Raw genomic sequence first — 54,587 nt, 5'->3', positions numbered from 1 at the left:
CACCAGAGCGCGCAAAGCCCCTATCAGGCCAGCCATGCGATCTTTGTGCGCCAAGGCGTGGCCGAGGCCAAACCCGCCGTGAATGAGGTGCCTTTGGCCATTCAGTCACGGCTTATTTCACTGCGGTTGTTTGACCAGAACCATATGATGGTCAACGCGGATGTGGTGCAGGGCACCGCTCTGGCGCAGGCGCTAATGGCGGCGTTTGCCGATCCTGCTGTCAGCTACGCACATCTGCACTATGCCAAGCCCGGCTGCTATGCCGCGCGGGTTACGCGGGTGGCCTGATATCAACGGCAGGCAACGCTTAGGATGGGATCTTGCCGGATTCGACTGCTGCGGCCAGTTCTTCCATGCTGATCTCACCGTTATGGTTGGTATCGGCCGCGCGGAAGTTTTCATCTGTGATGGTTGGAAAGGCGACTGCAAGCTCGGCCATGGAATAGCCGCCACTGCCGTCACTGTCGACTGCCATGGCCTGCGCCTGTGCTTGCGCGGCCGCCAAGACCAAAAGCGCGGTCAGGCCAAAAATCGAAGTCTTCATGGTTCAATCTCCTAAACCGTTCGGCGAAGGCACAGACCTAAGCCGGTGCCTTGTCAATATTGTGGCGCATGGGAAACCCCGTCAGGCGCAACAGCAACAGCGTATTATTTCTTTTTCACAAATTCCGTCAAGATGACGATCCGCTGACCTTCGACGCGGCCTTCGATATGGGCGGCGTTGTCAGCAACCAGCGAAATACTGCGCACGGCTGTGCCCCGCTTGGCGGTAAAACCGCCACCTTTGACCGGCAGATCCTTGATCAGCACCACAGTATCGCCCGCAGCCAGCACTGCGCCGTTGCTGTCACGGTGTTCAACTGCTGCGGGAGCATCAACCACGGCCTGAACTTCGGGCAGCAGCATCATGGCATCGCGGGCCTCGGTGGCCCATGCCTCATCCAAAGACCGCAGGCGGCGCCAGACGGCATATTGCACAGCCGGTTCTTGTGACCATGCCGCCCCTTCGAGGCAACGCCAGTGGCCCGCGCTATCAGGGCGATCACCGCGACACACAGCACATAGAACGATGGGGCCAAGCGGCGCCACCTCGACCCCGGCCAGCCGTTCATTCGCGCCGCAAAATTCGCACACACCGCCACTGCGGGCCAGAAGATCATCCAAAGTCATTGCACCGGCTCCTATCCGCTTTGGTATGGCATAGGCGGCGGCTGCGGTTTTGGCAATGGCCCCCAGGCCAGGCGGCGTGTGGTGCAAAAAACAGCAAAAAAAATTGAAAAGCCGCATTTTCCCTCTTGCAGAGGCGGCGCGGTGTTTATACATCCTGCTTCACCAAAACGGTGCGGGCGTAGCTCAGGGGTAGAGCATAACCTTGCCAAGGTTAGGGTCGGGCGTTCGAATCGCCTCGCCCGCTCCATTTTGGTAAAATGCGAAAACCGCGATAAAGGCCTCCATTCTTGGGGGCCTTTTCGGTTTTCAGGGCCAATTTGAACGGGCACCAATCGCGGAAAACGCTACCATTCATCTGGCCTTCATCCGGATTTGTGCCGCTGCGAAACCTGCCGCAACGGCGCAAGGCAAGGCCTTACAGCATCCCTGGCACAACCTGATCTGGCGGGCGGTGGCCATCGGCGAAGGTCTTGATATTGATGATGACTTTCTCGCCCATTTCGGCGCGGCCTTCGACGGTGGCCGACCCCATATGCGGCAACAGCACGACATTTGGCAGTTCGCGCAGGCGGGGGTTTACCTCATGCCCATGTTCAAACACGTCAAGGCCGGCACCTGCGATTTCACCTGCGCGCAAGCCTCGTGTCAGGGCGTTTTCATCGATCACCTCGCCGCGAGAGGTGTTCACGATCACCGCAGTGGGTTTAAGCAACTTTAGCCGCCGCGCGTTCATCAGATGAAAGGTCGAAGGCGTGTGCGGGCAGTTGATCGAGATCACATCCATCCGGCTGACCATCTGGTCAAGGCTTTCCCAATAGGTCGCATCAAGCGCCTGTTCGATTTCGGGGCGCAGGCGTTTGCGGTTGTGATAGTGGATCTGCATGCCAAAGGCCGCTGCGCGACGCGCCACCGCCTGACCAATGCGGCCCATGCCCAGAATACCAAGCCGCCGCCCGCCGATGCGCCCGCCAAGATGCGCCATCGGCGACCACCCCTGCCATCGGCCGGCCTGCATTTCGGCAAGCCCTTCGGGGATTTTACGGGTGACGGCAAGGATCAGCGCCAGCGTCATATCAGCAGTATCATCTGTAACCACACCCGGCGTGTTCGACACAAGGATACCGCGCTGGCGGGCGGTGGCCACATCGATATGGTCAATCCCTGCCCCGTAATTGGCGATCAGTTTCAGCTTATCACCTGCTTGGGCCAGCAAGTTCGCATCGATCTGGTCCGTCACACAAGGCACCAGAACATCAGCCCCGCGCATGGCGGCGGCCAGCTCTTCGCGGCTCATGCGGGTATCAGGATCGCGCAGCTGCACATCGAACAGCTCCTTCATGCGCGTTTCAACCGTTTCCGGCAGGCGGCGTGTCACAACAACACTAAGGCGTGGTGCAGGCATGAAAACTCCCCGATTCACTTTCAAATCTTCCTCATTAATGGCAAAGTGACGGTAAGCGGGGCGAGGTACAAGCCCCCGAACGCGATGGATGGGCAACAAAGACGGTTAGTCGCGGCAGAATGCCGTGATCGCAATATGACGGGCGGACAGGTAAATGCAGGTATCGGTGGCAAGAACGGCAGCAATGGCAATGGGGCTGGTTGCTTTAGTGGCAGGGATGGCGGCGGCGCAAGACATGCCCGCCGACGATACGGATGATTTGTCGCGTGGGGCAGTCACCAACCTGCCGCTGCCGCGCTATGTGTCGCTAAAGACCAACGAGGGCAATGCCCGGCGCGGGCCCGGCCTGACGCATCGTATCGATTGGGTGTTCAGCCGGGCGGGTATGCCGCTGCGGGTGACGGCAGAATATGAAAACTGGCGGCGGATCGAGGATGCCGAAGGCGTCGGCGGCTGGGTGCATTATTCCTTGCTATCTGGCACGCGGAGCATTCTGGTCACTGCCGCCATGCTGGATTTACACTCGGTCCCCTTGCCCGATGCCCCCGTGGTGTTGCGCGCCGAGGCGGGCGTGATCGGGCGGGTTTTGGAATGCAAACCCGATTGGTGCCGATTGAACATCAACGGCGAAAAAGGCTGGGCCCCGAAAACCGACTTTTGGGGGGTAGACCCCGAGGAGAGTTTCGAATAATCGCCCCGCTCACCCTTCGGCATTGGCCGGGAAAGGCATAGGATGCCCGCGCAAAACCCAACACGCCTAAACCTGTCGGCGGGCCTCGCATCGGTGCTGGTCGCGGGGCTTTTGGTTGCGCTGAAACTCTGGGCGCTGGGGGAAACCGGTGCGCTGTCCGTGGCGGCGTCATTGGCCGATAGCGCAATGGACCTGATGGTCAGCCTTGGCGCAATGGCCGCCATTTTCTATGCCGCGCGCCCGCCGGATGAAGACCATGTCTTCGGTCATAATTCAGCCGAAGACCTTGCCGCCTTGGGGCAATCGCTGTTCATCCTGATCTCGGCAGGGGTTATCACATGGGCTGCCGTATCGCGCTTGATCACGGCACGGCCCGAACGGCTGATGGCCGAAGGCGTGGGCATTCTGGCAATGGTACTGTCGATTTTGCTGACGCTGGCACTGATCGTCTGGCAAACCCGCGTGGCACGGCTAACCGGCAACAAGGTGGTCAAGGCCGACCGGCTGCATTATCTGGGCGACCTTTTGCCCAACCTCGGCGCGATTGCCTCGCTTTGGGCCTCTAGCCGCTTTGGCTTGATCCAGATTGACAGCATCATGGCGCTGGCCGCCGCAGGGATGCTGGCAATTGGCGCGCTGAAAATCGGCAAAGGCGCGTGGGATGCACTGATGGACCGCGCAGCAGACCCTGCCTTGATCGAAGGCATCGCCACGCTGGCCCGCGAATGGCCAGGGGTCCATGGCTTCCATGACCTGAAAACCCGTATGGCCGGCAGCAAGGTTTTCGTGCATTTGCATATCGAACTGGACGGCGATCTGACGCTGCGCGAGGCGCATGATATCGGCGCGGGCCTGCGCCGCACGATCCTGCTCGCCTATCCACAAACCGATGTGATCATTCACAAAGATGTCGCCAGGCTTTGAAGCATACACAGAAATCCTGCGTGTCTTAACATAGCTTTAACCCGGAGATGCAACACTTCATCAAAGTCCAAAACAACGGGGTTGAAGATGGGGTTCGAAAATTCCGATTTGCTGCTGCATAAACTGACGCGCAAGTTGGGCCTGCCGCTGGATCAATTTATCCGCGATGGCAAACTTCCCGACGATATTGCTGCCAATATGGCCCGAAATTGCGAAAGCTGCGCCGCACCTGCCCGGTGTGAGAGCTTTGTTTCCGAGCAGCCCGAGACAATCGCCGCACCCCCAAGCTTTTGCGTAAATTGCCGCCTTCTGACCTTTCTAGGCAAAACACTCTGCTCTAACAGCTGACCCTTCATTCTCTTTGGTCAAAATATCCCGGGGGCAGAGTTTGGCTTTTGGCCAAACTCGCTTGGGGGCAGCGCCCCCAACGCCCGCAGGGCAATATAAATGGCTTGCGCGCCTGCGCGCTCCGCTGCATTACGCCACCCGCGATGGAACACGGTTTTCAAACCAGCGAAAGGCCAAAACAATAAGCCCCGTGATGACCATATAAACCACTGCCAGCAACAACAATGGCTCATACACGATAAACGTATCCTGCCGCACGCGGCTTGCTACGGCATAGATATCAACAACGGTGATTGTCGCCACCAGCGGCGTGGCCTTTAGCTGCAACACGGTTTCACCGCCCAAGGTCGGTAATGCCCGCTGAATGGCCAGTGGCAGCCAGATCCGGCGCAGGATGGTCAAACGCGGCATACCCATAGCGCGCGCGGCCTCTAGCTGCCCACCGGCCACCCCTTTGAACGCACCGCGCATCACCTCGCCTTCATATCCGGCAAAACTGATGGTCAGCGCGAACACGGCATAGGGCCAGGCTTGGCGCAAATAGGGCCAGAGCTCGGACTGGCGAATGGCAGGGAATTGCGGGAACAGCGATCCAAGCCCATAATACAACAGCCAAAGCTGCAGCAGCAGCGGCGTGCCGCGAATAACCGTACAAAAGACGCGGGCCGGGCCGGCAAGGTACCACGGGCCAGCCGCCTGCGCCAATCCCAGTGGAATCGCCAGCAAAAACCCCAGCACCGAGGTCACAGCCAACAGCCAAAGCGTGCGCCAGATGCCTTCGCCGATCAGCGGCAAATATTTGGGCAACCAGTCCCAGCGCAAAAACAGCACGCACAGCACCACAATCGCCGCCCCGAACATCGCGAGTACGATACGGTGGGTTTGCCAGAACTTGGGCGTATCGCTCTGGCTCATTGCCCTGCCCCGTGGTTGCGCTGGCCACGGCGGGCCCATTTTTCAATCCGGCCAAAAATCACGCCCGACAACAGCGTCACCAGCAAATACAAAATCCCGGCCGCGAGGAAAAACGTCAGAAACGCTTTGGTCGAAGACGCCGCCTGCCGTGTTTGCAAGGTCAGCTCGGCAAAGCCGACGATAGCCAGAAGCGCCGTATCTTTGGTTGCAATCAGCCACAGATTGGCCAATCCCGGAATGGCGTTTGACAGCATCAGGGGCAAAGTGATGCGCCACGCGGTTTTCAAAGGTGGCATACCCATCGCCTTTGCGGCCTCTAGCTGGCCGGCAGGCACGGCCATGATCGCACCGCGGATCACCTCGACCGAATAGGCGCCTTGCACCACCCCGAGAACCGCAATCCCTGCCGCCACACCCGAAACCTGCACCCGCGCATAGCCCATCGCCACCATGCCTTGGTTCACAAGGTCGGTCACCGCGAAATAGAGAATCAGAATCAGCACCAGTTCCGGCACGGCACGGACAACGGTAGTGTAAATCGCCAGCAGATCACGGGTCACCGGCCCGCCGTGCAATTTGCCAAACGCCCCAAAGGTGCCGATCAGCAGCCCAAGCGCATAGGCCCCGAGCGCGATCTGGAGCGAATTTCCCAGACCACGCATCAGGTTCGCACCCCAGCCCGGCGGCTCCCATGCCAGCAGGGCCAGGGTTGGAAACGCATCAAGCAGCGTTTCCATCATGGTTTAACCGCCGTAGATCGACGAAGCGAAATAGGGCGCGGACACTTTTTCATAGGTGCCGTCTGCGACGATCTTTGCGATGGCTGCGTTGAATTTTGCTTTCAAGGCATCATCGCCTTTGCGCAGCCCCACGCCCACACCAAGCCCGAGGATATCTTTGTCATCCGCAACCGCGCCAACGATTTCACAGCAGGCGCCCGCGTCGGTTTTCAAGAACGCATCCAGCGCGATGCTGTCGGCCTGGGTCGCGTCAATGCGGCCGGCCACGAGGTCTTGGTTCGCTTCATCCTGTGTTTGATACAGTTTGATTTCTGCATCCTTGAAATGGGTTTGGGCATAATCCTGATGCACGGTTGAAACCTGAACGCCAAGGATCTTGCCCTTTAGCCCTTCGTCAGTGGGCGCGATGCCCGAGCCTTTGGCCGTCATGACAACGGTTGGCGTGTTGTAGTATTTATCCGAGAAATCAATCGTCTGCATACGGTCAGCCGTGATCGACATCGACGCCATGATTGCATCAATCTGGCCCGAGGTCAGCGACGGGATGATGCCATCCCAAGCGACTGGCGTAATTACGCAGTCCAGCTCGGCGGCCTTGCAAACAGCGCCGATCATATCAACCTCCCAGCCGACCCAGTTACCGGCGGCGTCAGGGGAGGCAAAGGGCGGATAGGGTTCCGACGCAATGCCGACCTTGATGGTTTCGGCCATAGCGGCTGTGCCAAGTGACAGGACGGCAATCGTCGTAAGCATAAGGTTTTTCATATTTTTCATCTCCTTGTTGGTATTTTCTCCGGATTTTATCCGGTATTGTTATGCCGGATGGTTGTTATCCGACGGTTTGTAGAAACTGTTTCAGCCGTTCGGATTGCGGGTTGCCGAACAGGGTTTCGGGTGGGCCCTCCTCTTCAATCACGCCGTTGTGCAGATAGATGACGTGGCTGGCGACTTCGCGTGCGAATTTCATTTCATGCGTCACCAGAATCATCGTGCGCCCTTCGGCAGCCAGATCGCGGATTACGCCCAGCACCTCGCCCACCAGCTCGGGGTCAAGCGCCGAGGTAGGTTCGTCAAACAGCATGGCGCGCGGCTCGATCGCCAGCGCACGGGCGATGGCGGCGCGTTGCTGCTGGCCGCCCGACATGAACGCGGGGTAAACATCGGCCTTTTCCGACAATCCCACACGCGCTAGCAGGGTTTGGGCGCGCGCAATGGCCTGCGCTTTGGGGGTGCCAAGAACGTGGACAGGCACCTCGATAAGGTTTTCCAGCACGGTTTTATGGCTCCACAGGTTGAACTGTTGGAAAACCATGCCAAGGCTTTGGCGTAGATGTTCTATTTGTTTGCGGTTCGCGGGTTGGCCGTCAGGACGCAGCGCCACCTCTTCGCCGCCAATCACGATACGGCCGGAGGTGGGGGTTTCAAGAAAGTTGATACAGCGCAGCATCGTCGATTTGCCAGACCCCGAACCGCCGATGATCGCAACCACATCGCCTTGGCGCGCGGTCAGGTTGACGCCCTTCAGCACCTCAAGATTGCCAAAGGATTTATGCAGCCCCTCAATATGGATTGCCTCGGGGCGGGTATCGGCTTGCGTCTGGTTTGCTTGAGTAATCATCGCGCCATCATCATTTCTTCATTGCAGTAAGACCGCCATCGGGTAATTATGCAAGCGTATAATTATATGCCCTGCCCAGAAAGTAGCCCTGTGACCGGAGATCGCCGCAAATTCAGCCGCCAGAATGAGGACGCGCGCCGCAGCGCCCTGATTGACGCGGCGATAGACCTTGTTGCCGATGGCGGGCCTGCCAAAGCCACGGTACGGGCGATTGCCGAGCAGGCAGGTGTAACGCCGGGGCTGATACGGCACTATTTTTCCACCAAAGAGGCATTGATGCGGGCCGCCTATGCCCAAGTGATGGACGGAATGACCGAAGCCAGCCTTGCGGTGCTGGCCACCGCCCCCGACCGGCCCGAAGCGCGTTTGGCGCTGTTTGTTGCAGCCAGCCTGCGCGCGCCGGTGGTTGACGGCCGCGCGATGGGGTTATGGGCGGGTTTCCTGCACCAGATGCGGCAAGACGAAGAAATGCGGGCGGCGCATGAGGCGGGCTATTTGCACTATCGCGATCTGCTGCAAGGCTTGATTGCCGAATTGCCGCGCGCGGTTGTGGGGGCGCGTTTGCGGGCCGATGCGATTGCCTGCAACGCGGTGATTGACGGGCTATGGCTGGAAGGCTCGGCCCTGCCCCATGCCTTTGCGGTGGGAGAGTTGGAACAGATTGGCCTGCAAGCCGTGGGCGCGATTTTGGGTTTGGATTTGGCGGCACAGATGCCGGAAAAGGATAAGTAATATGCGATATGCAGCAGTGACCGAACGTCTGGCAGGGCTTGGCGGGGCGAAATGGGCGGTGCATGCGCGGGCGCGGGCGCTAAAGGCCGCCGGGCAAGAGGTGATCGAGCTGACCATCGGCGAGCCGGATGTCGCGACCCCGCCCGAACTGATGGCGATTGCCGCGAAATCCATGCTGGCGGGGCGCACCGGCTATTCCAACGGTCAGGGCGAACCCGGGTTGTTGCGGGCCTTGGCGGCGCGCTACACCGCGCGGCGCGGGCGCGAGATTTCGCCCAGTCAGATCATGTGCTTTCCCGGCACGCAGACCACGCTTTACGCGGTATTGATGGGCCTGCTTGGGCCGGGGGATGAGGTGCTGGTTGGCGACCCGATGTACGCGACCTATGAAGGGTTGGTCGCTGCGACGGGCGCGAAAATGGTGCCGGTGCCACTGCTGGCCAATGCGGGTTTTCGCATTCGGGCGGCAGATATTGCTGACCGTATCACCCCCGCCACCCGCGTTATCTTTTTGAATTCGCCGCATAATCCAACGGGGGCTGTGCTGACGCGACAGGACTTTGCCGAAATTGGCGCCTTGGCCCGTGCGCATGACCTGTGGATCCTGTGTGACGAGGTGTATGAGGATTTGGTGTTTGAGGGCGTTACCTTTGCCTCGCCGCTTGATCTGCCCGATCTGGCCGAGCGGGTTATTGTGGCGTCGAGCATTTCCAAAAGCCATGCCGCCCCCGGTTTTCGCTCGGGGTGGTGCGTGGGGCCCGAGGAATTTATCAAACGCCTGCTGCCGCTGTCGGAAACCATGCTGTTTGGCAACCAACCCTTTATCGCGGATATGACGGCGCAGGCGATTGCCGATGGCTCGCCCGTGTCTGCCGGTATGGCGCAGCGCTTTGCCCGCCGTGCGCAGTTGGTGCGCGACCGGTTGGACGGCGTGGCGGGGATGCGGGTGCACTTGCCCGATGCGGGGATGTTTGCGTTGGTCGATGTGGGCGCGGTGGCGGAAGATGGGCAGGCATTCGCCTTGGCGCTGCTGGAAAACGCAGGCGTGGCGGTGATGCCGGGTGCGTCTTTTGGTGTGGCGTTGCGCAGCTGGCTGCGGCTGAGTTTGACCCAGCCCGACGAAGTGATTGAGGAAGCCTGCCGCCGGATTGCGGCATATGCTGCGGAGTACAAGCCATGAAAACAGTTGGACATGCCCTGACCGAAGGGTTGCGTGCGCGGGGTGTCGATGTGGTGTTCGGCATCCCCGGTGTGCATACGATCGAGCTCTATCGCGGGTTGTCGGGGTCTGGCATCCGCCATGTGACGCCGCGCCACGAACAGGGTGCGGGCTTTATGGCCGATGGGTATGCGCGGGTTTCGGGCAAGCCGGGTGTGGCCTTTGTGATTACCGGACCGGGGCTGACCAATGCGCTGACAGCAATGGCGCAGGCCAAGGCCGATTCGGTGCCAATGCTGGTGATTTCGGGGGTGAACCGGCGGGCCAGTTTGGGCCAAGGGCTTGGTTTACTGCATGAATTGCCCGATCAGGCGGGGTTGGTACGCGCGCTTTGCCCCAGTTTTCAGGTGACATCGCCCGACACGTTGGACCGCTGTTTGAACATGGCCTTTGCCGCGATGCTGGGCGGGCGGCCCGGCCCTGTGCATATCGAGGTGCCGACCGATGTGATGGGCATGCACGCAGCAGAGGCGGCCGCGCCGATAGCCGTTCGCATCGCCCCACCCGCGCCAGAGCAGGTGCAGCAAGCGGCAGGCCTGTTGAACCGCGCCAAGCGAGTTGTCATTCTGGCAGGCGGCGGCGCGCGTCATGCGGGGGCTGCGGTGCAGGCGCTGGCCGAGGCGCTGGATGCGCCGGTGGTGCAAACCACGAATGGTCGGGGTGTGATTGCGGGGCCGCTGTCAGTTGCCGCCTCGCCCAGTCTTGAAGCGGTACGGATGCTGATCGCGGGGGCCGATCAGCTGCTGGCGATTGGCACAGAATTGGGGCCAACTGATTATGATATGTATGTGCGCGGCGGCTTGCCAGATATGGAAGGGATGATCCGCATTGATTTGTGCCCGCTGCAACTGGCGCGGCATCCGCTGGCTATCGGCTTGCGGGCCGATGCGGCTGCGGCCTGCGCGGCACTGTCGGCACAAGTGACCGCGCGCAAGTCGGATGGTGCGGCACGGGCGGCAACCGCGATGGCCGCCGCGCGGGCCGAGGTGGCGGATTTGGGTGCCGAGATGCCCAACCAGATTGCCATGCTAGAGGCACTGCGCAATGCCGTGCCGGGTGCGATTGTGGTCGGTGACAGCACGCAACCAGTGTATGCGGGCAACCTGCTTTATAGCCACGACCGCGCGGGTGGCTGGTTTAACGCTGCCACCGGTTTCGGCGCACTCGGCTTTGCCCCCGGTGCGGCCGTAGGGGCAGCGCTGGCCACGGATGCGCGGGTGTTTTGCCTGATCGGCGATGGCGGTTTGCAATTCTCGCCTGCCGAATTGCGGGTCGCGGTGGATGAGGGTTTGGACATCACCTATCTGGTCTGGAACAACGCAGGCTATGGCGAGATTGCAGCCGCCATGCGGGCCGCCAACACCGAGGTGATCGGCTGCACGCCATCGCCTTTGGGGCTTGAGGCCTTTGCTGCGGCCTGTGGAATGGATTACGCCTGCATCAGGCCCGAACCAGAGGCTATGGCTGGGGCCGTCACCGAACCGGGGCCGCGGCTTGTAGAAATTCGTGCCTATTGACCGAAAAACGCCTGCGCAACCCTTTGGTCGCGCAGGCGTTTTGTATCAGGTTTCAACCGTTTCCGGTGCATCCACCGTTTTGGATTTGCCGATTTGCGGCGGCACGGCATTGGCCTGCGGGCGGGCAATCTCTATCCGGCGGGGTTTTAATGCCTCGGGCATTTCGCGCACCAGTTCGATATGCAACATGCCAAGTTCATGCACGGCCCCTGTGACGCGCATGTGATCGGCCAGTGCAAAGCGGCGTTCAAAGGCGCGAGTGGCAATGCCACGGTGCAGGTACTGGCCTGGCTTGGCGTCATCGGTTTTGCGGGCCGCGATGACCAGCGTGGCCTCTTTCACCTCGACCGACAATTCGTCAGGTGAAAAGCCGGCGACAGCAACGGAAATGCGATACGCATTTTCGTCTGTTTTTTCAATGTTATAAGGCGGGTAGCTGGGCTGGGTGACATCTGAGGTCAAGGCCCTATCCATCATATCGGCAATGCGGTCAAAGCCGACCGTGGCGCGATAAAGCGGGGTAAAATCGTAGTTACGCATATCATCCTCCGTAAAGCGATGCGTTAGCGGCCCTCCTTTGCGCTGGACGGGCCGGTTAGGTTTGGCCGGGCCCAAACGAGGCACCCGGTTAACCAAATTTGGGAAGGGACAAAGCCGTTTTCAAGGGCTTTGCATCAAACGGCTGTGCTTCACGGGTTTTGGCGGGGTTTGACAAACCGTGCGCCCGTTGTGCCATTTGCGCCCGTATTCACCCCGATCCGGCGGATTTGTGCGCGCGGTGTATCGCCTTTGGCCAAAATCACACCTTTGCCCGTGCGCAGAGCCGTTTTCAGTTCGGCAACCAGATCGGGCAATTGCATGCCATAGGAAATCGCGCCTTCGGCATCACGGTACCCCGAGGAAATGATCGAGACGATTCTGGCGCGCCCCTGCGACAGATCAAACACCGGCGCCCCCGAAGAGCCGTGATCGACATCGCAATCAAAGGCCAAAAGCACGCCGGAACGGCCTTTGATGCTGCAGGCCCGCTGCCATGACAACGTTTCTGCGCGGTCGCGGGCATAGGACACCACGCTGATTTGGGACTCTGCACCCGGAATGGCCACCGCGAAAGGTGCGGCGCGGCCTGCGGGGATAGGCTCGGCCAGTTCCATCAAGGCGACATCATGCGCGATGCTATCGGTGCTGACATCGCCAAAGGGGATAAATGCGGGATGGGCAACGGTGCGGCGCACTTTGGCCGTGGCGATGGATTTATCATCATGCAAACCCGCGCGGAATTGAATCTGCGAAGGCTCATAAGGTTGTTTGCTGCGGCTGTCATAGAGGCAATGCGCCGCGGTTAGCACAAGGTCGGGGGCGATCAACGTGCCTGTGCAAAAGGCCGAAGCCGCCAGATCAATACGGCCCACGGCCTCCCACCCCAGAACCTGATCTCGGCGGCCCAGCGCCTCTAGCGTGGTTGCAGTCTGGCTTTGGGCGGGTAGGCCCAAACCAAGAGACAGCAAAAGCGCAAGCCGCCCGATCATGGTTTTATGAATTTTGCGGTGCTGCCTGCACCGGCTTCCATTGTGCGCAATGCGGGGTCGGATTTTTGGAACGGGCTGCTTTCGGCCTCAAGCGTCGCCCTGAGGGCCTGCAACGGGCCTTGCAAATTCGTGCCAAGGGCGACTGGCGCACCACCGTAATCGGCCTTGGACGACACGACCGAGACCACCCTTGCCACGCCATTATGGATGGAAAAAATCGGCGCCCCGGACGAGCCGAAGTCAACATTGCACGACAAGACCAAAAGCTGGTCTTCTTGGTTCAGGACATGGCAGACCTCTTGCAGGCTGGGCGCCTCGGACCGGTCTTTGGCATAGGAAACCACGCCGACCTCATCGCCTTTATGCGGTGTCAGGTCAGTATCAAAAGGCGCGATAGAGGCCATGCGAATGGGGTGATCCAGTTCCAGCAACGCCAGATCAAAGGAAACGCGGGTCAGTTTGTTGCCGCCGCCATAGACATATTCGGGATGCGCCACCGCCCGTTTCACGCCGCGATAGGCCGCTGCGCGACCATTGCGCCAGCCGGCCAAGAACTCTATTTCCTGCGGATTGATACGCACACCGGTTTTGGCATCAAACAGGCAATGCGCAGCCGTCAGAACCAGATCAGGGGCAATCAGCGCGCCGGTGCAAAAGCTGCGCTTGCCCATGTTCAGGCGGCCCACGGCATCCCAGCCGCGGCTTTGATCGCCGGTATCAAGCCGACGCAGCGCAGATTCCTGGGCATTCGCCGTGGCTTGCAACGCCAAAACCAGTGTCACGCACAGAGTAGCGCGGGACAGGATACCAAGAAAAGCCATCGAACCTCCCATACCTCAGCCTTGGCGATACCGATGCTTTGCGGCCGTATTAAGGCTTTGGCATGATGCACCGCGTTTGTGCAAAAGGCATCATGCTTTCGTCAATGCTGTCGGCTTTGGGCCACCTGTTGCCCAATCCAGCAATTCCACTGTGTGCACAATAGGGATTTGCGTGCCAGACCCGATTTGCATCATGCAGCCAATATTGCCGGCGGCGATGATATCGGGGGTTTTCGCCTCAAGGGTTTTGACCTTGCGCGCCTTGAGTTGCTGGCTGATTTCAGGCTGCAACAGATTGTAGGTGCCTGCCGAGCCGCAACACAAATGGCTGTCGCTGGGTTCCACCACTGTGAATCCGGCGCGTTTCAGCAGGTCTTTGGGATAGGTCTTGATCTGCTGGCCATGCTGCAAGCTGCAGGCCGCGTGATAGGCGACTTTGATCCCCTTATCCGCGCCTTCCGGCAGGCCGATTTTCACCAGCAATTCGGAAATATCCATCGCCAAGGCCGAAACCACCGCCGCATCATCGGCAAGGGGGTCATTGCGAAACATATGGCCGTAATCCTTGACGGTCGTGCCGCAACCCGAAGTGTTGATGACCACCGCATCAAGGCCGCCCGCACGTTTCTCGGCCATCCAGGCATTGATATTGGCCGCGGCCGACGCATGCGATTGGTCGGCCTTGCCCATGTGATGGGTCAGCGCGCCGCAACAGCCCATCCCCTTGGCAACCACCACTTCGCAGCCAAGACGGCGCAGAATGCGGATCGTCGCGTCATTGATATCGGTGTTCAGCGCCTTTTGCGCGCATCCCGTCATCAGTGCCACACGAAACTTGCGCGGGCCTTGCGGGGCAAAGCTTTGCGGATCGTCGTTGCGGCTGACGGGCGGGATGGTTTTCGGGGCCATTTCCAACATCGCCCGCAGCCGCGCATCAGGCATCAAAAACGCCAAAGGCCGCCCAAGCTTTGCCCCCAGCAGGGCGAGCCGAAACCGCGTTGGGTGCGGGATAATCTGCGCAAGCGTCCAACGCAGCAAGCGGTCCATCAACGGGCGCTTGTAGGTTTTCTCGATATATTCGCGTGCGGTATCAACCAGATGCATGTAATGCACGCCGCTAGGGCAAGTGGTCATGCAGGCAAGGCAGGACAAGCAGCGGTCAATATGCTTGACCGTTTTGGCATCGGCAGGCCGCCCCTTTTCCAGCATATCCTTGATCAGGTAAATCCGGCCGCGCGGGCTATCCAACTCATCTCCCAACACCTGATAGGTTGGGCAAGTTGCTGTGCAAAACCCGCAGTGGACGCAGGTGCGCAATATCTCATTGGCGCGTTTGGTTGCGGGGTCTTTCAGCTGTTCGGGGGTGAATGTAGTTTGCATCTTAGGCTCCGAGGCTGAACATGATGGCGGCAAGGGCAGCTAAAGGCAAAGCCCCCAGCAAAGCGATATAATGGGCGGCAGCAAGGCGCGGCCCGGCCAGCCAGCGCAGCGCCTGGGCAAGTGCCGCAAGCCCGACCCCGCCAAGCGCCAGTATCCGTAAATTGCCCAAACCGGGCGCAGCAACAAATGCCGCCGCAATCATCGCCCCTGCGACGACCAAACCCAACAGGGCGGGTTTGCCTTTGGGCAAAACGGCGAGTGACGGGTAGATCACCAATGGCAGGCCAAGAACTAACAAACTGGTCATGGCCTATCCCATCAAACTGCGGTTCAAAGTACCCTTCGGGTCAAACTTGGCCCGCAAGCCTGCAGTCAGCGCCGCAATCGCCGGCGCTTCGGGCTGAAAGGCCGGAACCTGCGCGAAACCGGCCTCGGCCCGTATCAAGCTGGCATGCCCACCCAGCGGTGCAATCACCCCGCGCACATCTACCGGCTCTTCTACCCGCGCCCAGATCAGGCCGCCGCCCCAGTCACACAGGGTTTGCGCCCCTGCCAAACCCGCCAGAACCTGCACCATATCCGACGGTTTAACCGAAATCCGCCACACCTGCCCCGGCTTGCCTGCAAAGGCCTGCACATCACGAATTTCCAGCCATAGCGCGGCACTCGTCGCGGCGTCCACCGCCTGCCAGCCTGCGCCCAGCAATTTGGCCAAAGCCGCAGTCCGATACGCCACCGACCCCGCCATCCCTTCTATCCGCAAACGAACCTGGCCCCCTAGATAGGCTGCTCCCGTCACCTCAAAAGGCGAGCCAAGCGCTTGTGACATCGCCTGCACCGCCGCAGCAGGGTCCAACGCATCACGGATCAGGGTCGCCTCGACCTCGGGTCTCGGCAGCACTTTAAAGGCCACCTCGCTTAATACGCCCAAACAGCCGTGGCTGCCCGCTATCAACTTAACCAGATCATAGCCGGTGACGTTCTTCATCACCCGCCCGCCGTTCTTGATCACTGTTCCGACCCCGTCGACAAACCGCACCCCGATCAAGCTGTCCCGGCACGCCCCTGCCTGAATACGCCGCGGCCCCGAGGCATTCGCTGCCACAACCCCACCAATGGTCGACACGCCCTCGCGCTGCAACAACCCGCGCAAATCCGGCACCTCAAACGGCAGGCGCTGCCCGCCTCGCGCCAGCTCTGCCTCTACCTGCGCCAGCGGTGTGCCTGCCGCCGCAACAATCGTCAGCGCCCCCGGCTCATAAAGCGAAATTCCAGACAACCCTGACGTCTCCAACACCTCGCCCACAGGTGCAGGGCCGATCGACCGCGTGCCGCCCCCCACAACCCGCAACGGCCCCGCCGCATCTCGGATCGCCTCGGCCAGTTCCAACTCATTGGCAGGTCTCATTCCGCTGCCCTTTCTTTTCGGCAAAAATATCCTCGGGGGCGCGGGGTGGTTCGCCATTGGTTCAAGAACCACCCGGCGCGGGGGGCAGACAGCCCCCCAGCTCTTGGTTTGGGCCAAAGGGGGAACCCCCGGCAGTCACACGGCACGGCGGCTGGCGGTAATATCCAACGGAAATACCTTGGCAGGGTTCAGCAACCACTTGGGGTCAAACACATCTTTCACCCAAAGCTGCGCTTCCATATCCGCAGGCGCAAATTGCACTTTCATCAAGTCACGCTTTTCAATGCCCACGCCATGCTCGCCGGTCAGGCAGCCCCCAACCTCGACACATAGTTTCAACACATCGGCGCCAAAGGCCTCGCACAGCTCCAAATCGCCTGGCTTATTGGCATCAAACAAAATCAGAGGGTGCATATTGCCATCGCCCGCGTGGAACACATTGGCCACATCCAACCCGTATTCCTTGCTCATCTCGCCAATCCGGCGCAGCACGAAAGGCAGGCTTGAAACCGGAATAGTGCCGTCCAAACACATGTAATCATTGATACTTCCCATCGCCCCAAAGGCCGATTTTCGCCCCAGCCAAATGCGCTTGGCCTGGTCTTCATCTGCGGCCTCACGCAGCTCAATAGGGTTGTGACGCTTGGCAATCTCGATAATCAGTGCCAGTTGCTCGTCAATCTCGGGCTTAGAGCCCTCGACCTCAACAATCAGCAAGGCTTCACACTTAGGATAGCCAGCTTTGGCAAAGGCTTCGGTTGCCTCGATGCAGGGACGGTCCATGAATTCGATCGCCACAGGCAGAATGCCCGCTTTGATAATGTCCGACACGCATTCACCTGCAACTTCGTTGCTGTCAAAGCCCATCAACACAGGCCGCGCGCCTTCGGGTTTCGGCAAAATGCGTAAAACCGCCTCGGTCACGACCCCAAGCTGCCCTTCGGAGCCGCAAATTACGCCCAACAGATCAAGGCCAGCTGCATCCAGATGCGCGCCACCGATTTCCAGCACGGTGCCGTCCATCTGCACCAACGTCACGCCCAACAGGTTATTCGTCGTCACCCCATATTTCAAACAATGCGCCCCGCCCGAGTTCATGGCGATATTGCCCGCAATGGCGCAGGCAAGTTGGCTGGAAGGATCGGGCGCGTAAAAGAACCCGTCACTTTCCACAGCGCCCGTCACGCTCAGGTTCGTACGCCCCGATTGCACGCGGATAAAACGGTTCGGGTAATCGGTTTCAAGCACATCATGCATCCGCGCCACACCAAGGATCACGCAATCCCCCGTGGGCAAGGCGCCACCGGCAAGCGATGTCCCTGCCCCACGTGGCACCACAGGCACGCCCATCTGGTGACAAATGCGCAGCACATCCGATACCTCGGCGGTGGTTCGCGGCAGCACTGCGACAAGGGGCGGGCAGCGATAGGCGGTCAATGCGTCGCATTCATAGGCGCGAACTTCGGCCTCATCAAAGATCACGGCGTCATCGGGCAAAACCTCTTGCAGCGCCGCTATGATAGCCGGTTTGCGCGCAACAATTGCCGCGTCAATCTTTGGCATTTCCATAGGCTAGCCCCCTCTACCCCAAGCAACTGGTAAGTTTATATAACCAATACGGCCATCAATCAAGTATTCCTTTGCCGCGCCGAATGAATGGCTTTCGCGGCCCCGCCGTTTCAGGGTATGGCCTAGCGACACGGTTTAGCAACAGGCAGGCACACCCCTATGACAATGCCCCAAATGCTCTCGGCCTTTACCCCTTGGGATTTGGCGGCTGTTGCGCTTTTATTGATGGCGGCGGTTCTGATTGATTGGATTGTCGAACATCCACCTGCCAAGCGCCCCTCGGTCACGGTGCTGATGATGCAATACCGGCGCGACTGGATGGCGCAGTTTGTCACCCGTCAGCCCCGCATTTTTGATGCAACAGTGGTCGATAGCCTGCGCCAAGGCACCGCGTTTTTCGCCTCGGCCTGCATGATTACGTTGGGCGGCGGCATTGCGGTCATCGGCAATCGCGAGCGGCTGGATATGTTGGCGGCTGATCTGACATTGGATGCCCAAGGTGTGGTGCTGGAAATAAAGGTTGGGCTTGTACTGCTGTTTGTCGCTGATGCCTTGCTGAAATTCATCTGGGCGCACCGGTTGTTTGGGTACTGCACGATCATGATGGCGGCTGTTCCAAATGAACCCGAACATGCCGATGCCTATACCCGCGCCGCCGACGCTGCCGAGATCAACATCACAGCCGCGCGCAGCTTTAACAAAGGTCTGCGGTCGATCTATTTCGCTTTGGGGGCGCTCGGCTGGTTGTTGGGTCCGTGGGGGTTGTTTGCCACGGTTATGATAACAATCTCGGTTCTGCTGCGGCGCGAATTTTTCAGCGCCTCGCGGGCGGTCATCCTGCATCGCACGCATCCGTGATTTCCTTGGATCGGCTGGCTGTGGCACGGTTAGGGTATGAAATATCTTTTGCCTTTGCTGGCCCTAATGGTCGGCCCTGCCCTAGCCGAGCCGCCAGCCATTGTCTCTGCGATTGCCACAGCTACGGGCGATACGTGGCGGTTTGATGTAGCCTTGCGCCACCCCGACACAGGGTGGGACCATTACGCCGATGCGTGGGAGGTGCTGTCGCCCAATGGCGAGCGCCTTGGCCTGCGTGTTTTGGCCCATCCGCATGAGAATGAGCAACCATTCACAAGGTCGCTTGCGGGGGTCGCAGTGCCACAAGGTACGGACTATGTGATGATCCGCGCGCGCTGTCTGGTTGATGGCTGGGCCGACACTTTGGTGCAGGTACACCTGACCGAATAAGCACTGCCAATTCAATCGTCGCTTGAAATCAACCCTTTTGGCTAGCGCGCCCTTTGCGCCCTTCGACCAACCATGCAGACATTGCAAGCCCTGCGGCCAGCAGCAACCAGACCCACGCAGGCAGCAAGGCCGCGACGCGGATATCTTGCGTCAAATAGGCCCCGCGCGGGGTGATGCCGATCCAGCCTCGGCCGGCTGCGACGCGCCCTTCATCCACCGTGCGAATATCGGGTGTGCCTTGCCGCAGCAACAAGATGCCGCCGCGCGTGGGTGTTACGACGGGTTCCAACTTGTCACCGCTGGCGATGGTTTCCTCAAACTCCTTTGGCGCCGAGGGGCCAAGCGCCATGACGGTGGAAAGCGTGCCTTGGGTCATTTTATACAGCCCTATTTCCGGCGCATCCCAACTGGCGGAATAACGGCCCGGCGCAATTTCGGGCAGCATCAGCTCGGTTTTTGTGCCATCGGGCGCGGTAATCGTCACTGGCCCTGGCGCGTCACCGATTGTACGGCGCGTCAGGGTCAGCCTTTGACCGACGGCCGAGGCAACCAGCGCCTCTTCCTCAAGATCGGGCTCTTTCATCATCCAATGTGCAAGGCGACGCAGCAGTTCCAACTGCGGCCCGCCGCCCTCATAGCCCCTGCCCCATAGCCACATCTGGTCAGAGCCCAACACCGCAATCCGCCCTTGGTCAACACGGTCCAGCACCAGCAAGGGCTGGCCGTCGATGCCAGACATCACCGCCTGCCCCGATTTTTGCACCAATCCGATTTGGCGGAACCAGCGGCCCCAGCCCCCCTGCGGCGCCAGTTTTTCCAACCCTTCGGTCACGGGATGGCGCTTGCCCAGGTCCGTCAAACCCGGGCGAAAGCCTTGCTCATAGACGCGGCTGGTGGCATCGACAGGCATGATTTCGCCAAGGGGCGACCGCCAGAGGCTGTCGGCCGAGCCAAATTCGGGGCCTGCGGCAACCAGAACCGTACCGCCGCGTTTAACGTAATCACGCACATTTTGCAGATATGACGTAGGCAGAATGCCCCGCAGGCGGTAGCGATCAAAGATAATCAGGTCAAATTCGTCAATCTTTTCAACGAATAATTCGCGGGTTGGAAAGGCGATCAACGACAGCTCGCTTACCGGAATGCCGTCTTGCTTTTCCGGCGGGCGCAGAATGGTGAAGTGCACAAGATCAACCGACGGGTCCGATTTCAGCAGGTTGCGCCAGACGCGTTCGCCCGCGTGTGGTTCGCCCGAAACAAGCAGAACGCGCAACCGGTCCCGCACGCCGTTGATCTGCACAACGGCAGCATTGTTGCGGTCGGTCAGCTCGCCTTCGGTCACAGCTACCTGGAATTGCAGCACATTCATGCCGCCGTGCGGCAAGGTGACGGGCAGTTCCAGATCTTCGCCCACCGGCACGCGGTAAGATTGCGGGTCGCCCCCGTCAATCGCGATGGAAATCATGGCCGACCCTGCGACATCTGCGGGCACTGCGCCTTGGTCATCAATGCGCAGGGTCAGCGTGACAGATTCGCCCAAAATGGCAAAAGCAGGAGCGTTTTTGATAATCAGGCGGCGGTCCCAATCGCGTGCCTCGCCTGTCAGCAAGACATGCAAAGGCGCGGGCATATTCGGGGCCACAGGCATATCATGCGCCTGCCCATCGGTAATCAATATGGCGCCAGCGACACGTGCCCGCGGCTCTTCGGCCAGTGCCTCGGAAAGCGCGGTCATCAACTGGGTACCGGCATCGCCATCGCCGTCACCCACCCGCACTACGCGCAATTCGGTATTGGGCAAGCTGGCGATTTCGGCCTGCACGCGGGCCAATGCCGCCTCTGATTGGGCGGAACGGTTGCCAATGCGCTGACTTGCGCTGTCATCCACCACCGCAATCACAATATCCGAAAGCGGTTCACGGTCTTCGCGCTGGACCGAAGGGTTGGCGATAGCGGCGAGCAAGGCCAGCGCCCCCAAGCCACGCAATGCCCAGCCCGAAAGGCCGCGCCACAGGCCAAAGCCCACAATCAGCAAAGCCGCCAGTGCCAGCGCATACAGCGCCAGCATCGGGATCAGCGGATCAAGGATCAGGGTTCCCGTCATTGCCCCAACCTTTCCAACAACGCAGGCACATGGACCTGATCGGATTTATAATTGCCGGTCAACACATGCATGATCAGGTTGATGCCGAAACGGGTGGCAATCTCGCGCTGACGCTCACCTGTATATCCGCGCCCGATGGGGAACATCGCCGAGCCATTCTCATTCAACGCCCAAGCGGCCGCCCAATCATTCGCGCCAATTACCACAGGCGTCACACCATCATTCAGGTTGCGAAACGGCATCCCTTCGGCTTGTTCAGCATCGGGGGGGGCCGCCTCGACCCATAATTCGCGGCGGGTATAGCGACCGGGAAAATCCTGCAACAGGTAAAAGCTGCGGGTCAGCACATGGTCTTCGGGCAAGATTTCCAGCGGTGGAATATCAAGCGGCGCGGCCAGCAATTGCAGCTTGCGCGCTTGCGGGGTTTGGCCCGCGCCTGCGATGTCGCCATCGCGTGTGTCAAACAAGATCATCCCGCCTGTGCGCAGATAGCGGTTCAGTTTACTATAGGCCGCGGCCGAAGGACTGGGTTGATCCATCGTGATGGGCCAATACAGGAACGGGAAAAACAGCAGCTCATCAGTTTCGAGGTTTACCGCCAGCGGCAGATCCGGCTCTACCGTTGTGCGCTCATACAAACGCTGGCCAAGACCGCGCAGACCGGCCTCGGACACGCGATCAACCTTGGCGTCGCCCGTTACGACATAGCCCAAACGCACGGCTGTCGTTGCCTCGATTGCACGCGCATCTTGGTCTTGGGCGCGCAGCACATCAGGCGACAGCAGCGCAAGACCCAGCAGCAAAACAGCCGTATTGCGCAAGCCCCCGATCAACCGCCCCGACAGCGCCAGGGCTGCCAGAACATCTAGCAAAAGCAGTGACAGGGCGATTGCCAGTGCAGCGCCTTTCAAGGCCTGTTCCGCTTGCACCTCTAACCCTTCGCGCGCGACCGAGGCAGGCCAAACCGGCGCGGCCAAAGTGGTATCGGGCGCAATGACATTCAGCGCGATCCGGCGGTCATCGCCTGCGTAAAGCCCCGGCGGCAGTTTGGCCGAGGGACCGCTGGCCAAAGCCGCAGCAAGGGCCGTGCCGTCAACGCCCGCAACCTCGCCCGCGCTGCCCATGGTACCAAAGGCATTCAGCGCCACTTGTGGCACCCAGATCTGGCCTTCCAGATCGGCGGCATCGGGGCTGGCGGGGCGGGTCGATACCGCCAACCTTTCCAGCATTTGGACGAAAAGCCCCGACAGCGGCAGGGTCGACCATTCTGCGTTGGCGGTGACGTGGAACAGCACAACCTGTCCCTGCCCCACCGCCTTGCGAGTGACCAAAGGCGTGCCATCAGCCAGCGCCGCAATCGTGCGGCTGGCAAGATCGGGGTCGGGTTGCGCCAAAACTTGGGCCGTTACGGTCACGTCATCCGCAATCGGCAAGCCGTAGAACGGCGAGCCCTCGGCAAAGGGTGCCAGCGCTTTGGGTTCACCCCAGCTCATCGCGCCGCCGACATTGCGGCCGCCCATGCGCAGGCGCACAGGCATCAGCGCATCCTCGGTATCGCGGCTGACCTCGGACGCGGCAAGACGGGGACCGGCAAAGCGCAAAAGCAACCCGCCTTTGTCCAGCCAATCCAGAATTGCGTCATTTTCATCGGGCGACAGCGTGGCGACATCGGCCAGCACAATCACATCCGGATTGGCTAGTACCACATCTGCCAAACTGCCATCAATCAATTCTGCAACAGGTTCCAGCGCTTGGCGCAGGTAATGGGTGGGGGCCAAAAGCTGCAGCCCTTCGGCACCGCGACTGCCGGAAATAAGCGCCACTTTGCGGCGTTTCAGGCTGTCGTCTGTCAACGTCACCGCACCGGCCGAGCGGATGCCAGCAATTTCAAACCGGTTGATGCGGTTGCGCAACTCGGGCGGCAGGGAAAGGGCCGTTTCGGCAGTCGCCACATTTGCCGCAAAAGTCATTGGCACGCGGGCCAGTTCGCGTTCAATTCCCGCAGGGTCAAGACCACGGGCCGAGATTTCGATTTCGGCCTGATCCGTCGCAGGCAGACGGGTGGCCGAAAGCTTGATTGCGCCATCGGCAAACTGCGCGGGGCGCAGGGCGATCACGGGGCGCGGGCTTTCGAACACTGTAACCGCGCCGCGCGATTGCAGGGCCGTAAGCAAGGACGCCCGATCCGGATGGTCTACACCATCCGACAGCCAAAAGCTGGAAAAATTGCCCGCAGGCAAGTTGCCCGACCAGCCCTTGAAGTCGGGGTTCCACGGTTTCGGCGCCAGCCCTGCCATCAGCGGCGCTATGGCATTGGCGGCCTGAAAAACGCTTTCCGACGGTGCATCGGTAAGCCGGATAAGCGCCACGGGGCGGCCCGCACGGCCGGCCGCATTTATCATGTCCGTCGCACGATCCACACGCCGCGCCCAATCGCGCGCATCGGCCCAAGAGCCATCGATCAGTACCAAAAGCGGCTCGGTTTCGGCCTGATCGCGTTGCACGGGGTTCAGTACCGGACCCGCAAAACCGATGATTGCCGCAGCAAGGGCTGCCATGCGCAGCAACAGCAGCCACCACGGTGTTTTATCAGCCTCGGCCTCTGCATCCTTTAGCCCCAAAAGCAGCGCCACACCGGGAAAGCGGCGGCGGATTGGTGCAGGCGGCACCGCGCGCAGCAACAGCCACAGCACCGGCAAAGCGACCAGCCCCAGTAGCAACAGCGGCGCTGTAAACCCTATGGGCCCAAGCATAAACATCAGCGCCCCCGTTCCATCGCCGCGAACAACCACAAAAGCGCCGATTGCGCAGATTGGCCGGTATGGTGGCATAGGTAGTGCCAGCCCGAGGCGCGGGCAAGGGTTTCCAGCCGTGCTTTACGTTCGGCAAGCCGGTCGAGGTAACGCGTGCGCAAATCGCCCGCGCGCAAGGTTTCATGGCGCAAACTGCCGCCCATGGATTCGAATATCGTGCGGCCATCAAAAGGAAATTCTTCCTCGGCCGGATCAAGGATTTGCACCAAAGCGCCCTGAACGCCACGATCTGACGCCAAGCCCAGTGCGGTTTCAACCTGCTCTGGGTCGCCCAGAAAATCCGAAAAGAAAACGGCGCGGCTGTGGCTGGTCAGGTTGCCCACGTTGGGGGTGCCATAATCAGGGCTGTCGGTTGTGGCCGCCATGCCTTGCAGCAAATGCAACAGTTGCGCACGCCCCGCGCGCGGGCGCGCGGCATCGCCTGTCAGGCCCACACGCTCGCCCCCGCGCAGCAGCAAAACCGACAGCGCAAGCGCCAAAAGCTGGGCACGGTCGGCCTTGGTTGCGCGGGCGCTATCACCGGAAAACTGCAAGGACCGCGCCTGATCGACCCAAATCGACACAGTTTGTGCCGCCTGCCATTCACGTTCGCGCACGAAATGCTGGTCAGACCGCGCCGACCTGCGCCAATCGATCTGTGCCGCGCTATCGCCCGCATGGGCAGGGCGGTATTGCCAGAACTCGTCGCCCATGCCCGCACGGCGGCGGCCGTGATCGCCCAAGATCACCGTCGCAGCCAGATGCTCGGCCTGTGCCAAAAGCGCGGGCAGCGACGCGCCCAGACTTTCCGCACGCGACTGCAGGTCTATTGGCGCGGTTTGTGTCACGCTGCAGCCTCTAGCCCCAAACTGCGGCTGACGGTGGCGTCGATCAAGCCGGCGAGGCTTTCCCCCCGTGCGCGGGCGGCAAAGGACAGCGCCATACGGTGGATCAGAACAGGACGCGCCAGCGAGGCGACATCGGCCACCGAGGGCGCAAGCCGCCCGTCCAGCAAGGCCTGCGCGCGCACGGTCAGCATCAAGGCCTGTGCCGCACGCGGCCCCGGCCCCCACGAAAGTTGACCGCGCAGAGCCGCGCCTTCGGGTTCGTCGGGCCTGCAAGCGCGGACCAGATCAAGGATAGCTTCAACCACCTGCTCGCCCACCGGCATCCGGCGCAGCACCGATTGCGCGGCAAGCAGTTCGCCGGCGGTAAAGACGCCATGCACCTGCGCCTCTTCGGCACCTGTCGTGGCCAGCAAAATGTCACGCTCGGTCGCGCGGTCGGGGTAATGTACATCGACCTGCACAAGAAACCGGTCAAGCTGTGCCTCGGGCAGCGGATAGGTGCCCTCTTGCTCGATCGGGTTTTGGGTGGCGAGAACATGGAACGGGGCGCCAAGCGGGCGGTGCTTGCCTGCAATCGTGATCTCGCGTTCCTGCATTGCCTGCAACAGGGCCGATTGGGTACGCGGGCTGGCGCGGTTGATTTCATCCGCCATCAGAAGCTGGCAGAAAATCGGGCCTTCGATAAAGCGGAAGGCGCGGGTGCTGTCGCCGCTGTCCAGCACCTCGGACCCCAGAATATCGGCGGGCATCAGATCGGGGGTGAACTGGATGCGGTTGCCGTGTAACCCCATCACGGTGGACAAAGTGTCAATAAGCCGGGTTTTGCCAAGGCCGGGCAGGCCCACAAGCAGCGCGTGACCACCGCAGAGCAGTGACGCCAGCACGAGGTCAACCACCTTATCCTGACCGATGAACCGCTTGTTGATCGAGGCCTTGGCCGATTTCAGCTTTTCACCAAGCGCTTCGATTTCGGTGACCAAATGGGCGGCATCTGTTGTGTTGGGCATGACATTCCTCGGGCACAGGTTATATTAGGTCTATTAGAACGATTTATACCGCCGGGCACAAATGGCAAAAGCGGCGAAAGGACAATTGATTGTGAAGCCAACAGCAGAAGGTGTGATGAAGGCGGCGCAGGCTGCGGGCAAAGGCGCGGGACCGGCGCCTGTGCATCTGTGGAACCCGCCGTTTTGCGGGGATCTGGATATGCGGATCGCGCGGGATGGGACATGGTTTTACCTTGGCACGCCGATTGGGCGCCCTGCGCTGGTAAAGCTGTTTTCGAATATTCTAAAGCTGGAGGATGGCAAGTACTTCCTTGTCACCCCCGTTGAAAAAGTTGGAATCACCGTTGATGACGCGCCTTTTGTGGCCGTGGATTTTACTGCACAAGGTTCGGACGAAACCCAGGTTTTGACATTCGAAACCCAGGTCGGAGACAAAGTTGCAGCGGGACCGGATCACCCCATTCGCGTCGCATATGATGACGAAAGCGGCGAACCCTCGCCCTATGTCATGGTGCGTGCCGGGCTGGAGGCCTTGATCGACCGCAAATCGTTTTACCGTTTGGTGGAATTAGGTGTGCATCATCGGCAGGGCAACGATGCCTGGTTCGGACTATGGTCAAATGGGCAGTTTTTTCCTGTAATTCCAACTTCCGAGATGTTGTGACCGCTGCGGGGGGCCTTCTGCCCCCCCTGGCCTGACGGCCATTCCCCCCCAAGATATTTTTGGATAGATGATGCCTTGGGTCGTCGTGGCAAACGCATCGCTTTGCGGCAGGTTGATAAATTGGCAGCGACCCTTGCGGCACCCACCGGGATCGCTATCATAGCAGACGAAAGCTTTTTCGTAGAGAGATCAAAGTATGACCGCACCCGCCCCTGAAACCCGAGTCGTTTCGCAATGGAAAATCGCTTGTGACGGGGACGGACCGGCGTTGGGCCACCCGCGCGTTTGGCTGACAATTCCGCATGACTCCGGCTTTGTCGAATGTGGCTATTGCGACCGGCGTTATATTCACGAAAGCAAGGCCGACACAGTAAAGTGACATATGCGCCCGAGCCAAGCCCGGGCGAGTATGTGAGTTGTGAAGCCACGCTAGTGTTGGGCCATCCTTGTTGCAGGGATTGGCCATAGAGTCTCTACGGCTTGTGCGGGGGGCTAGTGCACCCCGCCGCGGCCGAACCTGATCGTTTCGGCAAACCTTTGGCCTGTTTGCCAGCAGGAATTAAGGATTGGCTTTTATTTGCATCAATGAACAGTCTCTTTGCGCTACATCTGCGCAGGCGGTGTGCAGGCAGGATGGTATTTTGACACCTGATCAACGCCTGCAATCCGGACCTGTGCATTCCACAGGTAGACCCCCGCGCCCGTCCATGCGATGTAAGAACAAACGCGCGGGGAGACTTGAACATGAGCGAGACATTCGGCAAAGGCCACCATCTGCATCTGATCGACGGGTCGGCCTATATCTTTCGCGCCTATCACGCGCTGCCGCCCCTGACGCGCAAATCCGACGGCTTGCCGGTGGGCGCGGTGGCGGGGTTTTGCAACATTCTGTTTCGCTACCTTAACGACAATAAAAACGGCGATGCGCCAACGCATGTGGCTGTTATCTTTGACCATTCGTCAAAGACCTTTCGCAATGACATCTACCCCGAATACAAAGCCAACCGTCCCGAACTGCCCGAAGACCTGCGCCCGCAATTCCCGCTGACGCGCGATGCCACCCGCGCCTTTAACATCGCCTGCATTGAAACCGAAGGCTATGAGGCCGATGACATCATCGCCACCCTGTCGTGCAAGGCGCGCGATGCAGGGGGGGATGTGACGATCATTTCATCCGACAAGGATTTGATGCAGTTGGTTGGCAATGGCGTCAATATGCTGGACCCGATGAAAAACAAACTGATCGGCCCGGATGAGGTGTTTGAGAAATTCGGCGTTGCCCCAAACCGCGTGGTCGACGTGCAATCGCTGGCGGGTGACGCGGTTGACAACGTGCCGGGTGCGCCGGGTATAGGCATCAAAACCGCCGCTTTGCTTATTCAGGAATATGGCGACCTTGAAACCTTGCTGGACCGCGCGGGTGAAATCAAGCAACCCAAGCGCCGCGAAACCCTGCAAAACAACGCAGATCAAATCCGCATTTCCAAACGACTCGTGCAACTAGATTGCGACACCCCGCTGGATTTCACGCTGGAAAGCCTTGAGGTGCGCGAGCCACAAGCCGATGATTTGCTTGGGTTCCTGAACCAGATGGAGTTTCGCACCCTAACCAAACGCGTGGCTAACAGCCTGAAAGTGGCACCCCCTGCGGCCCCCGCAGCGGCTGAGACGACCGGGGCAGCTGGGGCCGAAGACGCGCCCGCCCTGCCCTTTGATCACGCCAAATATGAAAACGTCCGTGATGAGGCCGCACTTCAGGTCTGGCTCGACCGCATCTATGCGCGCGGCTATGTCGCTGTGGATACCGAAACCACCAGCCTTGATGAGATGCGCGCCGAGCTGGTTGGCATCTCGCTCTGCGTCGAGGCAGGGCAAGCCTGCTATATCCCGCTGGGTCATAAGCAAGGCGGCGGCGATCTTTTCGGCTCGTCAGACTTGACCGATGGCCAATTGCCACTGGCCACTGCGCTGGAAATGCTGCGGCCGATGCTGCAAGATGCCAGCATCCTTAAAATCGGTCAGAATATGAAATATGACGCGAAAATCTTTGCGCGTCAGGGTATTGCTGTGGCCCCGATGGATGACACGATGCTGATGTCTTCGGCGTTAAATGCGGGCCTGCACAACCACGGCATGGATACGCTTGCCGATACCTATCTGGGCCACACGCCGATCCCGATCAAATCGCTGCTTGGCACGGGCAAATCGCAAATCACCTTTGATCTGGTTCCTGTGGATGAGGCCGTGAAATACGCGGCCGAAGATGCCGATATCACCCTGCGCCTTTGGCAATTGTTCAAACCGAAACTGCATAGCAAGCAAGTCACCACCGTTTATGAAACGCTAGAACGCCCTTTGGTGCCGGTTCTGGCGCAAATGGAGATGGCAGGCGTGCAGGTTGACCGCGATACCCTGTCGCGCATGTCGAACGCTTTTGCGCAGAAAATGGCGGCGTTGGAGGACGAGATTCAAACCATGGCGGGCCGCCCCTTCAACGTAGGGTCGCCCAAACAATTGGGTGAGATCTTGTTTGACGAACTTGCCTTGCCCGGCGGCAGTAAAGGCAAAACAGGTGCCTATGCGACCGGTGCGGATATCCTCGAAGACTTGGCGACCGAGCATAAACTGCCCGGCCTCGTGCTGGATTGGCGGCAATTGGCCAAGCTGAAATCAACCTACACGGATGCGCTGCAAACCCATATCAACCCCGAAACAGGCCGCGTTCACACGTCCTACTCGCTGGTTGGCGCGGTCACGGGGCGGCTGTCTTCGACCGATCCGAACCTGCAAAACATACCCGTGCGAACGGATGAGGGCCGCCGCATCCGCGAGGCCTTTGTCGCCCCCAAGGACCGCGTTATCGTCAGCCTCGACTACAGCCAGATCGAACTGCGCATCCTGGCCCATGTCGCCGATATTCCTGCGCTGAAACAAGCGTTTAAAGATGGCATCGACATTCACGCCATGACGGCGTCCGAGATGTTCAACGTGCCACTTGAGGGCATGGACCCGATGATCCGCCGCCAAGCCAAAGCGATCAACTTCGGCGTCATTTACGGCATTTCGGGCTTTGGCCTTGCGCGCAACCTGCGCATCCCCCGTGCCGAGGCACAGGGCTTTATCGACCGTTATTTTGAGCGTTTCCCCGGCATCCGTGAATACATGGATGCAACCGTACAATTCGCCAAGGATAACGGCTATGTCCAAACCCTGTTTGGCCGCCGCATCCACACACCCGAAATCAACGCAAAAGGCCCCGCCGCAGGTTTTGCCAAACGCGCCGCCATCAACGCCCCGATACAAGGCACCGCCGCCGATATCATCCGCCGCGCCATGATCCGCATGCCAAACGCTATCCGCGACATTGATGCCAAAATGCTGCTGCAAGTGCATGACGAACTGCTGTTCGAGGTGGCCCATGACGCCGTAGACCCGCTGATCAAGGCGGCCCGCGACATCATGGAAGGTGCAGCCGCCCCCGCAGTCCATCTCTCGGTGCCAATCACCGTTGATGCGGGCAAAGGCGCCAATTGGGCCGAGGCGCATTAACCGCTCGCCCCATCATCTATCCCAAAATATCCCCGTGCGGCGCACGCCCGCGCGGCGAGCGCATTGCAAATCAGCGGCGCGTCAGCGCCTCAATTTAACAACTGCCTTTCAGGCCTTGGAAACCATCACACCCATCGGGCGCCCGCCCAAGATATGCATGTGGTAGTGCGGCACCTCTTGCAATCCATGCGCCCCCGCATTCGCTATTGCTCGAAAGCCCGCACCGGCATCCAGTGATACCCCCATTTGCTGGCAAACCTTAGCCGCCGCGCGGTGAAAATCCACCAACTCGGCCTCGGATGCCTCACCCGCGAAATGGTCAAAGCTGACATAAGCGCCTTTGGGAATCACCAAGACATGCACTGGCGCCGCAGGGTTGATATCATGAAAGGCCAGTGTGTGTTCGGTTTCCAGTACCGTTTTATTCGGAATCTCACCGCGCAGGATACGGGCAAAAATATTGGTATCGTCGTAGGTATAGGCCATGTTTCAATCCACAAACAGATGGTTGGTTTCCGCGATCTCTCGCGCTTTTTCAATATTGATATCAAGAAACGCCGCCAAAGCCACGGCGTTTTCGGCAGGTGCCGCCGCTTCGCGCAATCGCAACAAGCCGCTGAAATCGGCATCCCGGATCATATCGCTTTCAAACTTTACGTCATAGCGAATGGTCGGCAACAACCGGTCAAGCACCTCTTGCGGGGTTTGATCACCGGCAAGCCCCACGCGGCGCGCATGGCCAATCAAAAACGCATCGCTGAACGCGCATTCCACCTCTAGCAAGCGAACCGTCGATTTATCTGAGACAAAATCGCGCATCAGGTCAACATTGGCAGGGTCGATACAGACGATCAACATATCGGTTTGCCAATAGTCAAACAACATCCGCACCAATGCCCGCCGATGCCGTGTACGCTTTTCCAAAGTGGATTGAATGCCGCCCAGATCTGGCAACGGAGTCGAGGCCTCGTTGAACACATAATCCACGGCCGCAATTCCGGTAACGGCCCTGATGCGTTCAACCAGCCGCTTGGCAACATGCCACTTCTTGCAAACCACCAACAACAGCGTACGCTCGCGGCCAAGGCTGCTTTCTGTTTCCCAAAACCGTGGCGCAAAACGGCGACCGATCCGGCCGCGGCCCGTCAAGAATTGAAACAGGCTGCGGCCTTCGTTGGAAATCGGAAAATCCACCCCGCTTTCGGCATAGAGCCGCCCCAAACGCTCTTTCAAGCTGGTCGCATCGACCGAGATCTTGCGGGCAAAGAGATAATCCTGACTAAGCAGCAGATCATAGTGATCGTTGTAAAAGGTAACCGGCATGCCATAATCGGTGAACATCAAAAACGTCAGCGACCGCGTGCGAATTTCATGTTCCGGCACCAAATGGCGGACCAAGGTTTGAAAAAACGTCTCATCCGGAATCCAGGTCGTTCTGAAAAACCGGATCACATCGCGGCGTCTGTCACAAAATTCCAGCAATGCCTCAATCGTGCGGCGCCGCAGGCACCACCACTGGCTGCCAATTTGCACCTGCAAATCTGCAGGCACTTTGCGGGCCAGCCCAAGCCGCTTTTGCAGCCGCATCGAGGCATAGAACGCCGCCTTTTGTTCGCGCTCATTAAACCAGTGTCGATAGATCAGGCGCTCTTCCGTGATCCCTGTCTTGATCCAACCGGATTTGAAAAAGTCAAAGCTTTCAATGTAATCCACATCTTCTTTGTCCAGCAGGTCATGGGCATATTCGGCGGTTTTGATCGGCATGCAGTCACCCGACAGCATGTAAAAATGCGTGGCGCGAGGAAAGGCTGTTACTGCCGCGCGCACCGCAAGCAGCGTGGCGGCAACAAGGCTCCACGCGCCCCAACCACATTTCAGCCGTTTGCGCGCAAATGTAATCGACGGGTTCGACGCCAATGCGTCGCGAATAGCGTCAAAATCCTGCGGTCGTGCCCGCGCATCAAAGTGGATTGAAACATAATCCCCGCCAGACGTCAGCCGCTCGGCCTGCGCGATAACACCCTTAGGGTCTTTATGAGACAGAAGAATATAGGCGATTTTTGCCATTACAGAAACTCTGAACCCTCATCTTGCCCCATTGTTTCCCTAAATACCTTTATCAGCCATTGAAATGACAGAGTTTCTTTGCTTTTTTGCAATCAAATCTCCCCAATCACCGGATAATCTGTGTGCAGGGCTATGGAGGCAGAGGTTTATGGGTTTTCCGGGTACATGGATGACAGAAAGCGAAAGCGTCATCTATCGTGTTGTTCCGAAATGTGCGTGTTCGACCATCGGTCAAATTATGTATTATTCCGACCATGGACAGTTTTTTGATGGCGACATTCACGACTCCTCCAATGGCCTGCATAAATGGGCGCAAGACTACAGTCAGGCACCTATCGAACGCAGTGTAAAGGCGGGGAAAACCTATGCCTTTACCTGCGTTCGAAACCCCTACACGCGCATTTTGTCGTCGTTTTTTGATAAGATCTGCGGCATCCAACGCAATGGCAAACGCTATCGTGGCAACCTTGTTCCATTGTTGGTCCAGAAATACGGCACCAAAGTTGGCGGTGATGATGGCAAGCAGGAATTTGACCAGATCAAAAGCTTTCGCCGCTTTCTTTTGTTCACCCGTGATACCATCCGCTGGCGCAAACCGATGGAACCCGACATCCATTGGTCGGCTATGTCTGGCCATGTCTCAACATTCATTGCCAATGGCGGCCGCTACAACAAGATTTTCTTTACTGAAAAATTCAATGACGGCATGGATGACGTTCTAAGCCACATCGACACGCCGCATAAAGTAGACCTGAAAGCGATTCCGAAGTTCAACGAAAGCGAAGGCCACGGCCCCAAACGCGCCCACCCTGTTGAGGCCTATTTCGATGATTTGTCGATGCATCTGGTCTGGGAAATCTACAAACGCGATTTCCAGCTGTTCAAATATGATTTCGACAATCCCGCCAATAAAATGCCGATTGCCGAAATTGATTTGGATGAGGTCCACGCAAAGCTGGGCGACTAGAGGTTCACGCCGCCCGGGCCCCATTGAGTGCCCGAGCATCACCCGGCCCTTGGTCGCGTCTATCAGGGCGCGCAGAGCCCCAAAGTGCGCGGACTGACCAGCCACGTACAGTCGGCTGGGCCATAAGTGCCTGGCTGATGCCAATAGCCATCGTCTGCCAGTACATTTTCAAAGGCAAACCCGCCGAAGATGCCAAAACCTGACACAGGCAGCGCCAAAAACCGTCACCGGCCTTCATCTTGGTCCAAATACCTAAATCCCTGCCCCAAAAAGCAACGGCTGCCCTATCCGCAATCCGCGATAGCAGCGCCAGGCCGATGGCTCCAAAGGGGCCTGAGGTCTGGCGCCCCGCCCTCAGATCACGTCATGCTGGGCAAACAGTTCCAACAAGTCAGCCTCGGGCCGCGCGCCGATATGGCTGATCACTTCAGAGGCCGCAATGTTGCCCATCCGTGCGGCAGTCTCATAGCTGTGCCCATTGGTAATCGCCCACAAGAATGCCCCCGCAAACAGATCCCCTGCCCCGGTTGCATCAACAATCTTGGTGGGCACCGCAGGCACGTGCCAGTGCTGCCCGTCTGCCAGCACATGCGCGCCATTCGCGCCATCCGTGCAGGCGACAATCGCTACATCCTTCGCCGCCGCTTGCAGCGCCGCGTCATAGTCATCTGTCTGATACATCGACAAAATTTCGGCGCGGTTGGCGAACAGCAGGTCCACATCCTCGACAATCATCTTGCGAAACGCATCGCGGTGGCGGTCAATGCAGAACGCATCCGACAAAGTAATGGAAACCTGCCCACCCGCGCCTTTGCAGGCCTCAATCGCGTCGGCAAAGGCTTGGTGGCTTTCCGGCCCGTCAAAGCGATACCCTTCCAGATAAATCCACTCGGCATTCGCCATCTGATCGGCATCAATATCGGCGGGGGTCAAGAACTCGGACCAGCCCAGGTAGGTGTTCATCGACCGCTCACCATCCGGCGTTACAAGCACAATGCAGCGTCCGGTTTCATGGCCACCATCCTTCGGCGCCATCTTGGTCTCATACACCGCGCCTTGCGCGCGCATATCATGGGCAAAGATCGCGCCCAACTGGTCATCTTTTACCTTGCCAACATAGGCCGTACGCCCGCCCAAATGCGCGATGCCTGCAATCGTATTGGCGGCCGACCCGCCCGAGATTTCCTTGGCCGGGCCGATACAGCCATAAAGCTCGACCGCGCGGCTCATATCGATCAGCTGCATGATGCCCTTGCCGATGCCGTTCGCATGCAGGAATGCGTCATCGGCATGGGCCAGCACATCCACCATCGCGTTGCCGATACCGACCACCTGAAACTTTTTCATATCGTTTTATCCTCATAGGGGCAGAGATCGCGGATCGGGCAGATCCCGCATTTGGGTTTGCGCGCAACACAGATATAGCGGCCATGCAAGATAAGCCAGTGGTGCGCATGGTGTTGAAATTCCGCGGGAACGTTATCTTCAATCGCGCGCTCTACGGCGTCGACATCTCGGCCGGCGCAAATGCCCGTGCGGTTGCCGATACGGAAAATATGGGTGTCAACGGCCTGCGCGGGCATGTGAAACCACATGTTCAGCACCACATTCGCCGTTTTGCGCCCCACGCCGGGCAAGGACTGCAGCGCGGCACGGCTTGATGGCACCTCGCCGCCGTAATCCGCCACCAAAATCTCGGCCATTTTCATCACATTCTTGGCCTTGGTGTTAAACAGCCCGATGGTCTTGATTGCCTCGGTCAGGCCCGCAAGCCCCAGATCAACCATCTTTTGCGGTGTATCCACTTGGGCAAACAGTGGCCGCGTGGCCTTGTTCACGCCCGCATCGGTTGCTTGCGCCGACAGCGCCACCGCCACCAACAAAGTATAGGCATTGGTGTGGAACAACTCACCTTTCGGTTCCGGCTCTATCGCCTGAAACCGGGTGAAAATCGCGTGCATCTGGTGATAGTCTAGCTGCTTTACCATTTCCAACCCTATGCCCAAATTGCGCTGTGTCTGCAAGGCTGGCCGGTAAATTTGCGCAGGAAACGGGTCGCGCCTGCCCCGCCACAACGCTAATCTGGGCAAAAGGGAGGCACCGATGCCAAACGATCTAAGTGACAGCTATCATTTCCACGTCATGCGCCGCGCGATTGATGCAATCGACGCACAGGATCAGCCCATGTCACTGGACCAACTTGCCGACACGATGGGAATGAGCCCCGCCCATTTTCAGCGATTGTTTTCGCAATGGGTCGGCGTATCGCCCAAACGCTATCAACAATACCTGACGCTCGATCATGCCCGCCGCTTGCTGGCCGACCGCTTTACCGTGTTGGAAACCAGCCTTGCCACCAATCTGTCGGGCACAGGCCGGTTGCATGATCTGTTCTTGCGGTGGGAGGCGATGAGCCCCGGTGACTACGCGATGGGCGGCGCGGGCCTGACCATCCGCTGGGGCTGGTTTGAAAGCCCGTTTGGCCCTGCCCTTGTGATGGGCACCGAGAAAGGCATTTGCGGGATCGGCTTTTTGTCAGAAACCACCGAGGCCGCAGCCATGCAAGACCTTACCTCGCGCTGGCCCAAGGCCCGGTTTGTCGCAGACGCCGAAATGCTGCGCCCTTGGGTAAAAACGGCCTTTGGTGCCGCTAAAACCAATGACAAAGCGCCGGTTTACATGATCGGCGCGCCGTTCCAGATAAAGGTTTGGGAGGCCCTGATGCGCATCCCCTCGGGGCATGTCACCACCTATTCCGAGATTGCCGCCGCCATTGGCCACCCCCGCGCGGTGCGGGCTGTGGGCACCGCCGTAGGGCGTAACCCCGTTAGCTGGCTGATCCCTTGCCACCGTGCCTTGCGCAAATCCGGCGCCTTGGGCGGCTATCACTGGGGATTGCCCGTCAAACGGGCGCTTTTGGCGTGGGAAGGCGCGCGGGCCGATCACGAAACACCGCTTGCCACAGGGTGATTGGCCAATTTCCGCCTAAGCCTTGGCTAGAAATGGTGCAGCCAATCGATTTCGAGTGTATGAAGAGTGGCTCCCCCTTTAGGGGCCAATGACATGAGGCTTTGAGATGATTTTGAAAACACCGATTGCCCTGCTGACGCTGGGCGCAATTACACTGGCAGGCTGCGTCCCGACCACCGAAGACAACCGTCGGCAAAACACGGGCGCCGTGACTGGCGCATTGCTGGGCGGCGCACTTGGCGCAACCTCGAAAGGCGACGACAAGCTGCTGAAAACCGTGGTTGGCGCCGGTATCGGTGCTGCGATCGGTGGCGCTATCGGTTCCAGCCTTGACGCACAAGCCGCCGAACTGCGCAATTCCATTGGCGACAACCGCGTGTCTATCACCAACACAGGTTCCGAACTGATCGTGAACCTGCCGCAAGACATCCTGTTCGCCACCGACAGCGCAACCCTGCGTGGTGATCTGACCCAGGATTTGCAGGCCGTTGCCCGCAGCCTGTTGAACTATCCTAACACCACTGTTCAGGTTGTAGGTCATACCGACAATACCGGCTCGGCCGCCTATAACCAGAACCTGTCGCAGCGCCGTGCGCAATCTGTCGCCTCGGTTCTGCAAGCCAATGGTGTTCCCGGGGGCCGCATTATTGCCATCGGCCGTGGTGAGGACCAGCCGATTGCGTCGAACCTGTCTGAGGCAGGCCGCGCGCAAAACCGCCGGGTCGAGATTGTTATCCGCCCGAACTGATTCTTTGAAAAACGCCAAAAAAGGGCGGGGATTTCCCCGCCCTTTTTTTTCATACCGCCACGCGCCAGCATTTAATCATTGAGACTTGCCCGCTCCGGTCATAGAATTTGACCAATACCGCAGCGGAGACTCTGATGCCCTTTGAACCCGTCCAAGCCGAGAAACTGTCTGCTGCCGTCATCCGGCAAGTCGAGCAGTTGATATTGCGCGGCATTTTGCGCGCCGGCGACCGGCTGCCCTCGGAACGCGAGCTCTCGGAACGCATGGGGGTCTCGCGGCCCAGCCTGCGCGATGCAATTGCCGAATTACAGACGCGCGGATTGCTCGACAGCCGTCCCGGCTCGGGTATCTTTGTTGCCGAGGTTCTTGGCTCGGCCTTCTCACCCGCATTGATCAACCTGTTTTCACAACACGAAGAATCTGTGTTCGACTACCTTGCCTTTCGTCGCGATATGGAAGGGCTGGCCGCCGAACGCGCAGCCAAGCTTGGCTCGGACACTGATCTGAAAGTAATCGACGCGATCTTTGCCAAAATGGAACTGGCGCATGGCAAACGCGCCTCCTCGGATGAGGCGGAACTCGACGCCGCCTTTCACATGGCGATTATCGAGGCGAGCCATAACGTCATCATGCTGCATATGATGCGGTCGATGTATGATCTGTTGAAACAGGGCGTATTTTACAATCGGCAGGTCATGTTTCGAAACAAGACCACCCGCTCAGTTCTTTTGGAACAACATCGCGCCATCAATAAAGGGTTGCAGGCCCGCGACCCTGTTGCCGCGCGATTGGCCGTAAATGCCCATCTTGATTTCGTCGAAGAGGCCCTGAGCGACCAGCTAAAGGCCGACAAAAACGAGGCGATTGCCCGCCAACGGTTTGAGCATGAGCTGTCGCGCTAGGTATTTCACCAAACCACCGCTAGATAACAAAAAACCCGGCACTATGGCCGGGTTTTTCAATTTGATTTTGCGACACGCGCTCAGTGCATCTTTGCGCCAACTTGCGTGATCGCCGCATCGATAGAGGCCGAAGCGGATTCTGCAGTTGCTTGCTTGGCAAGTACCTCACCAGCCGCCGCAACCGCGATTGCCACAGCTTGCTCACGCACAGCCCGCACTGCACCGGCTTCAGCCGAGGCGATACGGTCTTCGGCGGCAGCCACGCGACGTGCGATAGAATTGGCCAGATCAACTTTGGCCTGTGCAGCCGCAGCAGTCGCCTCTTCCTTAGCCGAAGCGACAATACGATCTGCCTGCTCCTGCACTTCTTTCTTTTTGCGCTCATAGCTGGCCAAAACGGCCTTGGCTTCTTCACGCAAAGCACGTGCTTCATCAAGATCGGCTTTGATCTGCTCGGCGCGCTTGTCCAGCATTCCGGTCAACTTGCCCGGCACGCCAAATTTCAGCAACACGCCAATGAACAGAATGAACGATACCGTCACAACAAAGTTGGTATTGCCAAGCGAGAAGAACGGGCCAGAGGCTGCCATCGCAGGGCTTGCAGCAACGCTTGCCAAAAGGATCAGCTTTTTCATGGCGTTATCCTTTCAGACGGGCGGAAACCGCCGCGGTGATCGAGCGTGCATCGGCTTTGCCACCCAAAGCTGCGATCAGCTCTTTGGCGGTGTCCTTTGCCACTTCTGTCACGCTTTCCAGCGCGCCAGCCCGAATTTCAGCAATCCGCTGTTCGGAAACCGCTGCTTTTGCATCAATATCAGCATCAGCCTTGGCAGTTGCCTTGGCAAGATCGGCCTCAATTTCAGCACGGGCAGCAGCCACGATTTTGCCAGCTTCGACACGCGCCGTTGCCAGCGCTTCGTTGTATGCGGCTTCAGCTTCGGTCGCCTTTTGCTTCAGCTCTTCGGCAGCGGCCAGATCATTGGTGATCGTGCCACGGCGTTCAGCCAAAACAGCGCTGATACGGGGCAAAGCGACCCGAGTCAGAATAAAGTAAATCGCGACCAGCGTGACCAAAAGCCAGAAAATCTGGTTCGGCCAGGTCGAAAAATCTAGCTGCGGCATTCCTACGGCGTGGCCAGCGTCGGCGGCTCCGTGGGTTGCTGCGGCAGCGTCATGCGCTTCAGTCGCCATGTCGTTTCTCCAGCATCTTAAAGACTTGGCCGGACAGGCATCATGCCCCCCCGGCCGAAAGCTCAGAAAATCTGGATCAGACCGCGAACATCAGCAGCAGAGCGATCAGGAACGAGAAGATGCCCAATGCTTCGGCGAACGCGATGCCGACGAACAGGTTTGCCATCTGGCCTGGTGCTGCCGAAGGGTTACGCAGAGCGCCCGACAGGAAGTTGCCTGCAATGATGCCCACGCCGACGCCAGCGCCGCCCAGACCCATCGTTGCCAGACCGGCGCCGATGAATTTACCCATTTGTGCGAATTGTTCTGCTGCTGCGAGATCCATGTGATACTCCTTAGGATTTTGTAAGATAGGTGAAAGAGAAAGACCTTAGTGATGCGCGCCGCCAACAGCGTCCCGCAAATACACACAAGTCAGGATGGTAAAGACATAGGCTTGAACCACTGCAACCAGCATTTCGAGCCCGTAGAGCGCTGTAACCGCACCGATAACAACCGGAGACGCAACAACCAGCGTTGCAAAGCCTGCGATCACTTTGATCACGGCGTGGCCCGCCATCAGGTTACCCGCCAAACGAATGGAGTGGGAAACCGGGCGAACGAAGTAAGAGATAATCTCGATCAGGGCCAGGATCGGACGAATGGCCAATGGCGCCGAGGTAACCCAGAACATGCCCAGAAAGCCGATGCCATTCTTGACAAAACCAAGGATGGTTACGCCAAGGAATACCATCAATGCCAGCACAACGGTCACAGCAACATGGCTGGTCGTGGTGAACGACATTGGCAGCAGGCCAAGCAGGTTCGAAAACAGGATGAACAGGAACAGGGTCATCACGTAGGGAAAGTATTTTACCCCTTCGTGACCGGTGACTTCTTCAACCATGTTATGGATGAAACCGTAAAGCAATTCCGCGACCGATTGGCTGCGCGACGGTACAATCGCGCGGCGGCGGGTGCCCAGCATCAACAAGGCCGCGATCACCAGAACAGCGATTGCCATCCACATCGTTACGTTGGTCACGGTGTACCAAGCGATATGGTCGCCGCCAAACAGCGGCTTTACGACAAACTGATCCATCGGGTGGATAGCGAACCCAGTGCTTGCTTCTTCAGACATCGTTGCCCTCGTCCTTATCAGGGGACACGCCCCCGTTTAATTTGTCATGCTCTACCGACATGGATTGCGCCGTTCTTAACATCGTCCGCACACCTGCCGCAAAGCCGAGCAGCGCAAAGATCACCAGGAAGAGTGGCTGCGTGCCGAACACAGTGTCCAACCCGAACCCGATCGACAGCCCCAGCAACATGCCGGTCACCAGCTCGATCACCATCCTCCAAGCCATCTCGCCCTGCGAGAATGCCTTGCCGTTCTCGGTCTTTGCCTTCGCCGGCTTGCCCTTTACCTTCGCAATTCGGGCCTCAAGGGCCTTTAGACGCGCGGTATCGGGTTCTTCCGTCATCACAAAGATGCCCCTCAAACAGTTGCGCCTTAACTACGCAGCAGAGGCCCCCGAGTCAAGTAACCACATGGACTTGTAATACACTGATAAATATATGAAAAATATTTAACACGTCGAATTCGGCCCCTTATTTGCTGTGCGCCTCACAAATCCGTGTGTCATAGCTTATTCAACCATCTGGTTGACGATTGCACAGCCCCATTGCACAAAACAACTATGACACATCCGCTTGATACCACTTTCGCTGCCCTTGCCGATCCGACGCGCCGCATGATCCTGTCAATGCTGCTTGAAGATGACATGGCTGTCACGGATGTCGCGGCGCCCTTTAGCACCTCGCTAGCAGCAATTTCGAAGCACCTTCAAGTGCTGGCCGATGCGGGCCTGATAAGTCAGGAAAAACGCGGTCGGGTTAAGTGGTGCAAGCTGGAACCCGATGCGCTGCGCGCGGCCTCGGTCTGGATGCAAGGGTTTGGCCAGTTCGAACCTGTCGATCTGGATGCGTTCGAGCGGTTCTTGGCGTCAGATCTCGCAAATGATCTGGATGACACGGACGTCCCCGCATAGCCCCCCACTGCCTGATCTGTTTTTCATTAAAACCTGGGCTTTGCACCCGTTAGCACCCCGTTTTTGCCATTATTGCGCCCCATTGTCGCGCAACCCTGAGGGGCAAGCTACGCAAAGGACCCTCTGCCATGACAACCGCCCGCAGCCTGATTGCCAACAGGCGCCGCCGCGCAGCCCAAACGGGCGATTGCTTTATCAAGCGAATTCTTCGGTTGGACCGCAATCGCGGCACACAACTGCCGAACCTGTTCCTGTTTAAAAAGCGATCGTCACGCCAGGCAGCTTAAGCTCGGCCATCAGGTCGCGCAGTTCCTGGCGGGCGGCAAGGTTGGACATGTTAAGCTGGTCAACGCCCGTATCCTTTAAATCCAGCAAGGTCAGCCCGCGCGGGAACAATTCACGAAAGATAACCCGTTCCGAGAAACCGGGTGCCACACGAAACCCGATCCGGCGCGACAAATCCTCAAGTGCGGCGCCGACCTTTTTCTTGTTGTGCATCTGCTGCGCGCCCAAACGGTTGCGGACAACCAGCCAATCGATCGGCTTTAGTCCCGCCTGCGCCCGCAACTGCCGCGCCTGCCAAACCATTTCCGAATAGATCGACGGGCCCGTCACCTTGCCGGTTTCGGCATCCACGCGCGCCAGCAAATCGAAATCGATGAAGCTGTCGTTCAGCGGTGTAATCAGCGTATCTGCCAGACTATGGGCAACCTGGCTTAGGCGCGTATGCGATCCGGGGCAGTCGATGATGATAAAATCCGACACCGACTCAAGCGCTGTTACCGCCGCCGACAAACGCGCATCATAGGGGTTTTCGCCCTCGGCAAGCGTTTCAGGCGCGATTTCTGGCAAGGTGCGATAGTCGGGCGTGGGCAGATCAAGTCCCGCGCGTTCCAGATAGGCCAAGCGATTCTCGACATAGCGACCAAAGCTGCGCTGCCGCAAATCGAGGTCCAGCGCACCGACGCGGTGCCCCATACGTACCAAAGCCGTGGCCACATGCATGGATGTCGTCGATTTACCCGACCCACCCTTTTCATTCCCGACAACGATGATATGCGCCATTATTAACCTGCCTTGCCTTAGGGGCGAATTGCCCTCTCTAATGACAATATGACGGACAAAGGGAAAGCCCCTTTTGGCGATTCCCCGCCCTTTCAGGCAAACTGCGGTGCCAACTGTTGCCCAAACTGCGCCACCGAACCCGCTGCGCCCCTGGCACCCTGCATCATAGCGCGCGCAGCACCTGCCCAAGCGTAGAAAACGAAAAACGCCGCCCCAAGGGACGGCGCTTTCCATAACATTGCTGCGGGTATCAGAAGCCCAAGCCAGCGTATTTGTTTTTGAACTTGGTCACGCGGCCACCGGTATCCATCAGGCGCGAGTTGCCGCCGGTCCAGGCCGGGTGTGCCAGTGGGTCGATATCCAGCGCCATTTGGTCGCCTTCTTTGCCCCAAGTGGTGCGCACTTGAAATACCGAACCGTCCGTCATTTTGACGTCGATCATGTGGTAGTCGGGGTGGATTCCATCTCTCATCGGTCCGCTCCTTATGCCTTAGGCGCTTTGTAATTGGTGTCTTCCACGATACGGGCAGACTTACCGCGACGGTCGCGCAGATAGTACAGCTTGGCGCGACGAACGCGGCCACGACGCACAACCTCGATGCTGTCGATGTTGGTGGAATAGAGCGGGAACACACGTTCTACGCCTTCACCGAAGGAAATTTTCCGAACGGTGAACGAGGCTGCCAAAGTGGCGCCGCCACGGCGAGAGATGCAAACGCCCTCATAATTCTGAACGCGCGAACGCGTGCCTTCGGTTACTTTGTAACCGACTTTGATCGTGTCGCCGGCTTTGAAGTCCGGGATGGTCTTGCCGAGGGCGGCGATCTGTTCCGCCTCGAGCTGTGCGATCAGGTTCATACCTGGTCCTTTCAGTTGCTCACGGTTTTCCCGCGAAGATGATGCTGCCCTATTGCTCTTGGTCTTCAACCGGGTCCCTACCATGCGATGCACAGTAAGCCCGCCAGAGATCAGGCCTGCGTTCTTTGGTCAGCCTTTCGGCCATTGCCTGCCGCCAGTCGGCGATGTTCCCGTGATGACCGGATTGAAGCACTTCCGGTATCTCAAGCCCGTTCCAAACGGCAGGTTTCGTAAACTGCGGAAACTCCAACAGCCCATCCGAAAAGCTCTCCTCTTCGGTGGACGTTTGATTCCCAAGTACGCGCGGTATAAGCCGCACTGTCGCATCAAGCAAGGCCGTTGCAGCTATCTCGCCGCCTGTCAGGACAAAATCGCCCAAAGAGACCTCTTCGACACCGTAATGATGTAGCACGCGCTCATCCACACCTTCAAACCGACCGCAGAGCATGGTGATCCCCTGCCCCGCCGCGAATCGCCGCGCCATCGCTTGGTCAAAGGGTTTGCCACGGGGGCTAAGGTATACCACCGGCCACTCGGCACGGCCGGGCGTGCCCGCGGCCGCCTCATCCAGTGCCGCCCCAACCACATCGGCGCGCAAAACCATGCCCGCACCACCGCCCGCAGGCGTGTCATCGACATTCTTATGTTTGCCGATACCAAAGCCGCGCAGATCAATCGTTTCCAGCGCCCACAAACCCAGATCCAGCGCCTTGCCCGTCAACGACAGGCCCAGAACACCCGGAAAGGCATCGGGAAACAGCGTGATAACTTTGGCCCGCCACGCGCCGGCGATGCGTACATCGGCCATAAGGTCACGCGGTTTCCGGCTGGCCTGCACCGAAATGCGGCCATGCGATCTTTGCTTTGCGGGGGGCGTGTCATCTTGTGTCATAAGTGGTCCTTAGCCCGCCTGTTCAGCCACGGAAAGGGGGCATTTCGCAACATGGGCTTACTTAGGCACTCCGGCCTGATGCGTCTAATCCAGCCCCTCGGGCAGATCGATCACAACCCGCCGCGCCGCCAGATCAACGGTTGGCACCGTAGCCATGGTAAAAGGCAGCAGCATCGAAGGCTTGCCACCGCCACCAATTTCCAGCACATCGCCTGCACCATGGTTGTGCACCGCTGTCACAGTGCCCAGCAAAGCACCGCCAGTATCGCGCGCCTCCAACCCGATCAGATCGGCATGGTAAAACTCATCATCCGGCAGGGCCGGCAGCTTATCGCGCGACACGAACAGGCTGGTTCCGCGCAAGGCATCCGCCTCTTCCTTGGTTGCCACACCGGTCAGCCGCGCGCCCAGACCACCGGCGACAGGCCGCGTCAATGTCACATTGAAACTGCGGCTGCCATCCTCGGTAAACAAAGGCCCATATTCAGCCAGCGCCGTCGGTTCGGCGCAAAAGCTTTTCAGCCGCACCTCACCGCGCACCCCGAAAGAGCCGGTAATCGCGCCAACACAAATCTGGTTGTTGGGGTCAGGTTTGGCCATTAGCGGCGCTCCACAAACAAAGCAGGGCTGCGTTTTTCCCAGCCTGCGGTTTCCAATTCAGGGGTTTTTGTCTCGATCTCGGGCCAACCAACACAAAGATAACCAATCAGCCGCCAACTGTCAGGCACGTCCAAATCCCGCGCCAGTTTCACGGGATCAATGATCGATACCCAGCCAATCCCCAACCCTTCGGCGCGTGCGGCAAGCCAGAACAAAGTGATTGCCCCGACCACAGAATAGGCGCGCGTTTCCGGCATCGATTGCGCACCCAGACCAGCGCCTTTGGCTGTGCCATCATCACTGAACACCGCCAATTGCACCGGTGCCTCGCGCATACCAGACAGTTTTAGCCCCGCGTAAATCTTGGCCTTTTCACTGCCGTATCCTGCCAAAGCCTCGGCATTCTCGGCCTCGAAATTCGCCAAAGCCGCAGCACGGGCTGCATCACTTTCCACCGCAATCACGCGCCACGGCTCGGATAACCCGACCGAAGGCGCCAGCGAGAACGCAGAAAGGCAGCGGTCCAAGACCGCTGCCTCTACCGGATCGGCGCGAAAGCGGCGCACATCGCGCCGCCAGCGCATCAAATCGCGTAACTCGGCCTGAAAGGCCTTGTCATACTGGCCTTTCACGGGCCGGGCCGATTATTCAGCGTCAGCTTCTGCCGGAGCAGCCGAACGCGCAGCTTTTTTCGCTGTCAATTCAGCCATACGCTTGCCGGGAACAGCCGCTTTCGGGTTGTTGCGAACTTTCTTTTCACGCACGCCGGCAGCTTCCAAGAAACGTGCAACACGATCGGTAGGCTGTGCGCCTTGGCTCAACCAGTACTGAACGCGCTCCATGTCCATTTTCACGCGGTCTTCGGAATCTTTGGCCAGCAGTGGGTTATAAGTGCCCAGCTTTTCCAGGAAGCGGCCGTCGCGTGGCATACGGCTGTCAGTTGCAACGATCGAATAGTGAGGGCGCTTTTTAGAACCACCACGGGCAAGACGGATTTTCATCGACATAGTATAGTCTCCTTAGGTTTGGTGTAGGGTGTGCTTCAGCGCACCGTTATTTGGTTATTTCTGTAGTATCTCGTGATGCCTGATCACTTCGGATATGATGAAGGTCAGGAATTTCTTGGCAAATTCGGGGTCAAGGTCGGCTTCTTTCGACAACCATTCCAACCGCTCGATCTGGCGCGCCTCGCGGCTTGGGTCAGAGGCAGGCAAATCATGCGAAGCCTTCAACTTGCCCACGGCTTGGGTCTGCTTGAACCGCTCGGCCAAAGTATAAACCAGAATTGCGTCCAGACGGTCAATGCTGTCACGGTGCGCTTTCAGCAGCTTGGCTGCGCGGTCTGCATCTGTGCTTGCTTCGGGGTTCATCGTCATTTCTTCTTCATCATGCCAGACAGGCCCGGTGGCAGGCTCATGCCGCCGCCCATGCCCGGAAATCCGCCACGGCCCATGCCAAGCCCTTGCTTCATTCCGCGCGCGGCTTCTTCCATCTGTTCGGGCGTCATCTGCGACGGGTCAGGCATGCCTTTGCCCCCCATCATCTGCTTGATGGCCGCTTTCATACCGCCACCTTTGCCCATTTTCTTCATCATATCAGCCATTTGCTTGTGCTGCTTCAGCAAACGGTTCAATTCTTGAACCTCAAGCCCCGCGCCTGCCGCGATCCGCTTTTTGCGGCTGGCGGCCAACAGATCAGGGTTGGCACGTTCGCGCTTGGTCATCGAGTTGATCAGCGCGATCTGGCGCTTCAGCATGGTATCATCGAAACCCGCCGCCTCGGCCTGCTTCGCCATTTTGCCCATGCCCGGCATCATGCCCATAAGGCCCTGCATGCCGCCCATTTTCATCATCTGCTCAAGCTGGCTTTTCAGGTCGTTCATGTTGAACAGACCCTTGGCAAAACGCTTGGCCATGCGCTCGGCAGCTTCGGCCTCAAACGTCTCTTGCGCCTTTTCAACCAGCGCAACAATGTCGCCCATGCCCAAGATACGGCCAGCAACGCGCTCGGCCTCAAAGGTTTCCAGCGCGTCCATCTTTTCGCCAAGACCGACAAAGCGGATAGGCTTGCCCGTTACCGCCCGCATCGACAGCGCCGCACCGCCACGACCATCGCCATCCATCCGCGTCAGAACAACGCCTGAAATGCCAACCTTGCCGTCGAACTCGGTCGCGACATTCACGGCGTCCTGACCAGTCAGACCGTCAACCACCAACAGCGTTTCACGCGGCTGGGCAATATCGCGTACCGCTTGGATTTCATCCATCAACACTTGGTCAATGTGCAAACGGCCTGCGGTATCAAGGAACACCACGTCATAGCCGCCCATCGAGGCCTGAACCTTGGCGCGCTTGGCAATCTGCACTGCAGACTCGCCTTTCACAATCGGCAGGCTGTCCACGCCGATCTGGCTGCCCAAAATCGCCAACTGCTCCATCGCCGCAGGGCGGTTTGTATCAAGCGAGGCGAGCAGCACCCGCTTTCCCATCCGCTCTTTCAGCCGTTTGGCCAATTTCGCAGTGGTAGTCGTTTTACCCGAGCCTTGCAGACCGACCATCAGGATCGTCGCAGGCGGGTTGTCAATTTTCAGCGCGTCAGGTTCGCCGTCACCTGCCAGAACCTTGATCAGCTCGTCATGAACGATTTTCACGACTTGCTGGCCCGGTGTTACCGACTTGGTGACATGCTGACCGGCCGCCTTGGCCGCGACCTTTTTCACAAAGTCACGCGCCACCGGCAGCGAGACGTCAGCCTCGAGCAGGGCCACACGCACTTCGCGCAGCGCGGTTTCAACATCGGCCTCGGTCAGCGCGCCTTGCTTGGTCAGCCGATCAAAGACACCGCCTAGGCGTTCTGATAGATTCTCGAACATGGGCTGCCTCCTTGGGCTGTTGCAAAAGACCGATATAGGAACCGGCGACGAAAAACCAATGCAAGGCGGCACCTGTGGGCGCAACGCGCTGACAGATGGCGATCCCGGCAAAAGCCATGGGACCGGAAGCAACACACTTCCGGGGAATTACGGGGCTGATAGGCCCATGCGATCGTAGAGTCAAGCCGCACAGCCCGGGTTTACCGGCCTGTGCGGCGCAAAAATGCATGATTAGCGGCTTTAAGCAAGGCCTCCGATGCAATAGGCTACAGATCAACGCGCAACGCAAAGGCCGTCAGATGGACAACTGGGACGAAATCAGAACAGCGTTTCATGTGGCACGTTTGGGCACCGTTTCCAGTGCAGCCGAGGTGCTGGGCGTCCACCATGCCACCGTGATCCGCCATATCGACAGCTTGGAAAAGCGCCTTGGCGAAAAGCTGTTCCAACGCCACGCCCGCGGCTATACCGCCACCGAAGCGGGCCGCGATCTGCTGGCCGTGGCCCAAATGGCCGAAGACCAGTTTATCCAACTGTCGAACCGCATCAAAGACCACGGCCAAACTGTCACCGGCGAGCTTATCATCACCTCTGTCGCCGATATCAGCCACCATCTGGCAAAAGTCCTTGCGCAGTTCCAGCAGGCCCATCCAAACATCACCCTACGCTTTCTGACGGGCCAAAGGCTGTTCCGGCTCGACTATGGCGAGGCCCATGTCGCCATCCGTGCGGGCTCTGCCCCGTCCGAGCCGGACTATGTCGTGCAACCCTTTATGTCGCTAAATCACGCGCTCTATGCCGCCCCCAGCTATGCCGAGGAACATGGTCTGCCCAAAGTCGATGCTGATCTGGCCCGGCACCAATTCGTCGTCAATGACAATATAGAAAGCCGTGCACCGTTTTCGCTTTGGCTGCGCGATCTGGTCCCGGTTGAAGCAATGCGCTTTCGCGCGGCCGAACCTGCGCCGATTTATGATGCGATCTGCGCAGGGGCCGGCCTTGGCTTTATGTCACGTGTGGCCGCACAGCAATTCCCCGATCTGATCGAGGTTTTGCCACCCCGTCCCGAATGGTCGGTCAATCTGTGGCTGGTCACCCATGTCGATCTGCATCGCACGCTAAAAGTGCAGCGTTTTCTGACCCACATCAAGAAAGCCGCCGCCGAATGCCAAGGCCTTTAGCCGCGCCGCGCCAAGCCTCATTACATGGTCATCTGGCAATGCTGGCCTTCTCGGCTTTGGTCGCAGGTTCGTTTTCGCTGGGCGCGATGGCCGCCCCTTATGTCGACCCCGCTGCCCTGACAACATTGCGCTTTGTCATCGCCTCGGTCATCGTTGGCACGGCAGCACTTACCACCAACGGTTTTAGCCGCTGCGCTTTTGCGGCCCCGTGGCGCTATCTGATCTTGGGCGGATTGCTGGCAATCTATTTTGTGCTGATGTTCGAAGGGCTGAAAACGGCAGCCCCTGTCTCTACCGCCGCCGTCTTTACCCTGACACCCTTGCTGGCCGCCGGATTTGGCTGGATATTGTTGCGACAGCGCACTACGCCGCGCATGGCACTCGCTTTGACTATAGGAGCCGCCGGGGCCGCTTGGGTCATTTTTCGTGCCGATTGGCAAGCGCTTATGGGTTTTCACATCGGCGGTGGCGAGATGATTTATTTCTGGGGCTGCGTCTGCCACGCCGTCTATGCCCCCATGGTCCGCAAATTGAACCGGGGCGAATCCGCCGTCGTTTTCAGTTTTGGTACCATGGTCGCTGGCACTCTGGTTCTGGCACTCTGGGCGTGGCCCGCCCTGTGCGCCACCAACTGGGCCGCGATGCCACCTATCGTCTGGATAACGCTGGCCTATGTCTCGGTTGCGGCCAGTGCCGCAACTTTCGTCTTGTTGCAATACGCGTCTTTGCGCCTACCCTCGGCCAAAGTCATGGCCTATACCTACCTTACACCGTCTTGGGTCATTTTATGGGAAATCGCCTTGGGGCGGGGCGTACCACCAGTGGGCGTGTTGGCGGGTATAGCCATGACCATCCTCGCGCTGTATTTGCTGCTAGAAGAGTAAACTAGCGCTGTTGCCCCTGCCGCATTCGTTTCTCCAACCTTCGCAGCGCCAATGACAGGCCGATCGTCATGGTCAGGTAAACCAGTGCCACCACGTTATATGTCTCAAAATACCGGAAGTTGCCCGCTGCCGTAACTTTGCCCAACTGCGTAATATCGGTAACGCCCAACACCGACACCAGCGAGCTGTCTTTCACCATTGCAACAAAATCATTGCCAAGTGGCGGCAAAATCACCCTGAAACCTTGGGGGAAAACAACGAGGCGAAAGGTGTGCCAGCGTGACAGGCCCAGCGCCTCGGCAGCCTCGATCTGCCCCCGATCGACCGAGGCAAGCCCCGCCCTAAACACCTCGGCCAAAAAGGCCGAATAGGCGATGGTCAAAGCAATCACCGCCCGCCAAAGCAAAGAAAAGTCGCGGTTGCGCGCAGGCTCGGCGCCCAGAAACCCCGTTAGCCAGTTCCACAAATCCACCAAAGCCGGTGCCAGCACAAAGGCGACATAAAGCAACAGCACGATGATCGGCACACCGCGCACCACCTCAATGTAAAACCGCGTGACTTGCCGGATGATGATAAACCGCGACCCGGCAGCAACCGCCAGCAGCAGGCCCAACCCCGCCGCCATACCAAAGGCCACAACTGTTACCATCACCGTCGTCCAGATCCCTTTGGACAGCGTTGTCAGCACCTGGGCATAAAGATCGTCGGACAAGACATGCCAAAACAAGTAGCTGCCAATCCCGATCAGGATCAGCAGCCAATAAGGAAAATCCGGCCTATCTTGTACGGGGCGCATCAGCCGCCAAAGCTGTAGTCAACAAACCACCGCTTATTCAGCGCATCCATCGTGCCATCGGCCTGCATATCGGCAATCGCCGCATTGATCGGCGCCACCAAATCCGAGCCTTTGGGGAAGATAAAGCCGAAATCCTCGGCCCCCAATTTGTCGCCAACGATTTTCAGCTTGCCTTCGGATGCAGCAACATAGCCCGCACCACCCGTGCTATCTGTCAACGCCAGATCAACATCTCCGTTGCGCAAGGCCTGCACACCTGCGCCAAAGGTTTCAAACATCTTGATGCGCGGGTTGGCCTCATTGCCATCCAATACCTCATAGACGCCAACATAAAACGGCGTTGTTCCGGGCTGGGCGGCCATCAACAGATCAGGATTGGCGGCAAAAGATTTGGCGTCATCAAAGCGCGTTTCATCGCCGCGCACCAGCATCACCATTTCCGACCGCATATAAGCATCCGAAAAATCAACTTTTTCTTTCCGGTCATCGCGAATCGTGATGCCTGTCATGCCCATGTCGAACTGGCCTTCCGACACCGCCGGAATCATCGCATCCCAGGAAATATTCTCATAGGCCACATTCAGGTTCAGCCGCTTGGCGATTTCGGCCACCGCGTCATATTCCCAACCCATCGCAACGCCATCCTTGGTGAATTGCAACGGCGGATAGGCATTCTCGGTGACAATGGTAATTTCTTTGCCGCCCAGATCCGGCAAATCAGCCGCAAAGACTGGTCCAGACAAAAGGGCTGCAAGGCCAAGCGCTAGGTGTAGTTTCATGGGTCAGGCTCCCGTAAGAATAATTTGGCGCAAGGTTAGCCACCAAATCGGGAATGTCCAGCCACCGCCGCCATCGCCGCTAAAGTAAAAGCTGCGCCAAAATCATCAAAGCACCCGATGCGGCCCAACTTCCCGCATCGATAGAGCGACTGACCGCACCCAGTTTCTTAAAGGCATTGTTCGAATACGCCATAATTACAAAGGCCAATATCCCCAAGACCAATGGCCCCAACTGCCCCCGCGCCATCATGACGCCAACAAAAGTTGCGTAAAGCAACAATCCAACAACCAAAGAGCCAAACGCCGCCCCCATCGGGTCGCCCTGCTGGTGGGTAACCTTGGCCGAAGCGCTCCATGCCGGGTAAAACCCTTTGGGTGAATACCAAAACCAGCCAAAGGCAAAGGATGCAAGCGCCCCCAAGCCAACCGCCAACCAATTCACGCCGTCAAAAAGTTGCATGACTGCCCTCCCCTTGTTCAGCAGCAGTATACACCTGAATCTGAAAGAAATCCGCACTGAATATGCGGCCGTTTCTGACAGCGTTCCTTTCAATCCATGCGCAGACATCAAGAGACCCGGTGCGTCAGGTATTGCTGTTACCACAAACCAAGCGCTCTAGGGCTTTGCCCCACAGGCCGCACAGCCTGCCCGCGATTTGGTCGCAATCACCCGCGCCTCGCTGTAAAGCCCGTCATAGATCATCAATCGGCCACGCAATCCCTGACCCGCATGGGTCAGATATTTCACCGCCTCCATCGCCATCATTGTGCCAATCACCCCCGGCAAAGGTGCTGCCACCCCCGCCTCGGCACAGGTCGGCACCATTCCATCCGCCGGCCTGTTTGGAAAAACGCACTCAAAGCACGGGCCACCGCGCGCAGGGTCATAAAGGCTAATCTGGCCTTCCCATTGCGTGATCGCCGCCGCAATCAGCGGCTTGCCCGCCGCCACACATAGGCGGTTTATCAAGTAGCGCGTGTCGAAATTATCGGTCCCGTCCAGAATCAGATCATAATCGGCAATCACTTCTGCGCTTGCTGCATCCAAGCGCCGCGCATAAGGCCGCAGGTCCACAAACGGGTTCAATGCCTGCATGGCAATCACAGCCGATTGCACCTTTGGCAGACCGATCCGATCATCGGTGTGGATCACTTGCCGCTGCAGGTTCGAGTTTTCGACTACATCCGCATCGATCACCCCGATCCGCCCCACCCCCGACGCCGCCAAATACAACAGCGCAGGGCTGCCCAAACCGCCAGCCCCCACCACCAAAACACCGGCATCCTTTAGCCGCCGCTGCCCCGCCCCGCCAATCTCGCGCAGCATGATATGGCGGGCATAGCGTTCCAGCTCGGCAGGTCGAAACGCCTTTGGATCGTCGGCAACCGGCTTATGCGCCGCCCCCTTGCGTCGCAATGCGCGCAACCCAAGCCAGTACCCGAACACAACCACGGCAACGGCCCCTAACATCAGCCAAGCACTTAGACTGCCGCCCAAAATGGCCGCTGCCCGATTGGGCTGCGGCAACAGCGGCGACTGCACCGCCACCAAAAGCCCCCACCAAAGCACGGCCAATCCAACCGCCAACCGTCGAGGTAAAAACCGGTACCCCAAGACCAGAACACCAAATCCCAAAACCCCGATCATACCAATATCCCAATCTTTAGCTTCCGGTAGAGCCGAACCCGCCAGCCCCCCGCGCAGTTTGAAGGCTGAACTCTTCGACAACCTCAAACTCTGGCCGGACAATCGGAACGAAAACCAACTGCGCAATACGCTCGCCCGCGGTTATCTCAATCGGCAAACTGTCAATGGGGCTGCGATTCCAAACGCTTATCAATATCTCGCCCGCATAATCCGAGTCGATCAGCCCGACCGTATTCCCAAGCACGAGCCCCTTCTTATGCCCCAACCCCGATCGCGGCAAAACAAGACCCGCCACCGACGCATCCCCAAAAGAAATTGCGATACCGGATTTAATAAGAACTGCAGGGCGCTGTGCCTCAATGCGAATAACACCATCAACACAGGCAAAAAGGTCAATCGCAGCTGCGCCTTCGGTTTGGAAACTTGGCAACCCCCACTCAAATACCCGCGCGTCCAGAACCTTGATCTGCATATTCGACCTCCAACAGCTGCCGCATCTTCATAGGGGCCTATAGGGCAGGTTTCAATCAACCGGAAACCTATGAACGCGCCCCCAACGGCAATCCCATCGCCGGGCCCAACTTTCTGCGCCCTATCATCTATCTCTAAATATCCCCGCCGGAGGCCGCATTTTTGCAAAAAATGCGTCAAGATCCAAGCGACTGCGCTATCCGCGCGGCCAAGCGTTGCGCCACCTCTGCCTTGCCCATCCGGGGCCAGCTCTCGGGCCCTTTGTCCGATATCACCGTCACCGCATTCTCGGCCCCCCCCATGATGCCCGTCGCTGGCGACACATCATTGGCCACGATCCAATCACAGCCCTTGCGCAACCGCTTGGCTGTGGCATGGGCAATTACATCATCGGTTTCAGCGGCAAATCCTACCACCAGCCCCGGACGGCCTGCTGCCATTTTTGACACACGCGCCAAAATATCCGGGTTCTCGGCAAATTCCAGCTCGGGCGCTTTGCCCGAACCGTCTTTTTTCATCTTTTGCCCTGCCGCATTGGCCACCCGCCAATCAGCCACCGCCGCTGCAAAAACCGCCGCATCGGCTGGCAAGGCCGCCTCAACGGCTGCCAGCATTTGCGCTGCCGTTTCAACCCGTTGCACATCAACTCCCTCGGGCGCAGGCACCACGGCAGGGCCGGTCACAAATGTCACCCGCGCCCCCAGATCGCGCAGCGCCGCCGCAATTGCCGTGCCTTGCGCCCCCGAGGACCGGTTGGCGATATAGCGTACCGGATCAATCGGTTCATGCGTCGGCCCCGAGGTCACCAGAACATGTTTGCCCACCAATGGCCCTTCGGCAAATTGGCCCTCGATCGCGGCTACAATTTCCATCGGTTCGGCCATCCGGCCCGGCCCGAATTCTCCGCAGGCCATGTCACCCTCATTCGGGCCGACAAAGCCGATACCATCGCCGCGCAGCAAGGCCATATTGCGTTGGGTCGCGGCATGCTGCCACATCCGCACATTCATCGCCGGCGCAACCAGTACCGGCGTGTCGGTCGCCAAAAGCAAGGTCGATGCCAAATCATCCGCCCGCCCCTGCGCCATTTTCGCCATCAAATCCGCAGTCGCCGGCGCCACGACGATCAAATCGGCCGAGCGCGACAATTGAATGTGCCCCATCTCGGCCTCATCCGTCAGGTCGAACAGGTCGCGGTAAAGTTTTGAACCTGCCAGCGCCGAAACGGATAAAGGGGTCACGAACTGTTCGCCTGCCCGCGTCAACACAGGCGTGACATGCGCCCCACGCTCTCGCAAGCGCCGGATTAGATCGAGCGATTTGAATGCTGCAATCCCGCCACCGATCACCAATAATATGCGCTTGCCTGCCAACATGAATGTTCCATCCGCTCTTGGGTTCGCTGCACCCTAACGCCATTTTTGGCTGCTGTGAACGGGGTTTGACATGTTCAAATCAAGCACCCTGCCGC

At 58.8% G+C, this 54,587-nt stretch carries 61 protein-coding genes and 1 tRNA gene (1 of these 62 cut by a window edge); 20 read left to right on the top strand and 42 right to left on the bottom strand.

What is annotated here, in order from left to right; all coding sequences use genetic code 11:
• Nucleotides 1–288: the 3' portion of a DUF1203 domain-containing protein gene (locus tag AKU79_RS18725; protein WP_050525100.1), read on the top strand. It extends 183 nt beyond the left edge of the window; 288 of the gene's 471 nt are visible here — the last part of the coding sequence; its start codon lies off the left edge, out of view; its stop codon occupies nt 286–288.
• Nucleotides 289–307: 19 nt separating this feature from the next.
• Here AKU79_RS18725 and AKU79_RS18720 read toward each other — a convergent pair whose 3' ends face one another.
• Both AKU79_RS18720 and AKU79_RS18715 read right to left on the bottom strand, forming a co-directional pair.
• Nucleotides 308–544, bottom strand: coding sequence for an EF-hand domain-containing protein (locus tag AKU79_RS18720; RefSeq protein WP_050525099.1), 237 nt, complete (start codon nt 542–544; stop codon nt 308–310).
• 104 nt (nt 545–648) lie between these two features.
• A complete protein-coding gene (locus AKU79_RS18715; RefSeq protein ID WP_050525127.1) occupies nt 649–1,170 on the bottom strand; it encodes a PhnA domain-containing protein in 522 nt (173 codons plus the stop codon).
• Between the two features lie 172 nt (nt 1,171–1,342).
• Between AKU79_RS18715 and AKU79_RS18710 the strand changes: the two genes are divergently transcribed.
• Nucleotides 1,343–1,417 (top strand) — tRNA-Gly (locus tag AKU79_RS18710).
• A 168-nt stretch (nt 1,418–1,585) separates the two neighbouring features.
• Here the strand turns inward: AKU79_RS18710 and AKU79_RS18705 are convergent.
• Nucleotides 1,586–2,572: a 2-hydroxyacid dehydrogenase gene (locus AKU79_RS18705; protein ID WP_050525098.1), complete on the bottom strand. Its 987-nt coding sequence runs from the start codon at nt 2,570–2,572 to the stop codon at nt 1,586–1,588.
• A 154-nt stretch (nt 2,573–2,726) separates the two neighbouring features.
• Between AKU79_RS18705 and AKU79_RS18700 the strand changes: the two genes are divergently transcribed.
• The 3 genes from AKU79_RS18700 to AKU79_RS18690 all read left to right on the top strand — a co-directional run bounded on the left by AKU79_RS18700 (nt 2,727) and on the right by AKU79_RS18690 (nt 4,535).
• Entirely contained in the window at nt 2,727–3,263 is a 537-nt protein-coding gene (locus AKU79_RS18700) for an SH3 domain-containing protein (protein ID WP_050525097.1), read from the top strand.
• A 42-nt stretch (nt 3,264–3,305) separates the two neighbouring features.
• Entirely contained in the window at nt 3,306–4,187 is an 882-nt protein-coding gene (locus tag AKU79_RS18695; RefSeq protein WP_050525096.1) for a cation diffusion facilitator family transporter, read from the top strand.
• Nucleotides 4,188–4,274: 87 nt separating this feature from the next.
• The gene (locus AKU79_RS18690; RefSeq protein WP_050525095.1) at nt 4,275–4,535 is read left to right on the top strand and encodes a DUF6455 family protein; all 261 of its coding nucleotides are present in this window, start codon (nt 4,275–4,277) and stop codon (nt 4,533–4,535) included.
• Between the two features lie 129 nt (nt 4,536–4,664).
• Here AKU79_RS18690 and AKU79_RS18685 read toward each other — a convergent pair whose 3' ends face one another.
• From AKU79_RS18685 to AKU79_RS18670, 4 genes are all read right to left on the bottom strand, one after another.
• Nucleotides 4,665–5,450, bottom strand: a complete 786-nt coding sequence (locus AKU79_RS18685; RefSeq protein WP_050525094.1) for an ABC transporter permease — start codon at nt 5,448–5,450, stop codon at nt 4,665–4,667.
• The gene (locus tag AKU79_RS18680; protein ID WP_050525126.1) at nt 5,447–6,187 is read right to left on the bottom strand and encodes an ABC transporter permease; all 741 of its coding nucleotides are present in this window, start codon (nt 6,185–6,187) and stop codon (nt 5,447–5,449) included. The genes AKU79_RS18685 and AKU79_RS18680 overlap by 4 nt, the downstream gene beginning before the upstream one ends.
• Before the next feature lie 6 nt (nt 6,188–6,193).
• Nucleotides 6,194–6,955 carry a transporter substrate-binding domain-containing protein gene (locus AKU79_RS18675; protein ID WP_050525125.1) on the bottom strand — a complete coding sequence of 254 codons (762 nt, stop codon included), beginning with the start codon at nt 6,953–6,955 and terminating at the stop codon, nt 6,194–6,196.
• Between the two features lie 64 nt (nt 6,956–7,019).
• The gene (locus AKU79_RS18670) at nt 7,020–7,808 is read right to left on the bottom strand and encodes an ABC transporter ATP-binding protein (protein ID WP_050525093.1); all 789 of its coding nucleotides are present in this window, start codon (nt 7,806–7,808) and stop codon (nt 7,020–7,022) included.
• Between the two features lie 90 nt (nt 7,809–7,898).
• Between AKU79_RS18670 and AKU79_RS18665 the strand changes: the two genes are divergently transcribed.
• From AKU79_RS18665 to AKU79_RS18655, 3 genes are read left to right on the top strand one after another with little or no spacing between them, the layout of a single operon-like run.
• Nucleotides 7,899–8,540, top strand: a complete 642-nt coding sequence (locus AKU79_RS18665; protein WP_082224129.1) for a TetR/AcrR family transcriptional regulator — start codon at nt 7,899–7,901, stop codon at nt 8,538–8,540.
• A 1-nt stretch (nt 8,541) separates the two neighbouring features.
• Nucleotides 8,542–9,720 (top strand): pyridoxal phosphate-dependent aminotransferase, encoded by a 1,179-nt coding sequence (locus tag AKU79_RS18660; RefSeq protein ID WP_050525091.1) that lies wholly within the window; start codon nt 8,542–8,544, stop codon nt 9,718–9,720.
• Nucleotides 9,717–11,276 (top strand): 5-guanidino-2-oxopentanoate decarboxylase, encoded by a 1,560-nt coding sequence (locus tag AKU79_RS18655; protein WP_050525090.1) that lies wholly within the window; start codon nt 9,717–9,719, stop codon nt 11,274–11,276. The genes AKU79_RS18660 and AKU79_RS18655 overlap by 4 nt, the downstream gene beginning before the upstream one ends.
• 45 nt (nt 11,277–11,321) lie before the next feature.
• Here AKU79_RS18655 and AKU79_RS18650 read toward each other — a convergent pair whose 3' ends face one another.
• From AKU79_RS18650 to AKU79_RS18620, 7 genes are all read right to left on the bottom strand, one after another.
• A complete protein-coding gene (locus AKU79_RS18650; RefSeq protein WP_050525124.1) occupies nt 11,322–11,816 on the bottom strand; it encodes an Hsp20 family protein in 495 nt (164 codons plus the stop codon).
• A 149-nt stretch (nt 11,817–11,965) separates the two neighbouring features.
• Entirely contained in the window at nt 11,966–12,805 is an 840-nt protein-coding gene (locus AKU79_RS18645; protein WP_050525089.1) for a trypsin-like serine peptidase, read from the bottom strand.
• Nucleotides 12,802–13,626 (bottom strand): trypsin-like serine peptidase, encoded by an 825-nt coding sequence (locus tag AKU79_RS18640; protein ID WP_050525123.1) that lies wholly within the window; start codon nt 13,624–13,626, stop codon nt 12,802–12,804. The genes AKU79_RS18645 and AKU79_RS18640 overlap by 4 nt, the downstream gene beginning before the upstream one ends.
• Before the next feature lie 90 nt (nt 13,627–13,716).
• Nucleotides 13,717–15,006 (bottom strand): glycolate oxidase subunit GlcF, encoded by a 1,290-nt coding sequence (gene glcF, locus AKU79_RS18635; protein ID WP_050525088.1) that lies wholly within the window; start codon nt 15,004–15,006, stop codon nt 13,717–13,719.
• 1 nt (nt 15,007) lies between these two features.
• Nucleotides 15,008–15,313, bottom strand: a complete 306-nt coding sequence (locus tag AKU79_RS18630; protein WP_050525087.1) for a hypothetical protein — start codon at nt 15,311–15,313, stop codon at nt 15,008–15,010.
• 3 nt (nt 15,314–15,316) lie between these two features.
• On the bottom strand, nt 15,317–16,414 hold the full coding sequence (locus AKU79_RS18625; RefSeq protein ID WP_050525086.1) for an FAD-binding protein: 1,098 nt from the start codon (nt 16,412–16,414) through the stop codon (nt 15,317–15,319).
• 135 nt (nt 16,415–16,549) lie between these two features.
• Nucleotides 16,550–17,983 (bottom strand): FAD-linked oxidase C-terminal domain-containing protein, encoded by a 1,434-nt coding sequence (locus tag AKU79_RS18620; protein ID WP_050525085.1) that lies wholly within the window; start codon nt 17,981–17,983, stop codon nt 16,550–16,552.
• Nucleotides 17,984–18,142: 159 nt separating this feature from the next.
• Between AKU79_RS18620 and AKU79_RS18615 the strand changes: the two genes are divergently transcribed.
• A complete protein-coding gene (locus tag AKU79_RS18615) occupies nt 18,143–18,841 on the top strand; it encodes a DUF599 domain-containing protein (protein WP_050525084.1) in 699 nt (232 codons plus the stop codon).
• 36 nt (nt 18,842–18,877) lie between these two features.
• The gene (locus tag AKU79_RS18610; RefSeq protein WP_050525083.1) at nt 18,878–19,231 is read left to right on the top strand and encodes a hypothetical protein; all 354 of its coding nucleotides are present in this window, start codon (nt 18,878–18,880) and stop codon (nt 19,229–19,231) included.
• A 28-nt stretch (nt 19,232–19,259) separates the two neighbouring features.
• On the opposite strand, the gene AKU79_RS18605 is transcribed toward AKU79_RS18610, so the two are convergent.
• From AKU79_RS18605 to AKU79_RS18590, 4 genes are read right to left on the bottom strand one after another with little or no spacing between them, the layout of a single operon-like run.
• Nucleotides 19,260–21,335 carry a hypothetical protein gene (locus AKU79_RS18605; protein WP_050525082.1) on the bottom strand — a complete coding sequence of 692 codons (2,076 nt, stop codon included), beginning with the start codon at nt 21,333–21,335 and terminating at the stop codon, nt 19,260–19,262.
• Nucleotides 21,332–24,094 (bottom strand): DUF4159 domain-containing protein, encoded by a 2,763-nt coding sequence (locus tag AKU79_RS18600; RefSeq protein ID WP_050525122.1) that lies wholly within the window; start codon nt 24,092–24,094, stop codon nt 21,332–21,334. The genes AKU79_RS18605 and AKU79_RS18600 overlap by 4 nt, the downstream gene beginning before the upstream one ends.
• Entirely contained in the window at nt 24,094–24,975 is an 882-nt protein-coding gene (locus AKU79_RS18595) for a DUF58 domain-containing protein (protein ID WP_050525081.1), read from the bottom strand. Before AKU79_RS18595 ends, AKU79_RS18600 begins: the two co-directional genes overlap by 1 nt.
• A complete protein-coding gene (locus tag AKU79_RS18590) occupies nt 24,972–25,982 on the bottom strand; it encodes an AAA family ATPase (RefSeq protein ID WP_050525080.1) in 1,011 nt (336 codons plus the stop codon). Before AKU79_RS18590 ends, AKU79_RS18595 begins: the two co-directional genes overlap by 4 nt.
• A gap of 85 nt (nt 25,983–26,067) precedes the next feature.
• Between AKU79_RS18590 and AKU79_RS18585 the strand changes: the two genes are divergently transcribed.
• The 3 genes from AKU79_RS18585 (at nt 26,068) to polA (ending at nt 30,195) form a co-directional block, all read left to right on the top strand.
• On the top strand, nt 26,068–26,646 hold the full coding sequence (locus AKU79_RS18585; protein ID WP_050525121.1) for a DUF1285 domain-containing protein: 579 nt from the start codon (nt 26,068–26,070) through the stop codon (nt 26,644–26,646).
• A gap of 196 nt (nt 26,647–26,842) precedes the next feature.
• Nucleotides 26,843–27,025 (top strand): zinc-finger domain-containing protein, encoded by a 183-nt coding sequence (locus AKU79_RS18580; protein ID WP_050525079.1) that lies wholly within the window; start codon nt 26,843–26,845, stop codon nt 27,023–27,025.
• 365 nt (nt 27,026–27,390) lie between these two features.
• Nucleotides 27,391–30,195, top strand: a complete 2,805-nt coding sequence (gene polA, locus AKU79_RS18575) for a DNA polymerase I (RefSeq protein ID WP_050525078.1) — start codon at nt 27,391–27,393, stop codon at nt 30,193–30,195.
• Between the two features lie 108 nt (nt 30,196–30,303).
• On the opposite strand, the gene AKU79_RS18570 is transcribed toward polA, so the two are convergent.
• Both AKU79_RS18570 and AKU79_RS18565 read right to left on the bottom strand, forming a co-directional pair.
• A complete protein-coding gene (locus AKU79_RS18570; protein ID WP_050525077.1) occupies nt 30,304–30,681 on the bottom strand; it encodes a histidine triad nucleotide-binding protein in 378 nt (125 codons plus the stop codon).
• A 3-nt stretch (nt 30,682–30,684) separates the two neighbouring features.
• Entirely contained in the window at nt 30,685–32,262 is a 1,578-nt protein-coding gene (locus tag AKU79_RS18565) for a DUF5928 domain-containing protein (RefSeq protein WP_050525076.1), read from the bottom strand.
• 148 nt (nt 32,263–32,410) lie between these two features.
• Here AKU79_RS18565 and AKU79_RS18560 point away from each other — a divergent pair, with 148 nt between their 5' ends.
• Entirely contained in the window at nt 32,411–33,229 is an 819-nt protein-coding gene (locus tag AKU79_RS18560) for a sulfotransferase family protein (protein WP_050525075.1), read from the top strand.
• A 354-nt stretch (nt 33,230–33,583) separates the two neighbouring features.
• Here AKU79_RS18560 and AKU79_RS18555 read toward each other — a convergent pair whose 3' ends face one another.
• Both AKU79_RS18555 and nth read right to left on the bottom strand, forming a co-directional pair.
• Nucleotides 33,584–34,576 carry an adenosine kinase gene (locus AKU79_RS18555; RefSeq protein WP_050525074.1) on the bottom strand — a complete coding sequence of 331 codons (993 nt, stop codon included), beginning with the start codon at nt 34,574–34,576 and terminating at the stop codon, nt 33,584–33,586.
• Entirely contained in the window at nt 34,573–35,217 is a 645-nt protein-coding gene (gene nth, locus AKU79_RS18550; protein ID WP_050525120.1) for an endonuclease III, read from the bottom strand. Before nth ends, AKU79_RS18555 begins: the two co-directional genes overlap by 4 nt.
• A 115-nt stretch (nt 35,218–35,332) precedes the next feature.
• On the opposite strand from nth, the gene AKU79_RS18545 reads away from it, so the two are divergent.
• The 3 genes from AKU79_RS18545 to AKU79_RS18535 all read left to right on the top strand — a co-directional run bounded on the left by AKU79_RS18545 (nt 35,333) and on the right by AKU79_RS18535 (nt 37,849).
• A complete protein-coding gene (locus AKU79_RS18545) occupies nt 35,333–36,199 on the top strand; it encodes a methylated-DNA--[protein]-cysteine S-methyltransferase (protein ID WP_050525073.1) in 867 nt (288 codons plus the stop codon).
• Between the two features lie 106 nt (nt 36,200–36,305).
• Entirely contained in the window at nt 36,306–36,947 is a 642-nt protein-coding gene (locus AKU79_RS18540) for an OmpA family protein (RefSeq protein WP_050525072.1), read from the top strand.
• Between the two features lie 134 nt (nt 36,948–37,081).
• The gene (locus AKU79_RS18535) at nt 37,082–37,849 is read left to right on the top strand and encodes a FadR/GntR family transcriptional regulator (protein WP_050525071.1); all 768 of its coding nucleotides are present in this window, start codon (nt 37,082–37,084) and stop codon (nt 37,847–37,849) included.
• A gap of 80 nt (nt 37,850–37,929) precedes the next feature.
• On the opposite strand, the gene AKU79_RS18530 is transcribed toward AKU79_RS18535, so the two are convergent.
• From AKU79_RS18530 to AKU79_RS18510, 5 genes are all read right to left on the bottom strand, one after another.
• Entirely contained in the window at nt 37,930–38,484 is a 555-nt protein-coding gene (locus AKU79_RS18530) for a F0F1 ATP synthase subunit B (RefSeq protein WP_050525070.1), read from the bottom strand.
• 4 nt (nt 38,485–38,488) lie between these two features.
• A complete protein-coding gene (locus AKU79_RS18525) occupies nt 38,489–39,040 on the bottom strand; it encodes a F0F1 ATP synthase subunit B' (protein ID WP_050525069.1) in 552 nt (183 codons plus the stop codon).
• Between the two features lie 76 nt (nt 39,041–39,116).
• Nucleotides 39,117–39,365, bottom strand: a complete 249-nt coding sequence (locus AKU79_RS18520) for a F0F1 ATP synthase subunit C (protein WP_050525068.1) — start codon at nt 39,363–39,365, stop codon at nt 39,117–39,119.
• A 45-nt stretch (nt 39,366–39,410) separates the two neighbouring features.
• Nucleotides 39,411–40,160, bottom strand: a complete 750-nt coding sequence (locus AKU79_RS18515; protein WP_050525067.1) for a F0F1 ATP synthase subunit A — start codon at nt 40,158–40,160, stop codon at nt 39,411–39,413.
• Nucleotides 40,153–40,503, bottom strand: coding sequence for an AtpZ/AtpI family protein (locus AKU79_RS18510; RefSeq protein WP_050525066.1), 351 nt, complete (start codon nt 40,501–40,503; stop codon nt 40,153–40,155). The genes AKU79_RS18515 and AKU79_RS18510 overlap by 8 nt, the downstream gene beginning before the upstream one ends.
• A 216-nt stretch (nt 40,504–40,719) precedes the next feature.
• Here AKU79_RS18510 and AKU79_RS18505 point away from each other — a divergent pair, with 216 nt between their 5' ends.
• A complete protein-coding gene (locus AKU79_RS18505) occupies nt 40,720–41,070 on the top strand; it encodes an ArsR/SmtB family transcription factor (protein ID WP_050525065.1) in 351 nt (116 codons plus the stop codon).
• Between the two features lie 255 nt (nt 41,071–41,325).
• Here the strand turns inward: AKU79_RS18505 and AKU79_RS18500 are convergent, their stop codons facing one another.
• The 9 genes from AKU79_RS18500 to ffh all read right to left on the bottom strand — a co-directional run bounded on the left by AKU79_RS18500 (nt 41,326) and on the right by ffh (nt 47,357).
• Entirely contained in the window at nt 41,326–42,135 is an 810-nt protein-coding gene (locus AKU79_RS18500; protein ID WP_050525064.1) for a division plane positioning ATPase MipZ, read from the bottom strand.
• Between the two features lie 250 nt (nt 42,136–42,385).
• Nucleotides 42,386–42,607, bottom strand: a complete 222-nt coding sequence (gene rpmE, locus AKU79_RS18495; protein ID WP_050525063.1) for a 50S ribosomal protein L31 — start codon at nt 42,605–42,607, stop codon at nt 42,386–42,388.
• A gap of 11 nt (nt 42,608–42,618) precedes the next feature.
• On the bottom strand, nt 42,619–42,993 hold the full coding sequence (gene rplS, locus AKU79_RS18490; RefSeq protein ID WP_050525062.1) for a 50S ribosomal protein L19: 375 nt from the start codon (nt 42,991–42,993) through the stop codon (nt 42,619–42,621).
• Nucleotides 42,994–43,042: 49 nt separating this feature from the next.
• Nucleotides 43,043–43,885: a tRNA (guanosine(37)-N1)-methyltransferase TrmD gene (gene trmD, locus AKU79_RS18485; protein WP_082224122.1), complete on the bottom strand. Its 843-nt coding sequence runs from the start codon at nt 43,883–43,885 to the stop codon at nt 43,043–43,045.
• An 84-nt stretch (nt 43,886–43,969) separates the two neighbouring features.
• Nucleotides 43,970–44,485, bottom strand: coding sequence for a ribosome maturation factor RimM (rimM, locus tag AKU79_RS18480; protein WP_050525061.1), 516 nt, complete (start codon nt 44,483–44,485; stop codon nt 43,970–43,972).
• Entirely contained in the window at nt 44,485–45,117 is a 633-nt protein-coding gene (bluB, locus tag AKU79_RS18475) for a 5,6-dimethylbenzimidazole synthase (RefSeq protein WP_269430782.1), read from the bottom strand. Before bluB ends, rimM begins: the two co-directional genes overlap by 1 nt.
• A 12-nt stretch (nt 45,118–45,129) precedes the next feature.
• Nucleotides 45,130–45,492, bottom strand: coding sequence for a 30S ribosomal protein S16 (gene rpsP, locus AKU79_RS18470; protein WP_050525060.1), 363 nt, complete (start codon nt 45,490–45,492; stop codon nt 45,130–45,132).
• Nucleotides 45,493–45,546: 54 nt separating this feature from the next.
• A complete protein-coding gene (locus AKU79_RS18465) occupies nt 45,547–45,861 on the bottom strand; it encodes a chorismate mutase (RefSeq protein ID WP_231580236.1) in 315 nt (104 codons plus the stop codon).
• Nucleotides 45,858–47,357, bottom strand: coding sequence for a signal recognition particle protein (gene ffh / locus AKU79_RS18460; protein ID WP_050525058.1), 1,500 nt, complete (start codon nt 47,355–47,357; stop codon nt 45,858–45,860). Before ffh ends, AKU79_RS18465 begins: the two co-directional genes overlap by 4 nt.
• 299 nt (nt 47,358–47,656) lie before the next feature.
• Here ffh and AKU79_RS18450 point away from each other — a divergent pair, with 299 nt between their 5' ends.
• The gene (locus tag AKU79_RS18450; RefSeq protein WP_050525056.1) at nt 47,657–48,538 is read left to right on the top strand and encodes a LysR family transcriptional regulator; all 882 of its coding nucleotides are present in this window, start codon (nt 47,657–47,659) and stop codon (nt 48,536–48,538) included.
• Nucleotides 48,523–49,422, top strand: coding sequence for a DMT family transporter (locus AKU79_RS18445; protein ID WP_082224121.1), 900 nt, complete (start codon nt 48,523–48,525; stop codon nt 49,420–49,422). The genes AKU79_RS18450 and AKU79_RS18445 overlap by 16 nt, the downstream gene beginning before the upstream one ends.
• 1 nt (nt 49,423) lies before the next feature.
• Here the strand turns inward: AKU79_RS18445 and AKU79_RS18440 are convergent, their stop codons facing one another.
• The 6 genes from AKU79_RS18440 to coaBC all read right to left on the bottom strand — a co-directional run bounded on the left by AKU79_RS18440 (nt 49,424) and on the right by coaBC (nt 54,492).
• Nucleotides 49,424–50,218, bottom strand: a complete 795-nt coding sequence (locus tag AKU79_RS18440) for an amino acid ABC transporter permease (RefSeq protein WP_050525054.1) — start codon at nt 50,216–50,218, stop codon at nt 49,424–49,426.
• The gene (locus tag AKU79_RS18435) at nt 50,218–50,997 is read right to left on the bottom strand and encodes a transporter substrate-binding domain-containing protein (RefSeq protein ID WP_050525053.1); all 780 of its coding nucleotides are present in this window, start codon (nt 50,995–50,997) and stop codon (nt 50,218–50,220) included. Before AKU79_RS18435 ends, AKU79_RS18440 begins: the two co-directional genes overlap by 1 nt.
• 79 nt (nt 50,998–51,076) lie before the next feature.
• On the bottom strand, nt 51,077–51,457 hold the full coding sequence (locus tag AKU79_RS18430; protein ID WP_050525052.1) for a DUF1761 family protein: 381 nt from the start codon (nt 51,455–51,457) through the stop codon (nt 51,077–51,079).
• 156 nt (nt 51,458–51,613) lie between these two features.
• Entirely contained in the window at nt 51,614–52,645 is a 1,032-nt protein-coding gene (locus AKU79_RS18425; RefSeq protein ID WP_050525051.1) for a HesA/MoeB/ThiF family protein, read from the bottom strand.
• 16 nt (nt 52,646–52,661) lie between these two features.
• Entirely contained in the window at nt 52,662–53,117 is a 456-nt protein-coding gene (gene dut, locus AKU79_RS18420; protein ID WP_050525050.1) for a dUTP diphosphatase, read from the bottom strand.
• 175 nt (nt 53,118–53,292) lie between these two features.
• On the bottom strand, nt 53,293–54,492 hold the full coding sequence (gene coaBC / locus AKU79_RS18415) for a bifunctional phosphopantothenoylcysteine decarboxylase/phosphopantothenate--cysteine ligase CoaBC (RefSeq protein ID WP_050525049.1): 1,200 nt from the start codon (nt 54,490–54,492) through the stop codon (nt 53,293–53,295).
• Nucleotides 54,493–54,587: the final 95 nt, after the last annotated feature.

This window comes from Pseudorhodobacter wandonensis (assembly GCF_001202035.1).
Lineage (GTDB): Bacteria > Pseudomonadota > Alphaproteobacteria > Rhodobacterales > Rhodobacteraceae > Pseudorhodobacter > Pseudorhodobacter wandonensis.
This window is presented reverse-complemented; position numbering and strand designations above follow the sequence as displayed.

Coding starts and splice junctions, on each gene's coding strand:
- AKU79_RS18720 (WP_050525099.1), bottom strand. CDS start 544: ATGAAGACTTCGATTTTTGGCCTGACCGCGCTTTTGGTCTTGGCGGCC.
- AKU79_RS18715 (WP_050525127.1), bottom strand. CDS start 1,170: ATGACTTTGGATGATCTTCTGGCCCGCAGTGGCGGTGTGTGCGAATTT.
- AKU79_RS18705 (WP_050525098.1), bottom strand. CDS start 2,572: ATGCCTGCACCACGCCTTAGTGTTGTTGTGACACGCCGCCTGCCGGAA.
- AKU79_RS18700 (WP_050525097.1), top strand. CDS start 2,727: ATGCAGGTATCGGTGGCAAGAACGGCAGCAATGGCAATGGGGCTGGTT.
- AKU79_RS18695 (WP_050525096.1), top strand. CDS start 3,306: ATGCCCGCGCAAAACCCAACACGCCTAAACCTGTCGGCGGGCCTCGCA.
- AKU79_RS18690 (WP_050525095.1), top strand. CDS start 4,275: ATGGGGTTCGAAAATTCCGATTTGCTGCTGCATAAACTGACGCGCAAG.
- AKU79_RS18685 (WP_050525094.1), bottom strand. CDS start 5,450: ATGAGCCAGAGCGATACGCCCAAGTTCTGGCAAACCCACCGTATCGTA.
- AKU79_RS18680 (WP_050525126.1), bottom strand. CDS start 6,187: ATGGAAACGCTGCTTGATGCGTTTCCAACCCTGGCCCTGCTGGCATGG.
- AKU79_RS18675 (WP_050525125.1), bottom strand. CDS start 6,955: ATGAAAAACCTTATGCTTACGACGATTGCCGTCCTGTCACTTGGCACA.
- AKU79_RS18670 (WP_050525093.1), bottom strand. CDS start 7,808: ATGATTACTCAAGCAAACCAGACGCAAGCCGATACCCGCCCCGAGGCA.
- AKU79_RS18660 (WP_050525091.1), top strand. CDS start 8,542: ATGCGATATGCAGCAGTGACCGAACGTCTGGCAGGGCTTGGCGGGGCG.
- AKU79_RS18655 (WP_050525090.1), top strand. CDS start 9,717: ATGAAAACAGTTGGACATGCCCTGACCGAAGGGTTGCGTGCGCGGGGT.
- AKU79_RS18650 (WP_050525124.1), bottom strand. CDS start 11,816: ATGCGTAACTACGATTTTACCCCGCTTTATCGCGCCACGGTCGGCTTT.
- AKU79_RS18645 (WP_050525089.1), bottom strand. CDS start 12,805: ATGATCGGGCGGCTTGCGCTTTTGCTGTCTCTTGGTTTGGGCCTACCC.
- AKU79_RS18640 (WP_050525123.1), bottom strand. CDS start 13,626: ATGGCTTTTCTTGGTATCCTGTCCCGCGCTACTCTGTGCGTGACACTG.
- glcF (WP_050525088.1), bottom strand. CDS start 15,006: ATGCAAACTACATTCACCCCCGAACAGCTGAAAGACCCCGCAACCAAA.
- AKU79_RS18630 (WP_050525087.1), bottom strand. CDS start 15,313: ATGACCAGTTTGTTAGTTCTTGGCCTGCCATTGGTGATCTACCCGTCA.
- AKU79_RS18625 (WP_050525086.1), bottom strand. CDS start 16,414: ATGAGACCTGCCAATGAGTTGGAACTGGCCGAGGCGATCCGAGATGCG.
- AKU79_RS18620 (WP_050525085.1), bottom strand. CDS start 17,983: ATGGAAATGCCAAAGATTGACGCGGCAATTGTTGCGCGCAAACCGGCT.
- AKU79_RS18615 (WP_050525084.1), top strand. CDS start 18,143: ATGACAATGCCCCAAATGCTCTCGGCCTTTACCCCTTGGGATTTGGCG.
- AKU79_RS18610 (WP_050525083.1), top strand. CDS start 18,878: ATGAAATATCTTTTGCCTTTGCTGGCCCTAATGGTCGGCCCTGCCCTA.
- AKU79_RS18605 (WP_050525082.1), bottom strand. CDS start 21,335: ATGACGGGAACCCTGATCCTTGATCCGCTGATCCCGATGCTGGCGCTG.
- AKU79_RS18600 (WP_050525122.1), bottom strand. CDS start 24,094: ATGTTTATGCTTGGGCCCATAGGGTTTACAGCGCCGCTGTTGCTACTG.
- AKU79_RS18590 (WP_050525080.1), bottom strand. CDS start 25,982: ATGCCCAACACAACAGATGCCGCCCATTTGGTCACCGAAATCGAAGCG.
- AKU79_RS18580 (WP_050525079.1), top strand. CDS start 26,843: ATGACCGCACCCGCCCCTGAAACCCGAGTCGTTTCGCAATGGAAAATC.
- polA (WP_050525078.1), top strand. CDS start 27,391: ATGAGCGAGACATTCGGCAAAGGCCACCATCTGCATCTGATCGACGGG.
- AKU79_RS18570 (WP_050525077.1), bottom strand. CDS start 30,681: ATGGCCTATACCTACGACGATACCAATATTTTTGCCCGTATCCTGCGC.
- AKU79_RS18565 (WP_050525076.1), bottom strand. CDS start 32,262: ATGGCAAAAATCGCCTATATTCTTCTGTCTCATAAAGACCCTAAGGGT.
- AKU79_RS18560 (WP_050525075.1), top strand. CDS start 32,411: ATGGGTTTTCCGGGTACATGGATGACAGAAAGCGAAAGCGTCATCTAT.
- AKU79_RS18555 (WP_050525074.1), bottom strand. CDS start 34,576: ATGAAAAAGTTTCAGGTGGTCGGTATCGGCAACGCGATGGTGGATGTG.
- nth (WP_050525120.1), bottom strand. CDS start 35,217: ATGGTAAAGCAGCTAGACTATCACCAGATGCACGCGATTTTCACCCGG.
- AKU79_RS18545 (WP_050525073.1), top strand. CDS start 35,333: ATGCCAAACGATCTAAGTGACAGCTATCATTTCCACGTCATGCGCCGC.
- AKU79_RS18540 (WP_050525072.1), top strand. CDS start 36,306: ATGATTTTGAAAACACCGATTGCCCTGCTGACGCTGGGCGCAATTACA.
- AKU79_RS18535 (WP_050525071.1), top strand. CDS start 37,082: ATGCCCTTTGAACCCGTCCAAGCCGAGAAACTGTCTGCTGCCGTCATC.
- AKU79_RS18530 (WP_050525070.1), bottom strand. CDS start 38,484: ATGAAAAAGCTGATCCTTTTGGCAAGCGTTGCTGCAAGCCCTGCGATG.
- AKU79_RS18525 (WP_050525069.1), bottom strand. CDS start 39,040: ATGGCGACTGAAGCGCATGACGCTGCCGCAGCAACCCACGGAGCCGCC.
- AKU79_RS18520 (WP_050525068.1), bottom strand. CDS start 39,365: ATGGATCTCGCAGCAGCAGAACAATTCGCACAAATGGGTAAATTCATC.
- AKU79_RS18515 (WP_050525067.1), bottom strand. CDS start 40,160: ATGTCTGAAGAAGCAAGCACTGGGTTCGCTATCCACCCGATGGATCAG.
- AKU79_RS18510 (WP_050525066.1), bottom strand. CDS start 40,503: ATGACGGAAGAACCCGATACCGCGCGTCTAAAGGCCCTTGAGGCCCGA.
- AKU79_RS18505 (WP_050525065.1), top strand. CDS start 40,720: ATGACACATCCGCTTGATACCACTTTCGCTGCCCTTGCCGATCCGACG.
- AKU79_RS18500 (WP_050525064.1), bottom strand. CDS start 42,135: ATGGCGCATATCATCGTTGTCGGGAATGAAAAGGGTGGGTCGGGTAAA.
- rpmE (WP_050525063.1), bottom strand. CDS start 42,607: ATGAGAGATGGAATCCACCCCGACTACCACATGATCGACGTCAAAATG.
- rplS (WP_050525062.1), bottom strand. CDS start 42,993: ATGAACCTGATCGCACAGCTCGAGGCGGAACAGATCGCCGCCCTCGGC.
- trmD (WP_082224122.1), bottom strand. CDS start 43,885: ATGACACAAGATGACACGCCCCCCGCAAAGCAAAGATCGCATGGCCGC.
- rimM (WP_050525061.1), bottom strand. CDS start 44,485: ATGGCCAAACCTGACCCCAACAACCAGATTTGTGTTGGCGCGATTACC.
- rpsP (WP_050525060.1), bottom strand. CDS start 45,492: ATGTCGATGAAAATCCGTCTTGCCCGTGGTGGTTCTAAAAAGCGCCCT.
- AKU79_RS18465 (WP_231580236.1), bottom strand. CDS start 45,861: ATGACGATGAACCCCGAAGCAAGCACAGATGCAGACCGCGCAGCCAAG.
- ffh (WP_050525058.1), bottom strand. CDS start 47,357: ATGTTCGAGAATCTATCAGAACGCCTAGGCGGTGTCTTTGATCGGCTG.
- AKU79_RS18450 (WP_050525056.1), top strand. CDS start 47,657: ATGGACAACTGGGACGAAATCAGAACAGCGTTTCATGTGGCACGTTTG.
- AKU79_RS18445 (WP_082224121.1), top strand. CDS start 48,523: ATGCCAAGGCCTTTAGCCGCGCCGCGCCAAGCCTCATTACATGGTCAT.
- AKU79_RS18440 (WP_050525054.1), bottom strand. CDS start 50,218: ATGCGCCCCGTACAAGATAGGCCGGATTTTCCTTATTGGCTGCTGATC.
- AKU79_RS18435 (WP_050525053.1), bottom strand. CDS start 50,997: ATGAAACTACACCTAGCGCTTGGCCTTGCAGCCCTTTTGTCTGGACCA.
- AKU79_RS18430 (WP_050525052.1), bottom strand. CDS start 51,457: ATGCAACTTTTTGACGGCGTGAATTGGTTGGCGGTTGGCTTGGGGGCG.
- AKU79_RS18425 (WP_050525051.1), bottom strand. CDS start 52,645: ATGATCGGGGTTTTGGGATTTGGTGTTCTGGTCTTGGGGTACCGGTTT.
- dut (WP_050525050.1), bottom strand. CDS start 53,117: ATGCAGATCAAGGTTCTGGACGCGCGGGTATTTGAGTGGGGGTTGCCA.
- coaBC (WP_050525049.1), bottom strand. CDS start 54,492: ATGTTGGCAGGCAAGCGCATATTATTGGTGATCGGTGGCGGGATTGCA.